Here is a 54,941-nt window from a genome sequence, read left to right on the forward strand (position 1 = left end):
TCCGGGATCGTCTCCGAAAGCCGCGGCCCGAGCCTCAGCGGCGCGATCTTCTCAGCAAGCCCCGTTCGATCCGAAATTTCCACCGCCAGCCCGCAGATGGTCGCCGGGCCGTTTGCGGCCTCGAAACGGCCCTTCGGCATCTTGGAGATGAAGCGGTTGATCGGCTCTTCCTTTTCCATGCCGAGCGACGAGTCATAGTCGCCGCACATGCCGGCGTCCGACATATAGGCGGTGCCGCCATTCAGGATCTGGTGGTCGGCGGTGGGCACATGGGTATGCGTGCCAACGACGAGCGAGGCGCGGCCATCGACGAAATGGCCGAAGCATTGCTTCTCGGATGTGGCTTCCGCATGGAAGTCGAAGATGACGGCGTCGGCCTGTTCGCCAAGCGGGCAGGCGGCGAGGATCGCTTCGCCGGTCTTGAAGGGGTCGTCGAGTTCCGGGTGCATGAAGACGCGACCCATGATGTTGGCGACCAGCACGCGCGCGCCGTTGCGGGCGATGAAGAGGCCGGAGCCCTTGCCGGGCGTGCCGGCGGGGTAATTGGCGGGGCGCAGGAAGTTGTCGTAGCGGCCGGCGAAGCCGACGGCTTCCTTCTGGTCCCAGACGTGGTTGCCGGTGGTGACAACATCGGCACCGGCGTCGATCGTGTCGATATGGATCTGCTCGGTAATGCCGAAGCCGCCGGCGGCGTTCTCGCCGTTGACGATGACGAAGTCGAGCTTGTAGTCGGAGATCAGGCCCGGCAGGCGTTCCCAGACGGCCGTACGGCCCGTCTTGCCCACCATGTCACCCAGGAATAGCAGTCGCATTGCAAGTCCAGTCTAGCCAAAAGGCAAAAGGCCGCTTTCGGTCAGAATGGCATCGAGCGGCATATCGTGAGGTTCTGCGGGAATTTCTTCCACGTTCTGTAAGTCGAATGCAATGCCGATCAGCCTCGGTTTCAGCCCTTTCCGCAACAAACGATCGATTGCGCGGTCATAATGGCCTGCGCCATAACCGATCCGGTTGCCCAGATGGTCAAAGGCCGAGAGGGGGACGAGCAGGATATCGGGGTCGAGTTCGGCCGCATCCGGGCCGGGACCGAAGGTGCCAAAGCCGGTTTCGACCAGCGCGGCGGTTGGTAGGAGTTCGCGGAAAACGATGGTTTCCCGGTCGATCACCACCGGCAGGCAGAGCCGCGCACCGCGCGCCCGCAGGCCTGACATCAGGGGCCGCACATCAGCTTCCGAGCGAATCGGCATGAAGCCCGAGATGATCGTGCCGGGATCGAATGCGATCGCCTCGGCATGATCGGCCATGGCAAGGCTCTTTTCGATGCGGGTTTCCGGAGGGATGGCGTCTCGAAGTGCAAGGCGGTCCTTGCGGATTTCGGCTTTGGTCAGGGTCACGTCTGGCTCCGGCATGTCTGTCGCGAGAATAGGAATTCCAGCCCCTTTGGCAAGCCGGCGGCGATTGCGATACCGTTCTTTCAAACGCATAATCCGCCGATGCGGGAACGGTCCATGGATTCGGCTGAATATATGCTTTTCGAGACGGCGCTCGGCGTCTGCGGCATTGCGTGGAGCGAGGCCGGGCTGACGCGCGTGCAGCTGCCGGATCGTGACGCGGCGGCAACGGCGGCGCGGCTTGCCAAGGGGGCGAGGCGGGCCGGGGGTGCCGTTCCGGCTTACGCGAACGAGGCGGCGGAGGCTTTGGCGCGCTATGCGGGCGGCGAGGCGGTCGATTTTTCCGGCGCGCTTCTCGATTTCGCCGGCATCGCGCCGTTTGAGGCGACCGTCTATCATGCCCTGCGCCGGGTCGGGCGGGGCGAGACCGTGACCTATGGGGCGCTCGCCGAACGGGCGGGTTCGCCGGGCGCGGCGCAGGCGGTCGGCACGGCGATGGCCCGCAATCCCTGGCCGGTTGTCGTCCCGTGTCATCGGGTTCTGGCGGCGGGCAACAAGCCGGGTGGGTTCTCCGCGCCCGGCGGCCTTGTCACCAAGGCGAAGCTGCTGGCGATGGAGGGTGTGTATCTCGACGACGGTGCGCCCATGCTGCCGGGGCTTTTCGATTAGGACTGTTCTGTGCGCAGCGGCGTGTAACGCGCGGCTTACGGCAATCCGGGCTATGTGACTTATAATTGACTTGATTGAATGCAATTCTCTTTTTGCGGGTAATTTTGTCCGCCGAAGAGGAGAAAATCATGTTCAAGTTGATCGTTGCTACTGCAATCGTCGCGGCGGGTATGGCCATGCCCGTGTTTGCCGCTGAAACGGTGATGTGCGACGACGCACACATGGTGAAGGCCGAAACGGCTGCCAAGGCTGCCAAGGGCGACAAGATGGCGACGGCGATGAAGGATGTCGACGCCGCCAAGATGGCCATGAAGGATGGCAAGATGGACGAGTGCAAGACTCATCTCGAAAAGGTCATGAAAGACACGATGTAGGTCTTTCAAAATCCCATTCCATAAATAAAAAGCGCGCCGTTTCCGGCGCGCTTCGCATTTCAGGATAGGGCTTTCGCTCAGATGAGCTTGGCGAAAGCAACCGCGGTGTCGCACATGCGGTTGGAGAAGCCCCACTCGTTGTCGTACCAGGTCAGGATACGGACGAAGTTGCCTTCCATGACCTTCGTCTGATCGAGCGCGAAGATCGACGAATGCGGGTCGTGGTTGAAGTCGCGCGAAACGAGCGGCTCGTCGGTATAGCCGAGGATGCCCTTGAGCGGACCGCTGGTGGCGGCAGCCTTGATCGCCTCGTTGATTTCAGCCGTGGTCGTGGAGCGCTTGGCGACGAACTTGAAGTCGACGACGGAGACGTTCGGGGTCGGAACGCGAACCGACGAACCGTCGAGCTTGCCCTTCAGTTCCGGCATGACGAGGCCAACGGCCTTGGCAGCGCCCGTCGAGGTCGGGATCATGGAGAGAGCAGCTGCGCGGGCGCGGTACAGATCCTTGTGCATCTGGTCGAGCGACGGCTGGTCGTTGGTGTAGGAGTGGATCGTGGTCATGAAGCCATGATCGACGCCGATCAGGTCGTGCAGAACCTTGACGACCGGCACGAGGCAGTTCGTCGTGCAGGATGCGTTGGAGATGACCAGGTGCTCCTTGGTCAGCTTGTCGTGGTTGACGCCGTAAACAACCGTCAGGTCAGCGCCATCGGCCGGTGCCGAGACGATGACGCGCTTGGCGCCAGCGGTCAGATGGGCGGCAGCCTTGTCGCGCGCGGTGAAGATGCCGGTGCATTCCATCGCGATGTCGACGCCCATTTCGCCATGGGGCAGCGTTGCCGGGTCCTTGATCGCGGTCACCTTGATCGGCTTGCCGCCGTTGATGACCAGCGTGTCGCCGGAGACTTCGACCTTGGCCGGGAAACGGCCGTGGATCGAGTCATAGCGCAGCAGGTGCGCATTGGTTTCGACCGGGCCGAGGTCGTTGATCGCAACGACTTCGATGTCGGTGCGGCCGGATTCGACGATGGCGCGCAGAACGTTGCGGCCGATGCGGCCAAAGCCGTTGATGGCAACTTTAACAGTCATATGGATATCTCCAATCCCGTGGACAATTCCGTTTTTCGGAGCGGTTCGACCTGAATGCATCAGATCGGCGTTCCAGGTTCCTTGATTTCACGCAAGCATGTGACGAAAGCGGTAACCCGCTTTCGCCGGATCTCGTTCAGATGCGGGCTTCAGCCGCTGCCACCACGGCTTCCACCGTGATGCCGAAATGCTTGTAGAGTTCCTTGTATGGACCCGAAGCGCCGAAGCTCTTCATGCCGATGAAGGCGGCGTCGGAGCCGATGATCGCATCCCAGCCCTGACGGATACCAGCTTCAACGCCGATCTTGACCGGTGCCGTGCCGATGACGGCGGCGCGATAGGCGTCCGGCTGCTCGGCGAAGAGCTCGAAGCAGGGAACGGAGACGACGCGGGCGGCGATGCCCTTGTCGTTGAGCGCGCGGGCGGCCAGCACGGCGATCTCGACTTCCGAGCCGGAGGCGAAGATCGAAACCTTGGCGTCCTTGGCGGCGACGAGTTCGTAGGCGCCGAGTGCGCAGAGGTTCTTCTCCGACATCTCGGTGCGAACGGCCATCAGGTTCTGGCGGGTCAGCGCGATGCCCGACGGACGGTCATGCGCTTCAAGGGCGATCTGCCAGCATTCTGCCGTTTCGGTCGCGTCGGCCGGGCGGAACATCATCAGGTTCGGGATGGCGCGCAGCGCTGCCATCTGCTCGACCGGCTGGTGCGTCGGACCGTCTTCGCCGAGACCGATGGAATCGTGCGTCAGAACGTGGATGACGCGGATGCCCATCAGGGAGGCGAGGCGGATCGACGGACGGCAATAGTCCGAGAAGATCAGGAAGCCGCCGGAATAGGGGATGAGGCCGCCATGCAGCGCCATGCCGTTCATGGCAGCGGCCATGCCGTGTTCGCGAACGCCCCAGTGCATGTAGCGGCCGGAGAAGTCCGTCGGCGTGATCGACTTGGTCTGGCTCGTCTTGGTGTTGTTCGAGCCGGTCAGGTCGGCGGAACCGCCAATGGTTTCGGTGATGATGCCGTTGACGACTTCCAGCGCGTTTTCAGAGGCCTTGCGGGTGGCAACCGTCGGCTTTTCGTCGGCGAGCTTCTGCTTGTAGGCGGAGATGGCCGCGTCAAAGCCTTCCGGCAGCTTGCCGGCGAAGCGACGGGTGAATTCGGCCTTCTTGCCGGCGTCTGCGGCGGCAAGGCGAGCTTCCCAGTCGGAGCGCGCCTTGACGGAGCGCTGGCCGGCTGCACGCCATGCGTCCAGAACGTCCGAGGGAACGACGAAGGGTTCGTAATCCCAGTTCAGCTGCTTGCGGGCGGCGGCGATTTCTTCGGCACCGAGCGGGGCGCCGTGCACATTGTGGGTGCCCTGCTTGGTCGGGGCGCCAAAGCCGATGATCGTCTTGCAGGCGATCATGGTCGGCTTGTCGGACTTGTGGGCCGTTTCGATGGCGGCAGCAATTTCGTCCGGGTTATGGCCGTCGACGGCAATCGTGTTCCAGCCGCAGGCGCGGAAGCGGGCATGCTGGTCGGTGCTATCGGCAACGCCGACATGGCCGTCGATGGTGATGTCGTTGTCGTCCCAGAAGACGATCAGCTTGTTGAGCTTGAGGTGTCCTGCAAGCGAAATCGCTTCCTGGCTGATGCCTTCCATGAGGCAGCCGTCGCCGGACAGCACGTAGGTGTAGTGGTCCTGCAGGTCAGAGCCGAACTCGTCGCGCAGCTTGCGCTCGGCAATCGCCATGCCGACGGCATTGGCAATGCCCTGGCCGAGCGGGCCGGTCGTGGTTTCGATGCCCGATGCGTGGCCGTATTCCGGGTGGCCGGCGGTCTTGGCGCCGATCTGGCGGAACTGCTTGATGTCCTCGATGGTCATGTCCTCATAGCCCGTGAGGTAGAGGACAGAGTAGAGCAGCATCGAGCCGTGGCCGGCGGAGAGCACGAAACGGTCGCGGTCGGCCCAGAGCGGCTGCTTGGGATCGAACTTCAGATAACGCGTGAAGAGGACCGTGGCGATGTCGGCCGCGCCCATCGGCAGGCCGGGGTGACCGGAATTTGCCTTCTGGACAGCGTCCATGGACAGGAAGCGGATCGCATTGGCCATCCGGTTGTGTTGTTCGCGCGAGATCATGATTTACCCGTTTTTTGCGGTGTCGGTTAAGCGGCCGCGCGTTCCTCCCGCGGCCTCCTGGAAATCGCGGAGACACATAGCAGGTAGGGCGCTGGAGTCAACAAAACACCGTGTTCCGCGGCAGTTCTAACCGCGTGTTCGGGTTAAAGTTCAAGAGATATCCTGTCGCGGTCACAATGGCGGCGGGATTTGAAACGATTGATATCTCATCCACAGCAAAGCGGCTTTCTGCGCGCCTCGATCTGGTCGCGGTTTATTGACGCTTGTCGTTCGACCTGACTACTGTTCGCAGATGCGCCGGCTGGGACTATGACGATTCGCTGGTGGTTCAGGTATTGAGCGTGTGAGGTTGCAAGGCAGAGATGGCTCCAGGAGACAAGACGGTCAAATCGGCGGTCGAGGACTTGAGGGCCGCCGTGCAGGCGCTCGCGGGCGCGATCGACGGTCGTTTTGACCGGGAAATGTCTTCGGCGGAGTATCGGGCTGAGGTGCGCCGGGTCCATCAGGACCGCGCGAAGCTCGCTCATGATCTCGACCAGTCCGAATTCCGGGCGAACCGGCTGGAAGAAGTCAACAGGGAGGTTTCCCGTCGTCTGGTGACGGCCATGGAAACCATCCGCGCCGTGCTCGATCGCTGACAGGAAACATCATGGCCCAGGTCACCGTACAAATCGACGGCAAAGCCTATCGCATGGCCTGCGAAGAGGGCCAGGAAGCGCATCTGACCGAGCTTGCCGCCCGGTTCGACCGCTATGTGATGCATCTGAAGTCGCAATTCGGCGAGATCGGCGATCTCCGCCTGACCGTCATGGCCGGCATCATGGTCATGGACGAACTTTCCGATGTGAGCCGGCGGCTGAAGGCATTGGAAACGGAAGTGGAAAGTCTCAGCAAGTCACGCGAAAGCATGCTCGCCGCTTCCGACAAGAGCGACACGCTCCTCGTCGCCGCGCTCGGCGAACTGACCAGCCAGATCAACGGCATCACGCAGAAGATCAACGGCAGCTAGTCTGAGCGGGTTGTCGCCCTCAGCGTCAGTCACCGGCTTCACGCGGTCTTCAGCGTCGGTATGCCGGACAGATCAATCGAATGCTCGGCCTGCCAGGCATCATGAGCGGCCTGCATGCGCAGCCAGACGCCGGCACCATCCCCGAACAGCTTGCCAAGGCGCGCCGCAACGTTGGGCGATACGGGCTTCTTTTCGTTCAGGATGTCGTAGAGCTGCTGGCGCGAAATTCCGAGAAGGCTGGCGATCTCCACTTTGGTCTTGCCTGTCGCCGGAATGATATCGTCAAGCAGGGCGCCCGGGTGGGTGGGGCAGCGCCGGATCGGACGTTCGACTGCATGCGTCATGACACTTCGCCTCTATTATGGCCGCTCAATGATACTGTTCCAGGTCGACATTCCAGACGTCACCATTGTCGAATTCGAAGGTGATGCACCAGGGGCCATTGATGTGGATGGTGTATCGGACCGGCTCGAAGCCACGCAAGGCATGGAAGTTGAAGCCCGGCAGGTTCATCTCTTCCAGACGTTCTGCCTGTTCAAGCCTGTCGAGGCGGAGGCATATTCGTTTGTGAAGCGACTGCTGAACCTTGCTCGAACGGCCGGTTTCGAAAAGTTCCTTCAAGGCTTTGCTCTTGAATGTCCTGATCACCGGTGCCTCGGGCTTGATGCTGTGGATCCTCAAAACTGTCGCAGAGTTGTAAGCATTTAGCTTACATCTGTCAATGCGGCTTCAGAGTTCTCAGTCCGCCCGCCTGACTAGCAGCTTGTCGATGCGGCGGTTGTCCAGGTCGATGACTTCGAAATGCCAGCCTTGCGCGGTGAAGGTTTCGCCGAGTGCGGGGAGGTGTTTCATTTCCTCGATGGCGAAGCCGGCGACGGTTTCGAAATCCGGGTCGTCGCCGACGGAAATGCCCATGCGGTCGGCGAATTCGTCGATCGGGGTCCAGCCGGAGACGAGGAAGGAGCCGTCTTCGCGGGCGAGGATTGCCGGTTCTTCCGAGGCGTCGTCCAGGAAGACACCGGTGATGGCTTCGAGCACGTCGCCCGAGGTGATGATGCCTTCGAAATGGCCGAACTCGTCATAGACGAGAACCATATGGGCCGGTGTCTGGCGTAGCGCTTCAATGACATCAAGTGCGCCCGAAAGGTCGGACACGACCGGCGCGTCGCGCATGATGGCCTTGATGTTGAGCGCGGTGCCGCTCAGCAGCACATCCATGACGTCCTTGACGAAGACCACGCCGATAATTTCGTCGGACGCGCCGTTGCGCACCGGCAGGCGCGAGCGCTGCGATTTGCGCAGCTGTTCGCGGATTTCGGCGGCGCTGTCCTCGATGTCTATGATCTCGACATCGCGCCGCGGCGTCATCAGGCCACGCGCGGTGCGATCGGCCAGGCGCATGACGCCCGAGATCATGGCGGATTCTTCCGGCTCGATCACGCCGGCATGATGGGCCTCGGCGAGAACCGTGCGGATTTCCTCGTCCGTCATGGCTTCATCGGAGCCGCCCCGCTGACCGAGGAGGCGCAGGATCGTCTTGCCCGACGCGTCGAGCAGCCAGACGAGCGGCAGGGCAAAGCGCGAAAGCCACAACATGGCCGGAGCGACACGGGTGGCAACCGCTTCCGGTGCGCGCAGCGCGATCTGCTTCGGCACGAGCTCGCCGACGATCAGCGACAGATAGGTGATGGCGACGACGACCGAGCCGACGCCGAGCCAGTCGGCGGCACTGGGCGAAAGGCCCTGAATTTCCAGCCATTGCGTCAAGCGGGCGCCGAGCGTGGCGCCCGAGAAGGCGCCTGAAAGAACGCCGACCAGCGTGATGCCGATCTGGACGGAGGACAGAAAGCGTCCCGGATCTTCGGCGAGGCGGATCGCGGTGGCGGCGCCCTTGCTGCCCTGCTCGGCCAGAATTCTCAGGCGGACCGGCCGCGAGGAGACGACTGCCAGCTCCGACATGGCGAGAACGCCATTGAGAATGGTCAGGAGAACGACGATGACGATTTCGGTTAGCACAGGAATTCCATGGGGTTGGCCCGCTCGCACCTTGCGGTCATGTGGCTTCGGGTCAAGGCATTCGCAGAGGGTGGGCGCGCGAATTAACCCATAATAGGGGCTGTCTTTGTCGTGTTCAATGTCGGAGGTGAAGATAGCATGCGCAATTCGGAACTCGGCACTGGTATTCGCCTGCGATTGAGCCTACATTGTTGATGCGGTCTGCGCCTCACGACAGGTCATCACATCCCTGGGGCCATACTCGATCCTTAGGGAACTGTCCCTGACCAGACCCGTGGGTTTGGTCACATGGTGCCCACCTACTTCTGTAGGCACCCAGGATCGTAAAGTACCATCGGTTGTCGTGGATCGCACTTCCTTTTCGTTCACGCGCTGATCGTCCTTCGGGCTGCGCTCCACGGGGGTGCCGGATGACCGGCGACGCGCGGAATGCGCTTGCGGCGCTCTGCGCCGCGGTCTCTCCGGCCGCTCCTTTGATCTATCCCCTTGTCTCCTGAACGCTTGCGTGTATGGTCCCGTCCGATCCGGGAAGCGGTGCTTTCCGCCTTCCTTGTTTGAACGCAATTCCGGACGAAAAACCGCAAGGCACTTTTTCTGGAATTGCTCCAGCCCAACGCAATCTGGGGACCTGCCATGACCTTCAAAACCCTCGACGATCTCAATGATATTGCCGGCAAGCGCGTGCTTGTGCGCGTCGACCTCAACGTGCCTGTCAGCGACGGCAAGGTGACGGATGCGACGCGCATCGAGCGGGTTGCGCCGACGATCCTCGAACTTTCGGACAAGGGTGCGAAGGTGATCCTGCTGGCGCATTTCGGCCGTCCGAAGGGTGAAGTCGTGGCCGACATGTCGCTCAGGACGATCGCCCCGGCCGTCGAGGCCGTTCTCGACCGCCGCGTTCATTTTGCCTCCGACTGCATCGGCGATGTCGCCAAGTCGGCGATCGATGCACTGCAGAACGGCGACATCCTGCTTCTGGAAAACACCCGCTTCCACAAGGGCGAAGAGAAGAACACGCCGGAATTCACCGCAGCGCTGGCCGCCAATGGCGACATCTATGTCAACGATGCCTTCTCGGCGGCGCATCGCGCCCATGCCTCGACCGAAGGTCTCGCCCATCACCTGCCGGCCTATGCCGGCCGCACCATGCAGGCCGAGCTTGAGGCGCTGGAAAAGGGGCTCGGCAATCCGACCCGTCCTGTCGTCGCCATCGTCGGCGGCGCGAAGGTCTCCACCAAGATCGACCTCCTGCAGAACCTGGTGAAGAAGGTCGACGCGCTCGTCATCGGCGGCGGTATGGCCAACACGTTCCTCGCCGCACAGGGCATCAATGTCGGCAAGTCGCTCTGCGAACATGATCTGGCGGAAACGGCCCGCACGATCATGGCGGAAGCCGAGAAGGCCGGTTGCGCCATCGTTCTGCCGGTCGATGGCGTCGTTGCCCGCGAGTTCAAGGCCAATGCCGCCAACGAGACGGTTGCCGTCTCGGCGATCCGGGCTGACGCGATGATGCTCGATGTCGGCCCGAAGTCGGTCGAAAAGGTCAATGACTGGATTTCCAAGGCGGCAACGCTGGTCTGGAATGGTCCGCTCGGCGCATTTGAAATCGAGCCCTTCGACAAGGCGACCGTTTCCGCAGCCAAGCACGCCGCAGCCCAGACCGTGGCCGGCAAGCTCGTATCGGTCGCCGGCGGTGGCGATACGGTGGCTGCCGTCAACCACGCAGGCGTCGGCGACGAGTTCACCTATGTCTCGACGGCGGGTGGTGCGTTCCTGGAATGGATGGAAGGAAAGCCGCTTCCGGGCGTCGATATCCTCAGCGGCGCGAAGTAATTGACCTGCGGCGGCCGTCGATTATTTCGGCGGCCGCATTAAACATAATAAAAACAATACGAAATTCCGGTGAATTTTAAACCGATTTATTTCTACCTAAACCGATTTAGTTAAATTTAAATCGTTTAAGGCATTTTTAGGCCCATTTTCCTTGTCATCTTCTTCTGTTATCGGCGGATAAACGTTGAACGGAGGTGTTTTGAAATGGCTGAACGGATTGAAGACATTGCAGTCGCGATGGTAGCGCCGGGCAAGGGGCTGCTCGCAGCGGACGAATCGACATCCACGATCAAGAAGCGGTTCGACGGCATCAACCTGACCTCGACCGAGGACAGCCGTCGCGATTACCGCGAGATGCTGTTCCGCGCTGACGATGCGATGAAGAACTACATTTCCGGCGTCATTCTCTATGAGGAAACGCTCTACCAGAAGGCCAAGGACGGCACGGCGCTGGCCGACCTGATCAAGGCTGCGGGCTCTATCCCGGGCATCAAGGTCGACACCGGCGCAAAGCCGATGGTCAACTTCCCCGGCGAAACCATCACGGAAGGCCTTGACGGCCTCGGCGAGCGTCTCGCCCGCTACCATGAAGCCGGTGCACGCTTTGCCAAGTGGCGCGGCGTGATCGCAGTTTCCGACGTGCTGCCGACCCGCGGCTCGCTGCGTGCCAATGCCCAGGCGCTGGCCCGCTATGCTGCGCTCTGCCAGGCAGCCGGCATCGTGCCGATCGTCGAGCCGGAAGTGCTGATGGATGGCGCGCCGGGCACGCACTCGATCGACCGTTCGGAAGAAGTAACCGAATGGACGCTGCGCACGACCTTTGAAGAGCTGGCCGAAGCCCGCGTCAATCTCGAAGGCATGATCCTGAAGCCCAGCATGGTCATCGACGGCAAGAACGCCCGCAAGGCTTCCGTTGCCGAAGTGGCCGAGCGTACGGTTCGCGTGCTTAAGCGCACGGTTCCGTCTGCCGTTCCGGGCATCGCCTTCCTTTCCGGCGGCCAGTCCTCCGAAGAGGCAACGGCGCACCTGTCGGCCATGAACACGTTCGAACTTCCCTGGAAGCTCACCTTCTCCTACGGCCGTGCGCTGCAGGAAACGGCCCTGAAGGCCTGGGGTGGCAAGGCCGAGAATGTCGCTGCCGGCCAGCGCGCCTTCTCGCACCGCGCCCGCATGAACGGCCTGGCCGCTCTCGGCAACTGGAAGGCGGACCTCGAAAAGGCTGCCTGAGCCTTATCGATCCAGTCATGAAGTCTCGACGCGCGGGGGCATCCTCCGCGCGTTTTTCGTTTCGGGCAGCAGCAAAGCTCTATCTGAGCAGGCTGACGAACATCGTGATGGCGAAGGCGAAGACGGCAATCTTCCAGAAATCGCCGCGCCTGCGCAGTCCCGGCAGGCCGAGCGGCTTCACGATATGGACCAGCATGGCAAGTATCAGCAACAATGCGATGATCTTCGTCACGTTGCGTCATGCCCTGTTCTTGAGTTTCGCCATATCCGTGTCATGATTTCCGTCATAAGCATTCGACAAACATGCTTCGGGACCATGATCATCCTTGGCGCTATCGCAAAGGCGGTCCTCTTTCAAGCCGAACACATAATCAAAGGCCTGCCTTGATGTGCGGGTTGGGATGGAACATTCATGCGGCGCAATCTTCTTCCGGTATTTTCGCTTCTGGTCGGGACGCTGTTTCTGTTCTTCGGCAACGGTCTGCATTCGCTGCTTCTGCCGCTGCGCGGCACCGCCGAGGGCTATTCGACCACGACGCTCGGTCTTCTCGGCACGTCCTGGTCTGCCGGGTTTGTCGCCGGCTGTTTCCTGGCGCCGCTCGTCGTGCGCCGCATCGGCCATGTGCGCGCCTTTTCCGGCTTTCTGTCGCTGACGGCGATCATCGCGCTCATGACCGGAATTCTCGTCGATCCGACAGCCTGGATTGCGTTGCGCGCGCTCACCGGCTTTGCCTCTGCCGGCACGTCGATGATCATCGAGAGCTGGTTGAACGAGCGCGTTGACAACAAGAACCGTGGCGTCATCTTCTCGACCTATATCATGATCACGCTGGCCGGTGTCGTCGGCGGGCAGATGATGGTGGCCTCGGGCGATATTCACACGACCATCCTCTTCATGATCGTCGGCATTCTCTATTGCGTGGCCATGCTGCCGACGACGCTTTCGACAGCCGCGTCGCCGCAGCCGCTGAAGAGCGTCAAGCTCGACGTCATCGCGCTTTATCGAAACTCGCCGATCGCCTTTGTCGGCATGGTGCTGATCGGCATCGCCAACGGAGCCTTCGGCACGCTGGGCGCCGTGTTCGGCTCCAAGGCCAATTTGTCTGCCGGGCATGTGGCGCTGATGATGAGCCTTGCGATTGCCGCCGGCGCGCTGATCCAGATCCCGACGGGCCGCCTTTCGGATCGCATGGACCGCCGTCTCGTTCTCGCAGCGCTGGCCGGGGTAGGGGCGCTTGCCGGCTGGGTTCTGGCGCTTTTCCAGCCGACCAATGTCGTCGTCCTTCTGGCGCTTGTGTCGCTCTATGGCGCAACGGCCAATGCGCTCTATCCGCTGGCGGCGGCGCATGCCAATGACCACGCATCGCCGGAAAACTACGTGAAGGTCTCCGGAGGGCTTCTGCTCCTCTATGGCGTCGGCACGATCATCGGGCCGACGCTTGGCGGACCGGTCATGGCGGCATTCGGGCCCTATGCGCTGTTTGCCATCACGTCGCTGGCGCATGTGGCGATCACCATCTACGCCGTCTTCCGCTCGCGCATGCGTGCTCCGGTGCCGACGGCCGATCGCGATGCCTATATTCCGCTTGGCCATATCACGGTGAAGACGCCCGAAAGCTTCAACCTGAGCCCGCTTGCCAGCGGGTCTGCTGACGACGCTAACGGCAGTGAACGACACGGCAAGAGCAAAGAGGAGAAAGCAGCATGAGCCTGTTTGACGAAGAACGCCCGGTGCGAAAGACCGTCCACGATATCGGCCAGGATCTTTCGCTTTTGTCCGTCGACGAGTTGAAGATCCGGATTGAGCTCTTGAAATCGGAGATCTCAAGACTTGAGGCCGAGGCTGTTGCGAAAGGCGCCAGCCGCGCTGCCGCCGACAGTCTCTTCAAACGTTGATCGCGTGTCCCGAAACTGCACTTTTCCTGAGATCGTTAAGTAATCAGAAACCTTCATAAGTTATTACTAAGCCCATCCAGAGCTTTCTGGGTTCAGATGGTTCAGCTTCATGAGCGACTTCTGATTTTCTCCCTGTTTTACCTTGAGAGCCGCTTTTCGCGGCTCTTTTTTTGTTTGTTTGGCAACCATATCTTCGGGCGGCCGGCAGTCGAACGCCCGCAAATGTGGGTATTAACCTTTTCTTAAGATTCGGCTTGCGCGTTTGTGCTATTGGCATCATGTTATGTTCACACAAGCAGGGAACAAAAACTCTCCCTGAGCCTTTCAGTTTGATGCGTACCGAGGCGATAAAGAAATGTCCGACACCGGTTTGAACACCATCAGTTTCGCAGGCCATGCGGCTTCGTCCGCTCAGTTCAAGTCGCTCTATGCCGAAGGCATGGCGCTTGTCGAAGAGACCGCGAGCTACCTCGATGGCCCGGGTCGCGCCGCTTCCAAGGTGCTGCCGCGCCAGGTTTCGGTTCTTTACGCCGCTGAATCCATGCGCCTGACGACCCGCCTGATGCAGATGGCCTCCTGGCTTCTCCTGCAGCGCGCCGTCAACAACGGCGAAATGACCCGCGATCAGGTCATGTCCGAAAAGAAGAAGGTCCGTCTCGACGCCTACAACCTCGACCGCGAGGCTCCGGGCTGGGAAGACCTGCCGCTCTCCTTCCGCGAACTGATCGAGCGCTCGCATCGCCTGCAGAGCCGCGTGGCGCTCCTCGATCGCGAAATCTACCGTCCGGCCGATGCGCCGGTCGTCCATGACAACCAGAACAGCGTTCAGGCACAGCTCTCGCTGCTGCAGACCGCCTTCGGTCGTCATTGACACCTGTCTTGGTTCCGGACTGAAAGCCGTCCCGCTTTCCCCGGAATGACCATCGAACCATCCTGAGTACGACTTGACGGCGGAGGCAACTCCGCCGTCTTTTTGTTTGTCGTTGCCGATGTCGGGTGCTTCGCGCAGACCTGTCAGCGCTCCGTCCGTGGCTTCATGCTGAAGAGCGAGCGTGCGACATCCTTCAGTGATCGGGCACGGATGAGGTCCCGAGCGATGCGTGCCCATTCGCCGAAGAGGATCGCAAGCGGGTTGTTCGTCGGGCGTTTGCCGACAAGACCGAATTGCAGGCTCTCGTCTTCGGGTGCCTTGGCGAAGGTGCCAAAGAGGCGGTCGAAGACGATGAAAACACCGCCGAAATTCTTGTCGAGGCATGGCGCGTTGGAGGCGTGATGCACTTGATGATGTTTCGGCGTGTTGAGCACCCATTCGAGCGGGCCGAGATCTGGCGCTTTGGCAGGGTGGATGAAGAGCTGGTAGGCGAGGCCAAGCCCTAGCATGGCGTAGACGACCAGCGGATGAAAACCGAGAAGCACGAGCGGCGAATAGAACAGGAAGCCGCCGGCAAGCTGTCCGCCGAGGCCGAGCCGCACGGCGGCCGTCAGATTGAGCCGGGTTGCCGAATGATGCACGCTATGGCTTGCCCACAGGACCCGGACCTTGTGCATGGCGAAATGGTGCCAGTAGTAGCAAAAATCCGTGAGGACAAAGGCTGTGAGCAGGGCCAGAACATTGTCCGCCGGGATGGTGAAGATTCGATACTCGTAAAGAATGAGCAGCGGCAGCGCCGTGATCCCGGCGGTCAGATAGCCGACCGTCTTGTTGATCACGGCAATTGTCAGGGAGGAGGCCGTCTCCCTGACATCATGCGTTTCATTGGCATCGGGCAGATTGGCCAGATACTCGATTGCCATCGCCGAAAGGGCTGCAGCTGCAATCAAGCCCGGGTGCTGAAAAGTGGAGGCGAACAGATGCGTGACAGATTCCATGATCGTTCTCCGGCGGCCTTTCCGCCTCAATTGTTTGTGAGCTTATCCGCGTCGGCGGCGTAGGGCGCCGCAGCGTTGATGCATGTCTTCGAGACCTCTGTTTGATGCGCTTTCAGGCACATCATGATGCGGCCCTTGCCGGGCTGGACCTCGTTGCAGAATTTGGCGATGTCGGCGGAGCAGGCGCTTTTCACCTTCATCAGTTCGAAATAGCCGGGTTCCTTGGCATTGGCCGCGCCGGCGGCAAACGCCGACGCAAGCCATGCGATCGTCAGGGTGACGGTCTTCATGTCGTGACCTCAACGGGAGATGGTCGAGCTGCGCTTCCAGCCTCCGTTCGGGGTGCTGACAGCAGCATTGCTGTTGCAGGTGCCGCCGCTGCAGGTGACGGTGCGGTTGCGTGTGGCCGACTGGCCGTTCGGGCCCGTGACGGTCTTCTGCTTGGAGCAGGTGCCGTTGGCGCAGCCGCCGGTGGCGTGGCTGGAAAAGGTGCGGCCATAGGCGCCGGTGGCCGAGCCGTTGCGTTCCCAGGCAAAGGCGCTCGCCGACATGGCGACGAGGGGGAGGGCGAGGGCGGCAGTCATCATGAGGCGGTTCATGTCATTCTCCTAGGTTTCGTTTGTGCCGAGGCTTGCTGCCTGCGACGCCATGAAGAATGGCGGCGGCGTGTCACGCGGCAATCACCGGAGAGGGGCGTTTTGTCTCGATTTGTCGCCTTTTGTAATGGTTTGTCACAAGCCCGGCTTTGCACTTGAAAAGCAGTTCGCTGCGGGGAATAGATGAGACATGAATGAGGCGCCGACACATATCCTGCTTGTGGAAGACGACGACGAGGTGCGGCGGCTGGTCCGCGGGCTGATCGAGAAAGAAGGCTATCGCGTGACGGCCGCGCCGGATGCACGCGCCATGGACGCGGCGCTTGCAATGGGCGCACCGGATCTCGTCATTCTCGACGTGATGCTGCCGGGCGAAGACGGGCTTTCGATCTGCCGCCGGCTGCGCCTGTCGCTCTCTATCCCCATTCTCATGCTGACGGCGAGAAGCGACGAGATCGACCGGGTGCTCGGGCTCGAAATGGGGGCGGACGACTATCTGGTTAAGCCGTTCGGGCCGCGCGAGCTTGTGGCGCGCATCCGCGCGCTGCTGCGCCGTGCGGTGGAACCGGCCCGTTCCCGGCCCGACGCTGGCAACAAGATCGGTTTTGACGGATTCGAGATCGATTTCGATACGCGTGTCGTGACCACGCCGCAGGCCGAGGTGTTGTTGCTGACCAGCGCCGAGTTCGACCTCCTGACCTGTTTCGTCAAGCGGCCCCGCCGGGTGCTGAGCCGCGAAACTATCCTAGACTTTGTTCATGGTCGCAATGCCGACCCGTTCGACCGATCCGTCGATATGCTGGTCTCGAGACTGCGCAGAAAGCTTGATGCGGTGGACGGCGGCGCGGGGCTGATCACGACCATCCGCAATGGCGGCTATCTCTTTACGGCAAAGGACGTCTCTTCGCGATGAAGCTCCTGCGTCGCCATCTCGCTTTCCGGCTATTCGGGGCGTTCGTTCTTGTTGGGACGGTGCTGTGGATCGGTTATCTGGTTGCCGTCTATCGGCGGGCCTCCTGGCAAAGCGACATGGTGCCGCCGCCGCAGCGGCTGGCGAAAATTGTGGCATTGATCGAGGCCACGCCGCCGCCGGATCGTGCGCTGCTGCTTGCCGGGCTGAGTTCGGATACGTTCCAGATACGTATCGAGGCGGGCGATATCGTGGCGAACCAGTTTGACGACCTGCCGCGCCAGTCGCGTTTCGAGGTCGCGGATTATGATCAGGCGCTGGGTGGCAGACGGTTCAGCATCGAGAATCAGATAGGCGCGCCTCCCCGGCTGGGTTTTGTGATGCGCCGGTTCGTTCCGGCGACGCTGGAATTCAGGGTGCGGCTTTCGACTGACGAGACAATGGTGGTCGATGCGCGCTCGCCATTCCTGACGACCGAGGCCGGTCTGCCGGTGGGGCTCTTCGCAGGCCTGATCGGAAGTCTGGTGGGACTGGTGACGCTCGTGCTGGTCTTCATCGCCAGTCGGCCGTTGCGCGAACTGGCGGAAGCTGTGGCCACGCTTGATCCGGATGGCGCGCCGCGTCCTTTGCCAAGTGCCGCGGCGTTTTCACCCGAGATCCGCCGGCTCACAGAGGCTTACAATACATTGCATGGGCGGGTCGCGGCGCTGCTACGAAACCGGATGGAGCTGGTTGGCGGCATTTCGCATGACGTGCGAACCTTCGCGACGCGGCTTCGCCTGAAGGTCGATGCGATCGAGGACGAGGTCTCGCGGGAAAGCGCCGTGCGCGACATTGAGGACATGGTCCGGCTGCTGGATGACGCGGTTCTGACGTCGCGCGCAGGCGCTGGCGAGTTGCAGGAGGAACTGGTCAGCCTGCGGGATCTGGTTGCTACTGATTGTGCGGCTCTCGCGGAGGCTGGGCGACCGGTTGTTCTGGAAGACGCTTCGAGTGGTGATCCGCTGACGGTTCTCGGTGATCGGGTGGCGCTTCGGCGGATCGTTGCAAACCTGATCGACAACGCCATCAAGTATGGCGAGGTGGCGCATGTGTCCATTCATCGTGACGGTGCGCTTGCGGTTCTTGTCGTGGAAGACCAGGGGCCCGGCGTCAGGCCGGAAGAACGCGGCGCGCTGTTCGAGCCGTTTCACCGCCTGGAGTCGTCGCGCAGCAGGACGACGGGTGGGGCGGGCCTCGGGCTTGCGGTCGTGAAGACGCTGAGCGAAGGCCATAACGGCAGTGTTTCGATCGGGGATGCAGCGATCGGCGGGCTGTCGGTACAGGTCAGGCTGCCGCTGTTTTATGCCGGCGCATAAACGCAAAAAACCCGGCGCGGAGGCCGGGCTTTTCGAAACTAGAATGTCAACAGGATCAGAGGCCGAGGCCGCCGAAGCGCTTGTTGAACTTGGAAACGCGGCCGCCGCGGTCCATCAACTGCTGGTTGCCGCCGGTCCAAGCCGGATGCGACCGCGGGTCGATGTCGAGGTTCAGCACGTCGCCTGCAGCGCCCCACGTGGAGCGGGTTTCGTATTCAGTGCCATCAGTCATGACCACCTTGATCACGTGATAGTCGGGATGAATGTCAGCCTTCATAACCTTGTCTTCCTGCCTAGGATGGGATCATTTGCCGCAGACCATTGCGACATGAGACCCAAACGCGTAAATGGAGCCGCAACCGAAATTGGACGGCCCCGCAATGAGTGCCGTGCCTATACATGAAGGATTGCCGGATAACAAGGCCCGGCGGACAAATCTTGCGCATTCCGCAAGCCTGCCCGCCGCGCGTCGCCGGCGCGGGATCGAGAGGGAATGGCGTTGAGTGAAGTCGATAATCTGGAGGCGCCGCGCCCGCGGTCTCTGAAGCCTCTTGCAACGCTTCTCCCCTATCTCGGCCACTATCGGGGGATGGTGGTCAAGGCTTTGATTTTCCTCACGCTTGCCGCCGTGACGACGCTGGCTCTGCCGCTCGCAGTGCGCCGCATGATCGACCACGGCTTCTCGCAGTCGGATGCCGGCTTCATCAACAACTATTTCGGCATGCTGATCGGGCTGGCGCTGATGCTCGCCTTTGCCAGCGCCATGCGATATTACTATGTCATCTCCATCGGCGAGCGCATCGTCGCGGATCTGCGGCGCGATGTTTACGCCCATGTCATCAAGCTTTCCCCGTCCTTCTTCGACGTCAACCAGTCCGGCGAGATTGTCTCGCGGCTGACGGCGGATACGACTCAGGTGAAGTCGGTGGTCGGTGCCACGGCGTCGCTGGCGCTGCGCAATCTCATCCTCTGTCTCGGCGGCGCGGCGATGATGGTCTATACCAGCCCGCGCCTGTCGGCCCTCGTTCTGGTCGCCATTCCCTTCATCGTCTTTCCGCTGATTGCCTTCGGTCGCTCGGTGCGCAAGCGTTCGCGTTCGGCGCAGGACACGCTGGCCGAAGCCTCGTCCTTTGCCAGTGAGTCGATCGGCGCGATCCGCACCGTGCAGGCCTTCAATGGCGGGCCTGCCGCCGGCAAGCGCTATGCCGATGCGATCGAGGGTTCATTCGGCGCCGCGCAGGCCGCCATTCGCTCGCGCTCGATCCTCACGGGCGTTGCCATTTCCATGGTGTTCGGCAGCATTGCCGGCGTGCTCTGGTATGGCGCGCATGCCGTGCTCGACGGTTCGATGTCGGCGGGGACACTCGGCCAGTTCGTGCTTTATGCCGTCGTTGCCGCCTCCAGCCTGGGTGCGCTTTCAGAAGTTTGGGGCGAGATCGCGCAGGCTTCCGGCGCTGCGGAACGGCTTTCGGAACTGCTGGCGGAAGTGCCGGCCATCCGCGCGCCGGCCAATCCGAAGCGCTTTCCGGCGACCGCTGCCGGCGCGATTGCCTTCAACGATGTGCGCTTTGCCTACCCCTCCGCGCCTGAGCGTTCGGCGCTGAAGGGGCTGACCTTCAAGGTCGAACCGGGCGAAACGGTTGCCATTGTCGGCTCGTCCGGGGCAGGAAAGAGCACCGTTCTGTCGCTGATCCTGCGCTATTACGACACGACGGTGGGCGATATCTCGCTGGATGGCGTTTCGGTGCGCGATGCCGATCCGGCGGACTTGCGCGCCCGGCTTTCCATCGTGCCGCAGGATGTGACGATCTTTGCCTCGACCATCCACGACAACATCGCCTTCGGCCGGCCCGATGCCAGCCGCGCTGATGTGATTGCGGCGGCCAAGGCTGCGCATGCGCATGAATTCATCGAGCGGCTCGACCATGGCTATGACACGATGTCGGGCGAGCGGGGCGTGACGCTTTCCGGCGGCCAGCGCCAGCGCATCGCCATTGCCCGCGCGATCCTCAAGAATGCGCCGGTTCTGCTTCTCGACGAGGCGACTTCGGCGCTCGACGCCGAGAGCGAAAAGCTGGTGCAGAACGCGCTCGACGGGCTGATGCAGGACCGCACGACGATCGTAATCGCGCACCGTCTGGCAACTGTGCTCAAGGCCGACCGCATTCTCGTCATGGATGACGGGCGCGTGGTGGAAGAGGGCAACCACCAGAGCCTCGTTGCCAAGGGCGGCATCTATGCGCGGCTTGCCTCGCTGCAATTCGACGGGCGAGAGCTGGCGGAGCTTCAGGTCTGAGCCCTTTACTTGGCCCTTACGAAATAGTTTGCCGACATAACCTTTAGCGGCTAAATCAGGATCAGCATCCGGTTGACGCCGTTCCGCCGGTGAAGTTCATTGAGTTTTGCGTGCCTTCATCGCGAAGAAATGAAGGGCGCCACGCGGGAGGGGTTTAATGACCGTCATTATCGCCGGGGCCGGCATTACCGGCCTGACGCTTGCCATTTCGTGCCATCAGGCAGGCATTCCGTTTCGCATTTTCGAGCAGGTGAGCGAGCTGAAGCCGCTGGGCGTCGGCATCAATGTGCAGCCGCATGCGGTGCGCGAGCTTTTCGAAATGGGGCTTGAGGCGGAGATGGACGCGATTGGCGTGCGCACCCGCGAGGTCGCCTATTTCTCCAAGAAGGGCAAGCAGATCTGGTCGGAGCCGCGCGGGCAGTTTGCGGGCTACAAGTGGCCGCAGTTTTCCGTCCATCGCGGCGGCTTCCAGATGATGCTGTTCCATGCGCTGGAAGCGCGGGCCGGCAAGGGCACGGTTGTGACGGGCCGCGAGGCGGTCGACTGCAAGGATGTCGATGGCGGCGTCATTGTCACCTTCCGCGACAAGCAGGGCAATCTTTCGACCGCCGAGGGCACGGTTTTCGTCGCCTGCGATGGTATTCACTCGAACATCCGCGCCAAGTTCTATCCGGGCGAGGGCGCGCCGCATTGGGGTGGTTCGATCCTCTGGCGCGGCACGGCCAAGGCCAAGCCCTTCATCACCGAAGCGACCATGGGCATGGCCGGCCATGAATGGCAGAAATTCGTGACCTATCCGATCGGCAAGCCTGACCCGGAAACGGGCGAGGCCGAGATCAACTGGATTGCCGAACTGAAATTCCCGCCGGACAAGAAATGGAACCGCGAGGATTATAACCGTCACGGCAATTTCGACGACTTCTTCCCCGCCTTCCAGGATTGGCATTTCGACTGGCTCGACATCCCGAAGCTGATGCGGGACGGCGGCTATTGCTACGAATTCCCGATGGTGGACCGTGATCCGGTCGAGTGCTGGACTTTCGGGCGCACGACGCTGGCGGGTGACGCGGCGCATGCCATGTATCCGATCGGCTCCAACGGCGCGTCGCAGGGCATTCTCGATGCCCGCGTGCTGGTGCGCGAATTCATCGCGAACGGTGTCGGCGTTGAGGCGCTTGCGGCCTATGAGTCCGAGCGCCGGCCGGCAACGACGCGGATCGTCATGGCCAATCGCGGCAATGGGCCGGACCATGTGATGAACATTGTCGAGGAACGTTGCGGCGGCGAATTCGAGAAGGTCTCGGATGTGCTGTCCGATGGGGAACTTCAGGAGACTGCCGCGAACTACAAGAAGATCGCCGGCATGGATGTCGAAGGGCTGAACAGCCGTCCCTCCATCGTGCAGCTGCCGAAGAGGGACGTTGCCTGACATGCCGCATTTTCTCGTCATCTCGCATGACAAGCCGGGCATGCTGGAGGTTCGCAAGGACAACCGCGCCGCCCATCTCGCTCATGTGAAGACCGGCGGCGGCGGGCTCGTGCGCGTGCTGGTCGGCTCGCCGCTTGGCCGCGAGACGATGACCGGCACCTGGATGGTGATGGAAGCCGCCGACGAGGCCGCGATTGTCGCCTTCAACGCGGCCGATCCTTACGAGATCGCCGGCCTGTTTGCCTCGCGCGAGATCCTGCCGATCCACGCCGCCTTCGATCCCTCGCGGATCGTTGCGGAGGATGAGGTTTGAGGCGGTTTGTCCATGTTTTGTGTGTATGATATTATACGCACAGACATGGAGCGAACCCCGTGAACGATCACAAGGAAAGAGCGGCTTTCACGATTTCCAAGGCTCTCAAGGCGGAGCTGGAAGACGTCGTGCCTGCGTCCAAACGCTCGCGCTTCGTCGAGCAGGCGATCGCCGATGCACTCCTGCGTGAGGCGCGCAAGCGTGCGCTTGATGCACTGGACACGCTTCCTTCCTACGGCACGAAGGGCGAAGACAGTGTAGATGTTCTGCGCCGGATCAGGCAGGGGCGGGATTCAGAGATCGCTTTGCGTCACCGCGTAGCGGCCGCTTGAAGCGAAGCTGCCCAGCGTTCGACTTCGCTGTGATCGATGCAATCACCAACGCGCTCGAACTTCTCCCATCTTGACTTGACGATGACCCATTCGTTGTCAGCTGTTGCCGTTTTCTGGAGTTCGGCGGCTTTGTTGGCCGTTTCTTCAGATGCATCGCGGGACAAGTCGGTCATGACGGCTCCGTTTAAAGAATAGCCAGGCAGGCACGATAGCATTGGCAGGGAACCCTACTTCCCCACACTCCGCCCCGCCATGCGGCCGGAGAAGATGCACCCGCCGAGAAACGTCCCTTCCAGCGCATTATACCCATGATAACCCCCGCCGCCGAAGCCGGCGACTTCGCCGGCGGCGTAGAGGCCGGGGATGATGGTGCCGTTTTCTTCCAGCACGCGGCCTTCTAGGTCGGTTTGCAGGCCGCCGAGCGTCTTGCGGGTGAGGATGTTGAGCCGGACGGCGATCAGCGGGCCTTTTGACGGGTCGAGCAGGCGGTGGGGTTTGGCGGTACGCATGATCTTGTCGCCGAGATAGTTGCGCGCGCCTCGGATCGCCGTCACCTGCGCATCCTTGGAAAAGCTGTTGTCGATCTCGCGGTCGCGGGCTTCGACCACGGCGCGGATGCGCTTGGTGTCGAGGCGGTGTTCGCCGGAGAGTGCATTCATGCCCTCGACCAGGTCTTCCAGATTGTCGCGGACGACGAAATCCGCGCCCTTGTCCATGAAGGCCTTGACCGGGGCGTTCGGCTCCTTGCCGAGACGTTTCAGGAGGAGGGGGATGTTCTTGCCCGTCAGGTCCGGGTTCTGCTCGGAGCCGGAGAGCGCGAATTCCTTCTTGATGATCGCCTTGGTCAGGATGAACCAGCTATAGTCATAGCCGGTCGCCTTGATCGCCTTGAGCGTTGCCAGCGTATCGAAACCGGGCATGGCGGGGGCGGGGAAGCGATTGCCTTCCGCATCCAGCCAGAGCGAGGACGGGCCGGGCAGGATGCGGATGCCGTGGTTCGGCCAGATCGGGTCCCAGTTCCGCAAGCCCTCGGTATAGTGCCACATGCGGTCGGCATTGATGACGGAGCCGCGCGCATTTTGCGTGATTTCGATCATGCGGCCATCGACATGGGCGGGGACGCCCGCGACCATGAATTCCGGCGGCTTGCCGAGCCGGTCCGTCGGCCAGCTCTTGCGCACCAGATCGTGATTGCCGCCAATGCCGCCGGAGGCAACGAGCGTTGCGCCCGCCGATATCTCGAAATCGCCGACCGGGTTGCGGTTGCTCCGGCCGCCGCGCTGGACCGGATCGGGAGCGAGAACCGTGCCGCGCGCGCCGGTGACAGCGCCGTTTGTCGTGATGAGTTCATCGACCTGATGACGGAAGCGGAAGGTCAAAAGGCCCCTCGTCTCGGCCTCGCGGGCGAGGCGGATGAAGGGTTCGAGCACGCCGGGGCCGGTGCCCCAGGTGATGTGGAAGCGGGGGACGGAATTGCCGTGGCTATTGGCGAGCGACCCGCCGCGCTCGGCCCAGCCGACGACCGGGAACCAGCGCATGCCGAGTGAATGCAGCCAGGGGCGTTTTTCGCCGGCGGCGAAGTGGAGATAGGCTTCGGCCCATTGGCGCGGCCAATGGTCTTCCGGCCGGTCGAACTGGGCGGAGCCCATCCAGTCCTGGCGGGCGAGATCGAGCGTGTCGCGGATGCGCATGAAGCGCTGTTCGGGACTGTCGACGAAGAAGAGGCCACCCAGCGACCAGAAGGCCTGTCCGCCGAGGTTCTGCTCGCCTTCCTGATCGATGACGATGACTTTGAGGCCGCGCGCCGTCGCTTCAGTCGCGGCCACAAGGCCGGCAAGCCCGCCGCCGATCACCAGAAGATCGCAATCCATGCCGCTTATTCCTACCATACCTGGGCCTCCCATGCCCGGGCCGCAGGGCAATCAGATGCTCAAAGCGGCGTCTCGGTTCTACGCAGGCTAGCGTCCAGCGCGCCGCTGTCCAGTGCGTATTTCAATTGCTTGAGGCGGATGAAAAGACGGTTGTCGAAGGTGCCGTCGCTCAGGCCATTGTCTCTCAGGAAACGGGCGATTTCCTCGACGCCTTTTTCCAGCGTCCATTGCGGCGCGAAGCCCGGCAGCTTCGTCAGCGCCTTGGTGAAATCCACCTTGTAGGAGCGGGGATCGCCGCCGGTTTCGCCGGTGATCTCCAGATTGGCGGCCGGGAAGGCGGCCTTCACGGCCTCGGCAATGTCGCGCACCTGATAGTTGGCGTCATTGCGGCCGACATTGAAGGCCTGATTGTGGATCGCCTCGCGCGGCGCGGTCGCGGCGGCAAGGGCTGCGCGGGAAATGTCCTCGATATGAACGAGCGGACGCCAGGGCGTGCCATCCGACATCACCTTGATGATGCCGGCCGTATGCGCCCAGCCGGAGAGATTGTTGACGACGAGATCGAAGCGGGTGCGGGGGCTCACGCCATAGGCGGTCGCGTTGCGCATGAAGACGGGCGAGAAGCGGTCGTTGGCAAGCGCCGAAAGCCGTTCCTCCGAGCGCACCTTGGAGATGGCATAGGCGGAAACGGGGTTGAAGGCCGCTGTCTCGTCCAGTGCGCCCTCGTTGCCGGCTGCGCCATAAATGGAGCAGGAGGAGGCGAAGATGAAGCGGGAGACGCCGGCGTCGCGCGCCAGTTCGCCAAGCCGAGCGGTTGCTTCCAGATTGATATCGTAGGTGAGGTCCGGGTTCAGCGCGCCCATCGGGTCGTTGGAGAGGCCGGCCAGATGAATGACGGCATCAATGCCTTCAAGGTCTTCTGCGGTCACGTCGCGGATGTCGCGGATGATCTGCCTGTCGGGGAGGATGTCGGGGGTGAGCGGCGACACGCAGCTTTCGAAATAGCCGATATCGAGGCCCGTCGTCTGGTGCCCAGCGTCGCGTGCCAGCCGTGTCAGAACCGGGCCGATGAAACCCTGATTGCCGGTGATGAGTATATGCATGCGTTTCCGCCCCGAAATTCGACCTTTTGAGGACATTCTATGGGAAGGAACTGACGCGAGGCGTGAGTAGTCGTTCAGGCAGCTTCCATCACGGAAACGACGATTGTCTTGCCGAGCGCGCGCATGGCGTCCTGCATGGTGGCAATCTTCGTTGCGTGATCCGGATCAAGAATCCGCCGCGCTTCGGCTTCCTGCTTGCCCAGCCGGCGCGCCAGTTCGGTCTTGGTCAGGCCGGAGGTCCGGAAGGCACTGATAACGGCCAGTTTCATCGCGTCGTCTGCCGCCACCGCAATCGGAGTGCCACATGTCGCAGCGGGCCTGGGCAGAGGCCGATTTGCCGCCAGTATGCCTCGAAGGGCCAAGCCGAGAGTCTCAACGGCATTGGCGCAGGCATCTTGAAGCGTTTCAGCCTGAGTCAGCGCTTCTGGCACGTCTTCGAACGACACCAGAAAGCCGCCTTCTGGGTCATCCTCGATCTTCGCGCGGTAACAGAATTCCATGGGTGTTCCTTTGAAACGTCACCGCCATCATTCGATGCCGAGCTGCTTTTTTAACAGTCTGACATAACCGGGGGTCAGCTCTCCAGACTTCAACGTGGTCATCCGCCCATTGAGCGTGATCCGGTAGTGAGACCCTTTTCCCTTGTTGGTGTAAATCTCGAGGATCCAGCCATTCCTGCGGGCCAGCTTTCTGAGCTCTGCAATAAACTGGTCGCGGGTCATTCAAGCCTCACTACTCGGACGTTCGCACAAATTTGTACGAAAGTCCAGTTTGTGAATGTGGAGCGGCCGCGCAAATGCTGCGCTGCATCGATTTTTCATAACCAAGTGTTAACCATAATGGTGTCTTGATGAGATTGATCGAATGCCCGGCAGCCCACGCCTTCCTTTAACCAAATTTGGCAGCAAAGAGGCTAGTCAAGCATGGGCGCTAAGAGCGAAGAGCGGCTGCTGCCGGCATATTGATACACATTTTTTCGCCGCCCGGTCCAAAGCCGGGCGTTTGGATTCGAAGGACGCTAGAACATGGAACAGGCAGCTTTGGCGGCAGTGAACGAGGTGAGCCTCTGGTCTCTCTTCATGCAGGCAGGCATCGTCGTGAAACTCGTCATGCTTGGCCTCCTCTCGGCCTCCGTCTGGACCTGGGCCATCGTCATCGACAAGGTGATCACCTTCCGCAAGACGCGCCGCCAGCTCGACAATTTCGAACAGGTCTTCTGGTCGGGCCAGTCGCTGGAAGAGCTTTACCGCAGCCTTTCCGAGCGTCCCGCCGCCGGCATGAGCGCGATCTTCGTCGCTGCCATGCGCGAGTGGAAGAAGTCCTTCGAACGCGGCGCACGCTCGCCGATCGGCCTGCAGATGCGTATCGACCGCGCCATGGACGTCACGCTTTCGCGTGAATCCGAATATCTCGAAGGCCGCCTCGGGTCGCTTGCCACGATCGGTTCGGCAGCTCCCTTCGTCGGCCTCTTCGGCACGGTTGTCGGTATCATGACCTCGTTCCAGTCGATCGCCGGTTCCAAGACGACGAACCTCGCGGTTGTCGCGCCCGGTATCGCGGAAGCGCTTCTGGCAACGGCGATCGGCCTTGTCGCCGCTATCCCGGCCGTTATCGCCTACAACAAGCTCTCGGGCGATGCCGGCAAGCTCACCTCGCGCATGGAAGGCTTCGCCGACGAGTTCTCGGCCATCCTGTCGCGCCAGATCGACGAGAAGCTGCAGTCCTCGCGCCAGGCAGCGCAATAACGCCGCTTCGAACCACAAGAATTACGCAGTTCCCGACGCAAAACCTACTCAATCTTTTGCTGGAATTGCTGAAGGAGTTTCCCGATGGGTATGGCAGTCAGCTCAGGCAAGGGCGGCGGTGGCGGACGCAGAGGCAGCCGTCGTCGCGGCGGCAAGGGCGGTCCGATCGCTGAAATCAACGTGACGCCGATGGTCGACGTCATGCTCGTGCTGCTCATCATCTTCATGGTGGCGGCGCCGCTGATGACGGTTGGCGTTCCGGTCGACCTGCCGCAGACCAAGGCCAAGGAAATGAATGCGGAAACGCAGCCGATCACCATTTCGGTGAACAAGGACGGCGTGATCTATCTGCAGGAATCTCCGATCCAGCTCGAGGAGCTGATCCCGAAGCTGCAGGCGATTTCCAAGACGGGTTACGAGGAGCGCATCTTCGTGCGCGGCGACATGAATGCCGGCTATGGCACGGTGATGCAGGTGATGGCCGCCATTTCCACTGCCGGCTACAAGAATATCGGTCTGGTGACAGCCCAGAAGCAGGACAAGTAAGCGAAAACGATGAAGGGCAGTGTAGTCACATCGGCGTTGATACACGCGGTCGTTCTTGCGGTCGCGCTTATCTCGTTGGGCTCTCCGCCCCCGCTCGAGGTGCAGCCGACGGAATCGCTGCCCGTCGATATCGTGCCGATCGAACAGTTCACCAACATCCAGCAGGGCGAGAAGACCGCGCCGCTGAAGGAGAAGTCGTCGCCGAAGGCCACGAAGCGGCAGGACAAGGTCGACAATGCCGAGAATGTCGGCGAGAACAATGTCGACCTGAAGAGCACGCCGACGCCGTCGCAGCGTCCGCAGAACACGGAAGTGGCCGCCGCGCCGAAGCCTTCCGAGGCGGCGAAGGATACCCAGACGAACAACGTCAAGGAAATCCAGAAGGAGCAGACGGCTGCTCCGTCTCCTTCGACCGCCGTGCCGACGCCGAAGCCGGAACCCACGCCGCCGAAGCCCGAGCCGACGCCGCCGAAGCCGACCCCGGCGCCGGAACCGCCGAAGCCTGAGCCGACGCCCCCGAAGCCGGAACCCAAGCCGGAGCCGAAGACGCAGGAACAGCCGGAAAAGGCCGACGATACGCCAACGCCGGACGCTTTGCCGGTGCCGACCAAGAAGCCGACGCCTGAAAAGCCGAAGGAAGAGGCGAAGCCGGAACCCAAGCCACAGGAAAAGCCGAAGCCGGAAGACAAGCCAAAGCCCGACCAGAAGGAAGCCAAGGTCGAGCCGAAGCCGCGTCCCGACACGAAGCCCGATACCAAGACGGATGCTAAGTCCGATTCCAAGTCTGACGCCAAGACTGACGCGAAGAGCCAGACGAAGTCCGATACCAAGTCGGCAAGCTCTGACTCCAAGACCGGCAAGGACAAGGAAAAGAAGGAAACGGCGAAGTCCGCCTCCTCGCGTGAGAGTGACAAGCTGGCTGACGAAGTCTCGGCGCTTCTCAACAAGGAAGATGCATCCGGCGGTGGCGCAAAGCGCTCCAACCAGGAAGCCTCCCTTGGCGGCAAGAAGACGACGGGCGCCGGCAAGCTGTCGCAGAGCGAACTTGATGCGCTGAAGGGTGTGATCCAGAACAACTGGAATGTTATTCCGGGGATGATGGACGCGCAGAACATCCGCATCCGCGTTTCGTTCCATCTCGACCGCAGCGGCGCGATCGTCGGCGATCCGGAAGTGACGGTGACAGGCGGCGATGGCAGCTCGAAGGATGTTCTGGCCATGAGCGCCAAGCGCGCCATCCTGAAATCCGCCCCATTCACCAGCCTACCGGCTGACAAATATGACACGTGGAGCGATGTGGTCGTGAACTTCGACCCGAGCGACTTCATGTAACCCCCGACCTCGACCATTTGAGAGCGAGAGACACGATGAAAAGCATGATAATCCGGACACTGTTCATGATGGGGGCGCTGTTTGCGCTCGCGGCCAATCCGGCCCACGCCAAAATTGAGCTTAACATCAACAAGGGCAATGTGACGCCCTTGCCGATCGCGATCACCGATTTCCTGGCCAAGGACGCAATCGGCAAGCAGATTTCCGACGTGGTTGCCGCCGACCTCAAGCGTTCGGGCCTGTTCGCACCGATCGACAGCAAGGCCTTCATCGAGAAGATCACCAATCCGAGTGCGGTGCCGCGCTTTGAGGACTGGCGCACGATCAATGCTCAGGCACTGGTGACGGGTCAGGTGGTCAAGGAAGCGGACGGGCGTCTTCGTGCCGAGTTTCGTCTCTGGGACACGGTTGCCGGCCAGCAGATGATGGGCCAGCAATATTTCACGCAGCCGGAAAACTACCGCCGCGTCGCCCACATCATTGCCGATGCGATCTATGAAAAGATCACCGGCGAGAAGGGCTATTTCGACACGCGCGTCGTGTTCGTGGCCGAAAGCGGTCCGAAGAATGCCCGCAAGCGCCAGCTGGCGATCATGGACCAGGATGGCTACAATGTCCGCTCCATCACAAACTCCAACGACATCGTCCTGACGCCGCGCTTCTCGCCGAACCATCAGGAAATCACCTACATGTCCTTCGAAGGCAACCAGCCGCGCGTCTATCTGCTGCAGCTGGAAACCGGACAGCGCGAAGTCGTCGGCAATTTCCCCGGCATGACCTTCTCGCCGCGCTTCTCGCCGGACGGCCAGCGCGTCATCATGAGCCTGGAAGAGGGCGGTAACGCCAATATCTTCACCATGGACCTGCGTTCGCGCACGACGACGCGCCTGACCTCCACGGCCGCCATCGACACGTCGCCGTCCTATTCTCCGGATGGCAAGCGCGTGACGTTCGAAAGCGACCGAGGCGGCAGCCAGCAGATCTACGTCATGAATTCGGACGGTTCCGGCCAGTCCCGCATTTCGCATGGCGACGGTTCCTACTCGACGCCGGTCTGGTCGCCGCGCGGCGATCTCATCGCCTTCACCAAGCAGGCCGGCGGCAAGTTCTCGATCGGCGTGATGAAGCCGGACGGTTCGGGTGAGCGCATTCTTACGACGAACTTTCACAACGAAGGTCCGACCTGGGCACCGAACGGCCGCGTGATCATGTTCTTCCGGCAGAACGCCGGCGAGGCTGGCCCGCGTCTCTACTCGATCGACCTGTCCGGTTACAACGAGCAGCAGATCCCGACCCCGGCGTTTGCGTCCGACCCGGCCTGGTCGCCGCTGCTCGATTGAGTCGCAGCATCAAATGAGCAAGGGCCGCGCTTAAAAATGGTGCGGCCCTTTCGATTCCAGGCAGCGTTCGGGCCGTTATGGCGAAGTCCGGGCGACGCCACGTTCTCGCCTCAATCTCCTGAAAATCAAGGCATTGAGGCTCTTTTAACGCTTTGTTAACCATAATCGTTGAACACCGGTTAACTGAAGAATGTTACGTTCCGGCAACCTCGATTGAAGATATCCCAAGGAGACTGGCGATGAGCCATATTTCTAGCCTGAGCGCTCACGGCATGCAGAAGCTGGCGCGCAATCCCGTCCTCATTGCCACCTTCATGGCACTTTCGCTGGCCGGCTGCGCCTCCAAGAAGGGCCTGCCGAACAACGCCAACGAGCTCGGTCTCGGCGCCAACGGCGTCAACGGTGCGAATGCAACGCCCGGTTCGTCCCAGGACTTCACCGTAAACGTTGGCGACCGCATCTTCTTCGACACGGACTCCACGCAGATCCGCGCCGACGCCCAGCAGACGCTCGACCGTCAGGCCCAGTGGCTCGCCAAGTACCCGAACTACAAGATCACGGTTGAAGGTCATGCCGACGAACGCGGTACGCGCGAATACAACCTGGCACTCGGCGCCCGCCGCGCCAACGCAACGCGCGACTATCTCGTCTCGCGCGGCGTTCCGGCTGCCCGCCTGAAGACGATCTCCTACGGCAAGGAACGTCCGGTCGCCACCTGCGACGACATTTCCTGCTGGTCGCAGAACCGCCGCGCCGTCACCGTTCTCGGTGGTGCAGGCAGCTAAGCGAGAGACCGCGAGCTCTTGTGATTTCAGAGGGCGGCCTTCGGGTCGCCCTTTTTGCTTGCCACGACCCCTTGAACGGAAGGGGCGGTCGATTTCCAAGTGCCTGGATCTCCGGGAGGGCCCCATGACCTTCCGGAAAGGTTCACGGGAGACGCCTGCTTTGCTGTAATCCCTGCTGCGCTTGAGATTTTCTCCTTAGTTTGGCCAGAGTTTAATTGCTTTTTGTCTGCAATCGGCGATGTTGGCGGCGTATTGAGCGTAGATCCTACGAATCATGAATGGCCGCAAATCATTTGAGGTGATGATGAAAAGACTGGTTTTGGCTGGCGCGATGGCCGCTGTCCTTGCGGGGGCAACAGGCGCTCACGCCGGGAGTCTGGGCAATTGGCTGCAAGGACGGCCTGCGCCGCAACCATCTGCAGCAATCAATGTGCAGGCGTCGAATGCCGAGGTGCAGATCCAGCAGTTGCAGGAGACTGTCCGGCAGCTGACGGGACGTATCGAGGACATGAATTTCCAGGTCCTGCAGATGCAGGAGCAGCTTCGCAAGACCCAGGAAGACAACGAGTTCCGCTTCCAGCAGCTTGAGAAGAAGCCGTCCGGCAAGAAGACCGAGCTTGAGACGCCGGCTGGTTCCCAACCCAACAAGGAAGCGGCCGCTGCGGCCGCTTCCGACACCTCTGCGGCGACGGCACCGGCTGCTGCAACAACCGAGCCCCGCACGATCGAACAGGCGACTGCAGCGTCGACACAGATCGGCGAAGACAGCGTTGGCGACACGGCAGGCATTCCGGCCGCCAGCCAGAGCACGCCTGCAGCGGACGCGACCATTGCAAACCAGACTGCCGCTCCGGCGGCCCAGCCTCCGGCCAATGCGCCGAACGAGATGGCCAACATGAAGCCCGGTACACTCGGCAGTCTGATTTTCAATGGCGATGGCAGGATCGTCGAGACGACGCGTAATCCGGCCGACAATTCTGCCGAGACGCTGCCGGGCGTGAAGCCCGCGCTGCCGCCGGCCGCAAGCGGTTCGAAGCCGGCAACGACGGCGGCCACAGTACCGGCGGCAACGACACCGGGCGCACCTGCGGCGGCCGCCACGAAGCCGATGGAACAGGCATCGATCACGCCCAAGGCGTCCGCCACCGGTGCGGCGCCCACGGCCGACCAGAGCTACCAGCAGGCCTACCAGTCGATCCTCAGCGGCAACTATTCGGAAGCCGAGAAGGGTTTCAAATCCTATCTCGACACATTCCCCGGCAGCGCGAAGGCCGCCGATGCGTCCTTCTGGATGGGCGAGGCGCAGTATTCGCAGGGCCATTATAACGATTCCGCCAAGACCTTCCTGAATGCCTTCAAGAGCTACGGCCAGTCGCCCAAGGCGCCCGATATCCTGCTGAAGCTCGGCATGTCGCTGGCAGCCCTCGACAACAAGGATACGGCCTGCGCGACCTTCCGCGAAATTCCGAAGCGCTATCCGAAGGCTTCCAAGGCGGTCATCACGAAGGTTGCCTCCGAGCAGACGCGCCTTTCATGCCCGGCGGGCTGACCGCATTTTCAACACTCTCGCCGCCTGAGGCTGGCAAGCGCTATCTTGAGGGCCAGCCGGACGGGACGACCGTTGCCGTCGCTCTTTCGGGAGGCGGGGATTCCGTTGGCCTGCTGTCTGCGCTTTGCGATGCGCCCTGCTTTCGCGCCGGGCGTGTCAGGCTTGCGGCCATCACGGTCGATCACGGATTGCGGCCTGAATCGGCAGGCGAGGCCGCCGCGATGGGCGATCTCTGCCGTGCGCTTTCCATTCCGCATCTCGTGATGTCGTGGCAGGGTGAGAAGCCACCCACGGGATTGAGCGAGGCGGCGCGGCAGGCGCGTTACCGGCTGCTGGCCGAAGGGGCCGACCGGCTCGGCGCGAATTGCGTCGCCACCGCCCATACGCTGGACGACCAGCTCGAAACGGTCGAGATGCGCCGGCAGCGCAGCGACACGAGCCCGAGAGGACTGGCCGGCATTGCCCCCGCCGCACTGTTTTTCGGCAGGCTGGCGGTGCATCGGCCCTTTCTTCCGGTCCGCCGCGCCGAGATCCGCGCCTATCTTGCCGAACGGAAGATCCGCTGGTTTGACGATCCGAGCAACGACAATCCGCGCTATGAACGCGTGCGGGTGCGTCAGGCCGGGCAATTTGCCCTGGACGGAGAGGCGATTGCCATCGCGGCCCGGAGGCGGATGGAGCTTGCCAAGGCTGCGGCGGAATACACCGATGCCCACGCCCGCATGCCGCTACCGCTGCTGTTTGCGCTCGATCGTCCGCAGGATGACGAGGCCGGAAGGCTGGCGCTTGCCACGCTGATTGCCATTGCCGGTGGCCAGACGCATCTGCCGGGAGAGGAACAGCTCGACAGGCTGCGGCAGGTGCTGGAGACGGGAGCGTCCTCCGTCTCGCTGGGGCGAACGGTTGTCGAGCGCCGGAAAGACGTGCTCTTTATCGGACGGGATCAGCGCAACCTGCCGCCCCTCCAGATCCCACAGTCCGGAAGCGTTGAATGGGATGGGCGGTTCCGGTTCGCTCACGACGCCGACCCGACCATGGCGACCCAGTCCCACGACTGGAGCGGGGAGGACAAGGACGTGCCGCCGCGCATTGCCCGACGTGCGCGCGCCACGCTGCCAGACCTTTCGGGGATCGGGGGAGGGGAGCTGACAATCAGCGTGACACCGCATCTGGCACTCTTCGAAACAGTCCTGCCATCCTTCGACAAGCCGCTCGCCGACGCCGTGTGCCGGCTATCGGCCCGGCCGCTTTTCCCCTGTTTTCTCAGCGCAGGGCTCGCCACATTCCCGCTAAACGGCTAGAATGCGGTCTTGGGGGCAATTTTGGAGTTGGTGCCAACTTGCTCGCGGGTGGAACTTCGCAGAGCTGGATTGGTCGGAGCATGGCGGGCGACATCGTGTCGGCCGGGCATGGTCTCGTCATTGTGTGGAGTTTGACGATGCGTGTAAAATCGATTGCCCTTTGGGTGCTTGCGGTCATTCTGGCCGCTGTTCTTTTCTATTTCTTCCGCGATGAAATGGCGCATCAGGAAGCCAGCAAGGTCAGCCTGCAGATCGTTTCGCCGGAATTTCTGGCCGCAGCCTGACGGGTCTCGGGCTCCGCCTTGCTCCCGGTGCGAGGCGGTTGACAGAACGCCCGATCCGCTCAATTCAGCTTTTCGTATACTATTTGCCGCAAGCATTGCCATCTCGCCTTGGCAAGGGCACACGCGGGACCTATGTTAAGGCCCAGAATAACAGCGGGTTTCAGCCGCTGCGACACATGACCGGGGAGTTCGATGAACCCTAATTTACGTAATTTCGCCCTCTGGGCAATCATAGCGCTGCTTCTGATCGCGCTGTTCACGATGTTCCAATCGGCGCCTGCGCAGACCGGTTCGCGTGAAATCCCCTATTCGCAGTTCCTGCATGACGCCGATGCGTCCCGCATACGCGATGTCGTGATCACCGGCCACCGCATCACCGGCTCCTACACGGAGAACGGCGCGACGTTCCAGACCTATGCGCCTGGCATCGACGATACGCTGGTTGATCGCCTGCAGGCGAAGAACACGGTCGTCACCGTTCGTCCCGAAAGCGACGGCTCTTCCGGCTTCCTTTCCTATCTCGGTACGCTGCTGCCGATGATCCTGATCCTCGGCGTTTGGCTCTTCTTCATGCGCCAGATGCAGGGTGGCTCGCGCGGCGCGATGGGCTTCGGCAAGTCGAAGGCCAAGCTGCTGACCGAAGCGCATGGCCGCGTCACCTTTGACGACGTCGCCGGCGTTGACGAGGCCAAGCAGGATCTCGAAGAAATCGTGGAATTCCTGCGCGATCCGCAGAAGTTCCAGCGCCTTGGTGGTCGCATTCCGCGCGGCGTGCTGCTGGTCGGTCCGCCCGGTACGGGTAAGACGCTGCTGGCGCGCTCGGTTGCCGGCGAAGCCAATGTTCCGTTCTTCACGATCTCCGGTTCGGACTTCGTGGAAATGTTCGTTGGTGTCGGTGCAAGCCGCGTCCGCGACATGTTCGAGCAGGCCAAGAAGAACGCGCCCTGCATCATCTTCATCGACGAAATCGACGCCGTCGGTCGCCATCGTGGCGCCGGTCTCGGCGGCGGTAACGACGAGCGCGAACAGACGCTCAACCAGTTGCTGGTCGAGATGGATGGCTTCGAGGCCAATGAGGGCATCATCCTGATCGCCGCGACGAACCGTCCGGACGTTCTTGACCCCGCACTTCTGCGTCCCGGCCGTTTCGACCGTCAGGTCGTCGTGCCGAACCCGGATATCGTCGGTCGCGAGCGCATCCTCAAGGTTCACGTCCGCAACGTGCCGCTGGCACCGAATGTCGATCTCAAGGTTCTGGCGCGCGGCACCCCCGGTTTCTCAGGCGCCGACCTGATGAACCTCGTGAACGAGGCTGCCCTGATGGCGGCGCGTCGCAACAAGCGTCTCGTCACCATGCAGGAATTCGAAGACGCCAAGGACAAGATCATGATGGGTGCGGAACGCCGCTCGTCCGCCATGACCGAAGCCGAAAAGAAGCTGACCGCCTATCACGAAGCCGGCCACGCCATCGTTGCGATGCATGTGCCGGTCGCCGATCCGGTGCACAAGGCGACGATCATTCCGCGCGGTCGTGCGCTCGGCATGGTTATGCAGTTGCCGGAAGGCGACCGCTATTCGATGAGCTACAAGTGGATGATCTCGCGTCTTGCCATCATGATGGGTGGCCGCGTTGCCGAAGAAATCACCTTCGGCAAGGAGAACATCACCTCGGGTGCGTCCTCGGATATCGAGCAGGCCACCAAGCTTGCCCGCGCCATGGTCACGCAATGGGGCTTCTCTGACGAACTCGGTCAGGTCGCCTATGGCGAGAACCAGCAGGAAGTCTTCCTCGGCCATTCGGTCTCGCAGTCGAAGAACGTCTCCGAGACGACGGCCCAGAAGATCGACAGCGAAGTTCGCCGCCTGATCGACGAAGCCTATACGGACGCGCGTCGCATCCTGACGGAATACCATGATGGGTTCGTCGCCTGCGCCGAAGGCCTGCTGGAATACGAAACGCTGACCGGCGACGAGATCAAGCAGCTGCTCAAGGGCGAGAAGCCGTCGCGCGACCTCGGCGACGATACGCCGCCGAGCCGCGGTTCGGCCGTCCCGTCTACCGGTGCGCGGACGGACACGAAGTCCAAGCCCGACGAAGGGCTGGAACCGCAGCCGCAATAAGCACAGCTGGAACCTTCGAAATCAGACCCGCGGCACCCTGTGCCGCGGGTCTTGCGTTTTGAGAATTTCATAATCTGTTCCCGTCACGGAAATGCCACAGTGGATTCAGGACTTGAAATAAATTTCCACATCCGCGCCGCTTTAGGCCGCCCGCTGGTTTTTCATTCCAAACAGGGCGGCTTTTCGGTCCTTTCAATAGAAACTTACGTAAATTCTTGATGGAAGTGCAGGCGGATGCACGCAGGCTGATGCCGTTGCGTGTCGTGCTACCCGCGATATTCTCCCGGCATCGCATGGGAGGAATACATGACTATCACATCATTCAAACTCGGGCTGGTGGCGGCATTCGCCGCTGTTCTCGGGGCAAGTTCTGCGCTTGCCGGCGGCTTTTCGCGCGGCGATGCAAATACGGATATTCTGTTCCAGCCTGGAACAGCTAATATCAACGCTGGCTTCATCTTTGTGTCGCCGCAGGTTTCCTATGATACGATCAAGGGCGCAAATTCCAGCGACCAGCGTTTTACCGGCGACTACTGGATTCCGAATCTGGCTGTAGGAGCCCGCTTTGCCGACCCTCTTGGCTGTGCTCTCACCTACACGCAGCCGTTTGGCGGTAGCACAAATTACGGCGCAGCGGCTAAGGCCGCTCAAGGAATCAATAATACAACGTCAAAAGAGTTCGTTTCGAACGAATATGGGTTGACCTGTGACGTTCGTCTGGACGCAGGGAAGGGACGTTTTCATCTCTTAGGTGGCGTTTTCCTTCAGGACTTCACATATACAGCGGCCACAAGCTTCGGAACGCTGAAATTGAATGACAGTGGCGCGTTCGGTTATAGGATCGGTGCTGCCTACGAGATCCCTGAGTATGCGCTTCGGGCGTCGGTTTTGTACAGATCTGAAGTCAAACAAACTACGGGAGGAACGTTCACCCCCACGCCGCTCGGAGTGGGTGCCCTCGGCGCTCTCGGTGTCACGGGCGTGACTGCCGCCACGGGTTCGGGAACGCTTCCTCAGTCAGTGAAAGTTTCTCTTCAAAGCGGCGTTGCTCCGGGTTGGCTGGTGTACGGTTCAGTGACATGGACAAACTGGAGTGTTCTTCAGACTTTGAACTACGGCTTTGGCGCAGTAAAGCAAACCGACAAATACTATTTCAAGGACGGTTGGACCATACAGGGCGGTGTGGGGCACCAGTTCACAGATGATATCGCCGGAACGGTTAGTCTTACTTGGGATAAAGGTGTCGGATCGACTGCGTTTATTTCCACGGATACGTGGACTATTGGGACCGGTGCCGAAGTCAAGCTTGGGCCGGGAAAGCTGCAGGTCGGCGCAGGTGCGACCTATATCACTGGCGGCAGTCAAACCGCTGCCGGTGGAGCGAGCTTTGACGCGACGACAAAGGGCTCTTGGGCCTATTCTCTCGGCGCAGGCTACAAAGTCAGTTTCTGAGCAGATTTGGAATTCATCAGCAGGGCCTCGCGGGAAACCGCGGGGCCTTGTGCTGTTTCATAACAGGATGTTTTGGCGCGTTTCCGAATTTGATGAGGCTTTTGCGGCAATCTATGGCAAAGACACTGCAAAAATACGGCCTTCGCCAGCGTGTTCCACTTGCCGGGTCGCGGAAGGCTGAATAAGGACACGGCGGCAAAGGTCCCTTTAAGGGCTCGAACAATCGGGTGGGCGACACACAATGAAGAAGCGCTATTTCGGCACGGACGGTATCCGCGGGCAGGCAAACCGTGCCCCGATGACCGCGGACATCGCGATGAAGGTCGGCATGGCTGCTGGCATGGTCTTCCGCAATGGCGGCCATCGCCACCGGGTGGTCATCGGCAAGGACACGCGGCTTTCCGGCTACATGCTGGAATACGCAATGGTGGCAGGCTTTGCGGCAGCGGGCGTCGACGCCTTCATTCTCGGGCCGATCCCGACGCCGGCCGTTGCCATGCTGACGCGCTCTCTGCGTGCCGATGTCGGTGTGATGATCTCGGCCTCCCACAACCCTTATCAGGACAATGGCATCAAGCTTTTCGGACCGGATGGCTACAAGCTCTCCGACGACATCGAGAAGGAAATCGAGGCCATGCTCGACCAGGATCTGTCGCCGCATTTTGCCGCGCCGGATGACATCGGCCGCGCCAAGCGTATCGACGGGGTTCATGACCGCTATATCGAGCATGCCAAGCGCACGCTGCCGCGCGATGTGACGCTGAGCGGTCTGAGGATCGCCATCGACTGTGCCAACGGGGCTGCCTACAAGGTAGCACCCGCGGTTCTTTGGGAACTGGGTGCGGAAGTCGTGACGGTCGGTGTCGATCCGAACGGCACGAACATCAATCTCAACTGCGGCTCGACCCATCCGGAGGCGCTGGCGCAAAAGGTGCATGAAGTGCGCGCCGATATCGGCATTGCGCTTGATGGCGATGCCGACCGCGTCATCATCATCGACGAGAAGGGCAAGGAGATCGACGGCGACCAGCTGATGGCGCTGATCGGCGAGACCTGGGCCAGTGACGGCCTGCTGCGCGGCGGCGGGATCGTCGCTACCATCATGTCGAACCTCGGCCTCGAGCGTTTTCTGGTCTCGAAGGGCCTCACGCTCGCCCGCACCAAGGTGGGCGACCGTTACGTCGTCGAGCACATGCGCAATTTCGGCTTCAATGTCGGCGGCGAACAGTCGGGCCACATGGTGCTTTCGGACTTCGGCACGACCGGCGATGGTCTTGTCGCGGCGCTGCAGGTGCTGGCCTGCGTGAAGCGCACCGGCAAGACGGTCAGCGAAGTGTGCCGCCGTTTCGAGCCAGTGCCGCAGCTTCTGAAGAACGTCCGCTATTCCGGCGGTTCGCCGCTGGACAACAAGACGGTCAAGGAGGCAATCGCCGCTGCCGAGTCCGATCTGAAGAAGAACGGGCGTCTCGTCATTCGTCCCTCGGGCACCGAGCCGCTGATCCGCGTGATGGCGGAAGGTGACGATCGTGGCCAGATCGAGCAGATCGTCAACGACCTGACGGGCGTCATTGCCGGGGCTTCCAACGCGGCGTAGTTTCCTGGTCCATATTGTTATGTACCATAATCATCATTGACGGTGCGGCGAACCGCATCTAACCTTCCTCCCGTTCTGTTGGATCTGGGAGGAAACCATGATGGGACGTTTGAAATACGGGCTGCTTGCATCAGCCTGCCTGTTTTTCCTTGAATTTTCCGGTGGGGCGCATGCGGCTCAGAAGCTTGCCTGCGATGGTCTGACGGGCGAGGCGCTTGGACTGAAGGATGTGAAGATCCTTTCGGCAAGCTCGACGCCGGCAGTCAAAGATAGTCCGGTTGCGCATTGCCTCGTCAAGGGCGTGACTGCGGAGAGGACGGGGGCCGACGGCAAGCCCTATGCGATCCGTTTCGAGTTCCGGCTGCCTGACGACTGGAACGGCCGGTTCGTCCACCAGTTCAATGGCGGCAATGACGGTGTCGTCGTTCCTGCAATGGGCCTTCCGGTTGCCGCAAGCACACAGAAAGGTGCGTTGGCCAGCGGCTTTGCCGTGCTGTCGTCTGACGCCGGGCATGACGGCAAGGCCAATCCCGAGGCGGGGCTTGCCGGCAGCAACATGTTCGGCCTCGATCCCGAAGCGCGCGAGTTTTACGGCTATAAGGCCGTGGAATTCCTGACACCCGTCGCCAAGGCCTTCATCAAGGCCTATTACGGCGCAGCGCCACAATATTCCTATGGCATTGGCTGCTCCAATGGTGGTCGCCACGGGTTTGTCGCCGCCGCGCGCCTCGGCAAGGAATATGACGGTATTCTGGCCGGAGCCCCGGGCTTCGATCTGCCGAAGGCCGCCATCCAGCACGCGCTCGATATCCAGCAGTTGCATGCCGTCAACGGCGATGTCCGCAAGGCGCTCACGGTGGACGACCAGCAGATTGTTGCAAAGCGGATCCTTGCGGCCTGCGACAAGCTGGATGGCCTGGAAGATGGCATCGTCTCCGATACTGCGGCCTGCCAGAAAGCCTTCAAGCCACAGGACATGATCTGCCAGCCCGGCCAGAATTCGTCCTGCCTGCCGGCAGAAAAGGTGAAGGCGCTAGAGACCATGCTCGCCGGGCCGAAGAATTCGAAGGGCGAGCAGCTTTACAGCGACTGGTCCTGGGATCCGGGCATCGGCGGCGGCAACTGGCGTTTCTGGAAGATCGAAAGCCCAATCGCGCCGTGGGATCATATGCCCCTGATTGCGGTCATGGGGGCAGGGTCGCTGGCGCAGATCTTCACGACCCCGCCGACCAAGGTCGGTGGCGATCCGGCGTCGCTGGAGAAGTTCCTGCTGTCCTTCGACTTCGACAAGGACGCGTCCAAAATCTTCGCGACCGACGGTGCGTTTGGCAAATCGGCCATGTCCTTCATGACACCGCCGGACGCGGATAACCCCAAGCTCTCGGACTTCGAGGCTGCCGGCCACAAGATGATCGTCTTCCACGGCGTCGGCGACCCGGTCTTCTCGTTCAACGACACCCGTCACTGGTACGAGCGGCTCGCGGCCAACTATGGTGGCGATGCCAGCAAGTTTGTCGAGCTCTACCCGGTTCCCGGCATGACGCATTGTGAAGGCGGACCGGCGACCGATCAGTTCGATCTGTTCGAGAAGCTTGTCGGCTGGGTGGAAAAGGGCCAAAAGCCGGCCGACGTGATCGCCGCGCTGAACCCGAAGAACAAGGACGTGCCGGCCGCATGGCCGCAGTTGCGGACGCGCAAGCTCTGCCCCTATCCGCAAGTCGCGCGATATACCGGCGGCAATCCCGAAGAGGCCGCAAGCTTCGCCTGCCAGTAGGCGAAGGCCCTTGCTGAACGGGGAGCCGGCTTTGCCGGCTCTCTTTTTTCATAAGCCAATCAAAGCATTTATCATTAACCGTGGGTTTAGTCGCATGGTGAATTTTCTTGGTTAAGTTCAATTTAACGAATGGGAACTAAAGTCCGGAGCATGGGTCTGACGGCGAAACACGCCGCCGGCGCAACCGAATTTCCGGAGATAAAAATGAAAAAGCTGATGTGGAGTGCCATTGCTGCGGCGATGCTGGGCGCAAGCGCCCATGCTGCCGATCTTCCCCAACCCGAAGTCATTCAGGCTCCGCCCGCCGAAGTTCAGGTCGCGTCCGTCAGCGGCTGGTATCTGCGCGGTGATGCGTCCTACAGCATCATGAGAATGCGCGGCGCGCACTATTTCATTACGAAGGACGCTACCGGCACGGTTGACAACGGCACGTTCGATTCGACGAAGCTCGACAACTCGGCCAGCATTGGCGCCGGTGTCGGTTACCAGTTCAACAACTATCTGCGCAGCGACGTGACGCTGGACTATACGTTCCGCACCACGTTCAACGGCTCGACGCAGGGCGGTTGCGGCGTTTCGACGGCCTGCACCTCGCGCGATATCGCGCACATGACGATGTTCAGCCTGCTGGCCAACGCCTATGTTGACCTCGGCACCTATGGCAGCGTCACGCCTTACGTCGGCGCCGGCCTCGGTGCGACGCATGTCAGCTGGGATGGTGACAACAACACGTCCTGCGCCAACGACGGCTCCGGTTGCGACCCGACCTTCCAGCATGAAGGCCGCGAAAGCTGGCGCTTCACCTACGCCCTCATGGCCGGTGCTTCGATCGACGTGACCTGCAACGTCAAGGCTGACCTCGGCTACCGTTATCGCCACGTCAACAGCGGCCCGATGTTCGGCAGCATCTACTTCTCCGGCTCGCAGGCCAATGTTGGCCCGGGCTTCGACAAGGGCTTCGACATCCACGAAGTTCGTGGCGGTCTGCGCTACCAGTTCGGCAATGGCGGTTGCGGCGAAGTCGCACAGGTTCCGCCGGCTCCGATGCCGATCTACAAGTAAGACCTTCGAATTCGATGCTGAAAGCCCGCCTTGTGCGGGCTTTCTTGCGTCTGGAATCCGGTTTTCCCGATGCGGCAAATATTTTGTCGTTTGCGTCACAGGGGCGCTTGACTGTGAAAGACGATTCCCATATTCCCAGCGGCGGGACACTCCTCCCCAACGAGGAGCCAACTATCTGGAAGGATAGACTGATATGGCTGATACCGCCGCAAAACCGGGCGTACGCCCGCAAAACACCCATTTCTCTTCTGGCCCTTGCTCGAAGCGCCCCGGTTGGTCGCTCGATGCACTTTCCGATGCTCCCGTCGGCCGTTCGCACCGCGCGAAGGTTGGCAAGGCGAAGCTGAAAGAGGCCATCGACCTTACCCGCGAAATTCTTGAAGTGCCGGCTGATTACCGCATCGGTATCGTGCCCGCTTCCGACACCGGCGCCGTCGAAATGGCGCTCTGGTCGCTGCTGGGCGAACGCCCGGTCGACATGGTCGCCTGGGAAAGCTTTGGCGCCGGCTGGGTGACGGACGTTGTCAAGCAGCTGAAGCTCAAGGACGCCCGCAAGCTCGAAGCCGCCTATGGCGAGCTGCCGAACCTGGCCGACATCAATTTCGACCACGACGTCGTCTTCACCTGGAACGGCACGACCTCGGGCGTTCGCGTTCCGAACGCCGATTTCATCCCGGCTGACCGCAAGGGCCTGACGATCTGCGACGCGACCTCTGCTGCATTTGCGCAGAACCTCGACTTCGCCAAGCTCGATGTCGTCACCTTCTCCTGGCAGAAGGTTCTGGGCGGCGAGGGCGGTCATGGCGTGATCATCCTCAGCCCGCGCGCTGTCGAGCGTCTGACGACCTATGTTCCGGCCTGGCCGCTGCCGAAGATCTTCCGCATGACCTCCGGCGGCAAGCTGATCGAGGGCATCTTCACCGGCGAAACGATCAACACGCCGTCCATGATCTGCGTCGAGGACTATATCGATGCGCTGAAGTGGGCGAAGTCGCTCGGCGGCCTCAAGGCGCTGATGGCGCGTGCTGACGCGAACACCAAGGTCATTGCCGACTTCGTGGCTGCCAACGACTGGATCGCCAATCTCGCCAAGGACCCGGCAACGGCGTCCAACACGTCCGTCTGCCTGACGATTGCCGACAAGGACGTTCTGGCGCTCGACGCTGACGCGCAGGCCGCTTTTGCCAAGGGCATCGTGACGCTGCTCGACAAGGAAGGCGTCGCCTATGACATCGGCGCTTACCGCGATGCGCCGTCCGGCCTTCGCATCTGGGCTGGTGCCACGATCGAGACGGCCGACATGCAGGCCCTGATGCCGTGGCTGACCTGGGCTTATCTGACCCAGAAGGCAACGCTCGCCAAGGCTGCTGCCTGAGTTGCTTCTGGCCCTGCCTGACGAAGGCGGGGCCGACATTCCCGAGACAGAATTAGAACCCTTTTCAGGAGGCCTCACCATGGCACCTCGCGTACTCGTATCTGACGAACTGTCGGAAACCGCCGTCCAGATCTTCCGCGATCGCGGCGTTGAAGTGGATTTCATGCCGAAGCTCGGCAAGGACAAGGAAAAGCTCCTCGAGCTCATCCCGCAATATGATGGTCTTGCCATCCGTTCGGCCACCAAGGCGACGGAAAAGCTGATCGAAGCCGCGACCAACCTCAAGGTCATCGGCCGCGCCGGCATCGGCGTCGACAACGTTGATATCCCGGCTGCGTCCAAGCGCGGTATCATCGTGATGAACACGCCCTTCGGCAACTCGATCACGACGGCTGAACATGCCATCGCGCTGATGTTTGCGGTTGCCCGCCAGCTGCCCGCAGCCGACACCTCGACGCAGGCCGGCAAGTGGGAAAAGTCGAAGTTCATGGGTGTCGAAATCACCGGCAAGACGCTCGGCGTCATCGGCGCCGGAAATATTGGCTCCATCGTCTGCGCCCGCGCCATTGGCCTCAAGATGAACGTCATTGCCTATGACCCCTTCCTGTCGAAGGAGCGCGCGCAGGAAATGGGCGTCGAGAAGGTCGAGCTGGACGAGCTGCTCGCCCGCGCCGACTTCATCACACTGCATGTGCCGATGACGGACAAGACGCGCGGCATCCTCAACAAGGAAGCGCTCGCCAAGACCAAGCCCGGCGTTCGCATCATCAACTGCGCCCGTGGTGGTCTGGTTGACGAGGCAGCGCTTGCCGAAGCAATCAAGGCTGGCCATGTCGCCGGTGCCGGCTTCGACGTGTTCGAGGTTGAGCCCGCGACCGAAAGCCCGCTCTTCGGTCTCGACAACGTTGTCTGCACGCCGCACCTCGGCGCATCGACCACGGAAGCCCAGGAAAACGTGGCGCTTCAGGTGGCCGAGCAGATGTCGGACTACCTCGTGAAGGGTGCCGTCTCCAACGCCATCAACATGCCGTCGATCACGGCGGAAGAAGCCCCGATCCTCAAGCCTTTCATCCGGCTTGCCGATTGCCTCGGCGCCTTCGTCGGTCAGGTCACCGAAGGTCCGATCAAGGAAATCGAGATCCTGTTCGATGGCGTCACCGCCACGATGAACACCAGGGCGCTGACGAGCGCGCTGCTGGCCGGTCTCATCCGTCCGCAGGTTTCCGACGTGAACATGGTTTCGGCACCGATCATGATCAAGGAAAAGGGCATCATCGTTTCCGAGGTCAAGCGCGACAAGACGGGCGTCTATGACGGCTATATCAAGCTGACGGTGACGACCGAGACGCAGACACGCTCCGTCGCCGGCACGGTCTTCTCCGACGGCAAGCCGCGCTTCATCCAGATCAAGGGCATCAACATGGACGCCGATGTCGGCGCCAACATGATCTACATCGCCAACACCGACGTTCCCGGCATGATTGGCTTCATGGGCACGACGCTCGGCGAGGGCGGCGTGAACATCGCCAACTTCCAGCTCGGCCGCGACAAGCAGGGTGGCGACGCCATCGCGCTTCTCTATGTCGACGAAAAGGTGAAGCCGCAAGTTCTGGCCAAGTTGACCGCCCACCCGGCGATCCGCCAGGCCAAGCCCTTGGCGTTCAACGTCGATTGATCGACCTTGCCTTTGTTGCAGACGTTGCCCGGGTGTTTGCACACCCGGGTTTTCTGTATCTTCAAGCGGGGTTGCGGGTCTGAATATGTCCCGGTTTTCTACTTGTTAGGTGGTCAATTGAATTACTTTCAGGTCTCAAAAGTTAAATTCTGTTAATTATTTATTTGTTTACATTTATTAATTTACTTGACCTTCCGAGCCGGAATTATTTCTTTCTTTTCTGGAACTTATTTTCGACGCGTCCGTTTTCTAGTCGAGCTGTGAAGCGAAAGAATGGTATGTGAGCCCGTCAGGGAGTGGTGTTTATGAAACTTCTGAAGTCCAGTGTCTTGATCGTGGAAGACGAGCCACTGATCGCGTGGATGCTCGAGGATGTGGTGAGCTCCCTCGGGCTTGATGTCATAGGGCCGTTTCCGTCGATCAAGCAGGCCTCGTCCTATCTTCAGGATGTCACCCCCGAGATTGCGCTTCTGGACGTGAACCTGATCGACGGCGAGATCTATCCTGTTGCGGATCAGCTTGAGGGGCGAAAGGTCCCGCTGATATTTCACACTGCAAATGTAAAAGGCGACGATCTTGCGGTGCGCTACGAGGGCGCGCAGGTGATCATGAAGCCGTCCGACCCGCAGCGTCTGCGACAGGCTATCGACGCTGCCCGCGATGCGTCCGCTGGGATGCCTGCATAAATGACCGGAGCCACCCTTTCGACGGCTTCGTCGAGCAATGAACTGTTGAAAGAGATCCGTGCGCGCACGGTAGACCTTCATCGCGCTCTTGATGAGAAAGTGGCGGACAGATCGGTTCTCAGCGAAGAAGGCTATGTCCGTTTCCTGACGATGCATGCACGCATCATCCCGGCTGCGGAGACGTGGCTTGCCGGCCGGCGCGAGTTCCTTGAGATTCCGGACGCCAAAGACCGCCTGCGCAACGGCTCGCTTCAGAGCGATTTCTGCGCACTCGGGATCCCCATGCCGGCAGTCGAAAACATGTCTTTTTTAAATGAAAAGACATCCGTGGCTGGTATCTGTTACGTCCTTGAAGGCTCGCGTCTCGGCGGAGCCTATCTCGCCTCGTTGATTGGACAGGGCGGGGCTCGACATCCGGTGAATTTTCTTTGCCAGGGCAGGGAAAGACCGTTGTGGAGAACTTTCCTCGATTGGCTCTCGTCACTCGAGCAATCGCGAGCGAATATTGATGGCGCCGCGGATGCTGCAGAAAACATGTTCCGGACGTATTTGTCGGTGTTGGACTAGAGAATGCCGGTCGGATGGCGGGGGCTGCTTTAGCGCCTGTACCGCGTGTTAACAGAATATAGAGCGCCTCCAACAATACTGGTTTCGCCGGAAGCGCTCTCGGGGGAATATGTTGCTAGATGGCCTATGACGTTGATTTGACTAATTGCGACGCGGAGCCGATTCACCTTTTAGGGCGCGTCCAGAAATTCGGATATCTCTTGGCCGTCGATAGTGATTGGACCATTTCCTGGGCGTCCGAGAACATTGTCGAGATTTCCGGTGAAGCGGCCATCGATCTTCTGGGACAGCCGGCCGATGTATTGCTGCCACGCGAGGCCATACACTCCATTCGCAATCGCCTGCAATTTCTGCGGCCGAAGCGCGGCGTCGAAGTCATCTATGGGGTCGAACTCAAGACGACGCACAGTGCCTTTGACGTATCGGTCCACATTTCCGGCGGTCAGATCGTCATGGAGTTCGAACCGGCCGACGCGCTCGACAGCATGTCGACGGATCTCACCAATGTCAGAACCGCGATCGACCAGATTGCCGATCTACCGTCGCTGCAGGCGGTGTACAAGCACACCGTTCGTTTTGTTCGCATGGTGCTCGGGTTCGACCGGGTCATGCTGTATCAGTTCCAGCACGATGCCAGCGGGCAGGTCGTTGCGGAAGCCGTTCGGTATGGCAAGGACCCTTTTCTCAACCTTCGCTATCCGGCCAGTGATATCCCGAAACAGGCGCGCGCACTCTACGTCGAGAACCCGATCCGGCTGATTGCCGACGTGGACGACGAAGGCGCACCGATCATCGGTCGCGCCTCCACGGCCGAGGCGGGCGTTCTTGATCTGTCAGGCAGCCGGCTCCGATCTGTCTCGCCCATCCATATCGAATATCTCCGAAACATGGGCGTGGCATCGTCGATGTCGATTTCAATTGTCGTGAACGGGCAATTGTGGGGTCTCATCGCCTGCCATCATGACACGCCGCATCGGCCTTCGATGAGCCAGCGCAACTCGGCGCTTCTCTTCGGGCAGATGCTCTCGCTCATCATCCAGATGCGGGAAGGCGCCGAGGAGAAGGCGAGCGATACGCTGGTCTTCGAGATTACGACCAGGATCACACGTGACGTTGCGGCCGGCGCCGCGGTCTTCGATGTGCTGCTATCGACCGCCGGAAGCTTCATGGACCTGCTCAAGGCAGATGGCTATGCGGTTGTTCACGATGATGCGATTGTTCTGCAGGGAAGCGCGCCCTGCACGGTCGACGTGCAGCATATCTGCGCGCTCCTGAATGGTTTGCCCGGTAACAAGGTCTTTGAAACCGACAGCCTTGTCAGCTTCATGCCGGACGCCGGCGCTTTCGCGGACGTGGCGTCCGGTGTGCTTTCCATTCCGATTTCTCGATCACCGCGCGACTACGTTCTCTTCTTCCGCAACGAGCAGGTGCGGCAGGTCAAGTGGGCAGGGGACCCGCGGAAACCGGTGACCCTTGGTCCGAATGGCGCGCGTCTTACCCCGCGCAAGAGTTTCGAGGCGTGGCAGGAAACCGTGCTTTGTCGAAGCATTCCGTGGAGCGCACGCGACGTTCGCACCGCTGTCCAGATGCGGGTCATGCTGCTTGAAATCGTGCTTAGCCTGACGGACGAGGCCCGGCGGGAAAAGAAGGTTGCTGCTGAACGGCAGGAGCTTTTGATCGCAGAACTCAATCACCGTGTTCGCAACATTCTCGGTCTGGTTCGCGGGCTTATCTCACAGACGAACAGCGGCAGTGACACGACCACCGAATTCGTCCGCAAGCTCGATAGCCGGGTGCAATCGCTGGCGCGCGCGCATGACCACATCACCCGGCAGAACTGGTCGGCCGTTTCTTTGCGGCAGCTCCTGGAAACGGAAGCCGAGACCTATCTGATCGACAGAAGGGAACGGGTGATCCTGACCGGGCCGAATGTCATGCTGGAACCGCAAGCCTATTCCTCCATGGCGCTCGTGATGCACGAGATGCTCACGAACTCGGCGAAATACGGCGCCCTGTCCGACAAATCCGGCCGCGTCGAGATCGGTCTTTCGATCACGGATGCGGGCAGCCTCGCCATCAATTGGCGTGAGGTCGGTGGTCCGGCGGTGACGCCGCCCAAACGTCGCGGTTTCGGTTCGACGATCGTCGAGCGGACAGTTCCGTTTGAACTCGGCGGCGAAACCAACATCGTCTACGACCCTGCCGGCGTCCTGGCCTATTTCGAGCTTCCCGGCCACAATTTCAGTCTGGATCCGGGCGGGGTCGAGGAACGAAGAAAGGAGACGGTGGTCTCGCCCAACGGGTTCGAACCCGTGTCCTGTGTTCTCGTCGTTGAAGACAACCTCATCATTGGTCTGGAAGCCGAGGAGATTTTCCAGTCCCTGGGGGCTGCGGAGGTGGTTGTTGCGCCGAACGTCAAGGGCGCCCTGCAGGCGATCGAAAGCACCTCAAGGCCTTTCGATTTCGCGCTGCTCGACATCAATCTCGGCGCAGATACGAGTTTCGATATTGGCCGCCGGCTGCGTGAACTCGGCGTTCCGTTCGCATTTGCCTCGGGCTACGGCGATAGTGCGCGCTTGCCGGATGATCTGAGCGACACCATCAATATTGGCAAGCCGTATGACACGGATGCCATCAGGTCGCTCTTGGCGGAAATCCGGCCGCAATCCTGAATTAAGGAAGACAGCAACAAGAAAAACGGGGCGCTGACCAGCACCCCGGCTCCCTGGAGACGCATCTTCATCCAGAATAAGCGTGACCCCGCGCAAACGCCTGACGCCAGGCGCTTGCGTAGGGTCGGCTCAGTTGTTGCCGGTCGCTGTCAGGCGCGCAGGCGTGCGGCCGTGTCGCGTTCTTCCAGCGCTGCCGCCTTGCTGTATTCGGCTTCCGCCTCTTCCAGCGCCAGTTCGGCGGCGTCCTGTTGCACCTTCAGTTCCTTGATCGACCCGAGCAGATTGTCGGCACGCTGACGCGCCGCCTTGGCGAAGGTCGGATAGGCAAAGTGATTCGGGTCGGTGATTCCCGATTTCTTCTCCTCGAAGGCGATTTGCGCCTCGAGATCCCTGATCATCCGTTCGAAATCCGCCATCATCATCTGTAACTGGTTCAATTGGCGGCGCTTTTCGTTAACCTGAAAGTTTTTCAGGCGAACGAGGCTCTCACGTGACTTCATTACGCAATACTCCCGTGAAGTGAGACCTTCTGGGTTATGGACGCCATGATGGCGCAGCAATTCCCGGCGATAAGCGAAAAATCCGCGGCAATCTTAATGAATTCCTACCGCTGGTAACCATTCGTTTACGGCCATGGTGAATGATAAACGGGATGATTTAAGGGTCAGTAAACGACAAGGGCAAAAAACACCCACGTCTCATTGCTGAGTCCAAAGAGTCGGTTAAAGGGATTTCTTAACGTTGAAAGTTAGAATCTCTTAATCCGATTTCTTATGAAAATCAGGGGGCTGAGAAATTTCTTTAACGATTCCGATACATCTTGCCATGGTGAATCAGAATTTGTTAACCATTTCGTGGCAGCTTCAAATCAGGCAACGACTGGATCCGTATCGCGTGGGGCAGCCGACGAGGGACCTTTAGAGCGGCGGAAAAGGGGACAAGAGAATGCGGGTTCTACTTATTGAAGACGACAGCGCCACCGCGCAGAGCATCGAACTGATGCTCAAATCCGAGAATTTCAACGTCTACACCACCGATCTCGGTGAAGAAGGCGTCGATCTCGGCAAGCTTTATGACTACGACATTATTCTTCTCGATCTCAACCTTCCCGACATGTCCGGCTATGAAGTGCTTCGCACGCTTCGCCTGTCCAAGGTGAAGACGCCAATCCTGATCCTCTCCGGCATGGCCGGCATCGAGGACAAGGTTCGCGGTCTCGGCTTCGGCGCCGACGACTACATGACAAAGCCCTTCCACAAGGACGAACTGGTTGCCCGCATCCACGCCATCGTTCGTCGTTCAAAGGGTCATGCCCAGTCGGTTATCGCGACCGGCGACCTGATCGTGAACCTCGACGCCAAGACGGTTGAAGTCGGCGGCCAGCGCGTTCACCTGACGGGCAAGGAATACCAGATGCTGGAGCTGCTTTCGCTCCGCAAGGGTACGACGCTGACGAAGGAAATGTTCCTCAATCATCTCTATGGCGGGATGGACGAGCCGGAACTGAAGATCATCGACGTCTTCATCTGCAAGCTGCGCAAGAAGCTCGCCAATGCTGCCGGCGGCGCCAACTACATCGAAACCGTCTGGGGCCGCGGCTATGTGCTGCGCGAGCCCGATGGCAATTCGGACTATCTCGAAACCGCCTGATTGGTTTCAAGCACCCGCACAGTTCCAAAGGCCTGCCGGCGACGGCGGGCCTTGTTGTTTTGGCGGTTATGAAGATCAGTCCAGCCAGTGGTTGGGGTCGCGCAAGCCGTTTACGATTGCCACGACCAATATTCCATATGAGGCGGGTTCGTAGATCGCAACGTAGCGCCCTTCGATCAAAAGCCGCACATCCCGGCCGATTTCCGGTCTTGCCGGTCCCATACGTGGGTAAAGGGTGGCGGTCTCGAAGCGGTCGAACAGTTTCAGCAGCAATCGGTCTGCGGCAGGCTCGTTTTCAGCCGCTATGCCTTGCCACATATCCTTGAGGTCTTGCTTCGCGCGCGGCGTAAGCCGGTATTCAGCCACGGCTGTCGCGTTCCGCCTTCAGCGCCTTGAGAAACTCTTCGGGACGAACCACATCGCCGTCACCGCTGGCTTTGCCCTCGAAATAGGCTTCGCGCAGCCGCGAGATATCCGCCGTGAGGTCAGATGTGGCCTCACGCAAAGCCTTGGACTTGGATATCGATCGTGTGGCAACCATGGATGAAGTTTATCATCGAGGGGGCGTCTTCGCAAATCCATAAAGCATCTCGCGCTTGCCCGCGAAGCCCGGCCGCCGAAGCACGGTGAAACCTGCGCCCTGCAGATTGCGACGGACGAAACCGGCAGCGGCATAGGTGGCGAAGGTGCCGTTGTCGGTCGTATGGGTATGGAGTGCCTGCATGATTTCCGGCGACCACATGTCCGGATTGCGCGAGGGCGCGAAGCCGTCGAGATACCAGGCGTCGAAGGTCCGGCTGCTGGTCTCGATGCTGGCGCGCGCCGGGCCGCAGACGACGGAGAGGCGGACATTGTCGCCGAATTCAAGTGTTACCGTTCCTGCCGGGGTGTCGGGCCAGCGGGCCGTGAGCGCGTCGCGCTCGGCCTCCAGCAATGGCCAGCGGGAGAGAGCCTTGGCGATGCTGTCCCGCTCCATCGGGTAAAGTTCGAAGGAGATGAAATGCAGGCGCGCCGAAGCCGGCTTTTCGAACGCCTTCCATTGCCGAAGCGTTTCGCAGAAATTCAGGCCCGTGCCGAAGCCGAGCTCGCCGATCGTAAATTCGCCGCCTTCCGCCCAGCGCCCCGGCAGGCCATTGCCGTCGAGAAAGACATAGGCGCATTCGGCGCGGCCATCCTCGCGGCAATAAAAATGGTCGCCAAAGGCGGTCGAATAGGGCATATCGCCGTCGAGCCATTCGAGCGGCTGAGGCTTTCCGGCCTCGGGTTTTGCGGGAGTTTCCTTGTCCATGACCGAAGGCGATAAAGCGCCGAACACTGGCGGTCAATGGGGCCGTGCCGTCGATGTCCTGATCATTGGCGGCGGAGTGATGGGGCTTTGGGCCGCGCTGAAAGCGGGGCGGGCGGGTCTCGACGTCTTGCTCGTCGATGAGGGGAGGCTTGGACAGGGCGCCAGCCATGGCCATCTCGGTGCGTTGATGGCGCATATGCCGGACAAGTGGAACGAAAAGAAGCAGTTTCAGTTTGACGCGCTCCTGTCCCTGGAGGCCGAGGTTGGCGCGCTTGAGGCTGCGACCGGCCTCTCCACCGGCTATGCCCGCGCCGGCCGCCTGATCCCCTTGCCCAAGCCGCATCTGCGCGACATTGCGCTTCGCCACGAAGTGGACGCGCGGGCGAATTGGCGGGCGAGTGACGGTCGAACCTTCGAGTGGCGTGTGACGGACGCGCCGTCGGCACCTGGCTGGCCGCTGGCGGAGGGCATCGAGGGCGGCTTTGTGCTGGATACATTCGCGGCCCGCGCCAATCCGCGCGCCTTCACGGCGGTTCTGATTGATGCGCTGCGGCGCCTGCCGAATGTCACGGTGGTCGAGGGTATGGCGGTGATTGATCTGGATGCAGCAGCAGCTCGCGCCACGCTCTCCTCGGGCGAAACCGTGGCCTTCGGCCATGCCATCATCGCCGCCGGCTACAAGGCCTTCCCGATGCTGGAACGCCTGCTGCCGCCACGGGAAAAGCCGCTGGGCGTGCCTGTCAAAGGTCAGTCGGCGCTGCTCGCGGCGGAGATCGATCCCTCCCTGCCGCTGATCTTTCTCGACGGGCTCTATGTGGTGCCGCATGAGGGGGGCAGGGTTGCGATCGGCTCGACCAGCGAAAATGCGTTCGACGAACCATTCACGACGGATCACCAGCTGGATGATCTCATCGCGCGGGCGCGTGGGCTGGTGCCAGCGCTGGAGAGTGCCGCCGTCATTGATCGCTGGGCGGGGCTGCGGCCCAAGGCGGCGGCGCGCGATCCGCTGGTCGGGCCCTTGCCGGGTGCGGAGCGGATCATTGCGCTGACGGGCGGCTTCAAGGTTTCGTTCGGCATTGCGCATCGGTTGGCCGATGCCGCGCTGCAAGCCGTCCTCGGCACGGCCGAAGTCGCCATACCCAGGACATTCCGCGTTCCGCATCATCTGGCCTGATGCGCGCTTGTTCGAGATCAAGCCGCTTGGCTTGGGTTGAACTATTCTGCTTCCGTTGCGTTTGGACTCTCAGCTCAATCTGACGAGAAACGAAAGAAGCATTTCATGTTCACGCATCTGACCGACCTGCCGCCGGACATTCTGGGTTTCGAGGCGTGTGGAAAGCTGACCGCAGCGGATTACGAGACGGTGCTGATGCCGGCGATGGACGCAGCCGTGAAGAGCGGACCGGTCAGGCTGTTCTTCGTCATGCCGGACGGTTTCCACGGCATGGAAATGGCAGCGATGCTCGACGATCTCGCCTTCGGGCTCAAGCATTTTCGCGATTTCAAGAAGTTTGCCTTCGTGACGGACAATGCGACCATGGCGGGGCTGACGCGGAACTTCGCCTTCGTGATCCCGGTGGAAACCCGGGTTTTTTCGCTCGCCGAACGGAACGAGGCGATAAGCTGGCTTCAGGCTTGATCTGACCTTCGCAAACGCGAAATTCGCTCTGGACTGGCACGGCTGTTTGCAGTTTTCTGCGATGGCAGAAACCGCATCACATCCGAAGGCAGAACAGATGATTGTCGACGTCAAGACCTCCCGTGACCTCGTTGGCTATGGCCGCAACACCCCCGATCCGAAATGGCCGGGTGGCGCGCGCGTGGCCGTGCAGTTCGTGGTGAACTACGAGGAGGGCGGCGAGAGCTGCATTCTCGATGGCGATCCGGCGTCTGAATGCCTGCTCTCCGAAATTGTCGGGGCGGCTGCCTGGCCGAAGCAGCGTAACCTCAACATGGAGTCGATCTACGAATATGGCTCCCGCGCCGGCTTCTGGCGGCTCTACCGCATGTTCACGCAGCTGAATGTTCCGGTCACGGTCTATGGCGTGACGCTGGCCATGGCGCGCAATCCGGAAGCCGTGGCGGCCATGAACGAGGCCGGCTGGGAAATCGCCTCCCACGGCTATCGCTGGCTCGAATACAAGGATTTCCCGGAAGAGGTGGAGCGTGCCCATATCGCGGAAGCCGTGCGACTTCACACCGAGGTTGCCGGCTCGCGCCCGCTTGGCATGTATCAGGGCAAGCCGTCGGACAATACGTTGCGGCTCGTCATGGAGGAGGGGGGCTTCCGCTATTCCTCCGACAACTATTCCGACGATCTGCCGTTCTGGGTGCCGGGGATCGATGGCAAGCCGTTCCTGATCGTCCCCTACACGCTTGAAACCAACGACATGCGCTTTGCGACGCCGCAGGGCTTCAATTCGGGCGATCAGTTCTTCACCTATCTC

The 54,941-nt window shown here is 61.1% G+C and carries 58 protein-coding genes and 1 other RNA gene (2 of these 59 running past the window's edge); 38 read left to right on the forward strand and 21 right to left on the reverse strand.

The window, feature by feature from the left end:
• Both LQK84_RS14245 and LQK84_RS14250 read right to left on the reverse strand, forming a co-directional pair.
• Nucleotides 1-812: the 5' portion of a TIGR00282 family metallophosphoesterase gene (locus LQK84_RS14245; protein ID WP_230829387.1), read on the reverse strand. Its footprint begins 10 nt before the window's first position; the window shows 812 of its 822 coding nt (coding positions 1-812); it begins with the start codon at nt 810-812; the stop codon falls past the left edge of the window.
• A gap of 12 nt (nt 813-824) precedes the next feature.
• Nucleotides 825-1,406, reverse strand: a complete 582-nt coding sequence (locus LQK84_RS14250; protein WP_230829388.1) for a 5-formyltetrahydrofolate cyclo-ligase — start codon at nt 1,404-1,406, stop codon at nt 825-827.
• Nucleotides 1,407-1,505: 99 nt separating this feature from the next.
• On the opposite strand from LQK84_RS14250, the gene LQK84_RS14255 reads away from it, so the two are divergent.
• Together LQK84_RS14255 and LQK84_RS14260 are read left to right on the forward strand one after the other, a co-directional pair.
• Entirely contained in the window at nt 1,506-2,057 is a 552-nt protein-coding gene (locus tag LQK84_RS14255) for a methylated-DNA--[protein]-cysteine S-methyltransferase (protein ID WP_230829389.1), read from the forward strand.
• Nucleotides 2,058-2,185: 128 nt separating this feature from the next.
• Complete coding sequence (locus LQK84_RS14260; RefSeq protein WP_230829390.1) at nt 2,186-2,431, forward strand: hypothetical protein; 246 nt, start codon at nt 2,186-2,188, stop codon at nt 2,429-2,431.
• A 77-nt stretch (nt 2,432-2,508) separates the two neighbouring features.
• Here LQK84_RS14260 and gap read toward each other — a convergent pair whose 3' ends face one another.
• Together gap and tkt are read right to left on the reverse strand one after the other, a co-directional pair.
• Complete coding sequence (gap, locus tag LQK84_RS14265; protein WP_230829391.1) at nt 2,509-3,522, reverse strand: type I glyceraldehyde-3-phosphate dehydrogenase; 1,014 nt, start codon at nt 3,520-3,522, stop codon at nt 2,509-2,511.
• A gap of 136 nt (nt 3,523-3,658) precedes the next feature.
• Nucleotides 3,659-5,638 (reverse strand): transketolase, encoded by a 1,980-nt coding sequence (tkt, locus tag LQK84_RS14270; RefSeq protein WP_230829392.1) that lies wholly within the window; start codon nt 5,636-5,638, stop codon nt 3,659-3,661.
• Between the two features lie 362 nt (nt 5,639-6,000).
• Here tkt and LQK84_RS14275 point away from each other — a divergent pair, with 362 nt between their 5' ends.
• Together LQK84_RS14275 and LQK84_RS14280 are read left to right on the forward strand one after the other, a co-directional pair.
• Nucleotides 6,001-6,276 (forward strand): DUF4164 domain-containing protein, encoded by a 276-nt coding sequence (locus LQK84_RS14275; RefSeq protein WP_230829393.1) that lies wholly within the window; start codon nt 6,001-6,003, stop codon nt 6,274-6,276.
• An 11-nt stretch (nt 6,277-6,287) separates the two neighbouring features.
• Nucleotides 6,288-6,647, forward strand: a complete 360-nt coding sequence (locus tag LQK84_RS14280) for a cell division protein ZapA (RefSeq protein ID WP_230829394.1) — start codon at nt 6,288-6,290, stop codon at nt 6,645-6,647.
• Between the two features lie 38 nt (nt 6,648-6,685).
• Here LQK84_RS14280 and LQK84_RS14285 read toward each other — a convergent pair whose 3' ends face one another.
• From LQK84_RS14285 to LQK84_RS14295, 3 genes are all read right to left on the reverse strand, one after another.
• Complete coding sequence (locus LQK84_RS14285; RefSeq protein WP_230829395.1) at nt 6,686-6,991, reverse strand: HigA family addiction module antitoxin; 306 nt, start codon at nt 6,989-6,991, stop codon at nt 6,686-6,688.
• 25 nt (nt 6,992-7,016) lie between these two features.
• Nucleotides 7,017-7,295, reverse strand: coding sequence for a type II toxin-antitoxin system RelE/ParE family toxin (locus LQK84_RS14290; RefSeq protein ID WP_230829396.1), 279 nt, complete (start codon nt 7,293-7,295; stop codon nt 7,017-7,019).
• Nucleotides 7,296-7,385: 90 nt separating this feature from the next.
• Nucleotides 7,386-8,606: a hemolysin family protein gene (locus tag LQK84_RS14295; RefSeq protein WP_230829482.1), complete on the reverse strand. Its 1,221-nt coding sequence runs from the start codon at nt 8,604-8,606 to the stop codon at nt 7,386-7,388.
• Nucleotides 8,607-8,858: 252 nt separating this feature from the next.
• Between LQK84_RS14295 and ssrS the strand changes: the two genes are divergently transcribed.
• The 3 genes from ssrS (at nt 8,859) to LQK84_RS14310 (ending at nt 11,723) form a co-directional block, all read left to right on the forward strand.
• Nucleotides 8,859-9,017: non-coding RNA, 6S RNA (gene ssrS / locus LQK84_RS14300), on the forward strand.
• Between the two features lie 279 nt (nt 9,018-9,296).
• Nucleotides 9,297-10,496: a phosphoglycerate kinase gene (locus tag LQK84_RS14305; protein WP_230829397.1), complete on the forward strand. Its 1,200-nt coding sequence runs from the start codon at nt 9,297-9,299 to the stop codon at nt 10,494-10,496.
• A 204-nt stretch (nt 10,497-10,700) separates the two neighbouring features.
• Nucleotides 10,701-11,723, forward strand: a complete 1,023-nt coding sequence (locus tag LQK84_RS14310) for a class I fructose-bisphosphate aldolase (RefSeq protein ID WP_230829398.1) — start codon at nt 10,701-10,703, stop codon at nt 11,721-11,723.
• 79 nt (nt 11,724-11,802) lie between these two features.
• Here the strand turns inward: LQK84_RS14310 and LQK84_RS14315 are convergent, their stop codons facing one another.
• Nucleotides 11,803-11,955, reverse strand: a complete 153-nt coding sequence (locus tag LQK84_RS14315; RefSeq protein ID WP_230829399.1) for a hypothetical protein — start codon at nt 11,953-11,955, stop codon at nt 11,803-11,805.
• Between the two features lie 180 nt (nt 11,956-12,135).
• Between LQK84_RS14315 and LQK84_RS14320 the strand changes: the two genes are divergently transcribed.
• From LQK84_RS14320 to rcdA, 3 genes are all read left to right on the forward strand, one after another.
• Nucleotides 12,136-13,431, forward strand: coding sequence for an MFS transporter (locus tag LQK84_RS14320; protein WP_230829400.1), 1,296 nt, complete (start codon nt 12,136-12,138; stop codon nt 13,429-13,431).
• Nucleotides 13,428-13,619 (forward strand): DUF1192 domain-containing protein, encoded by a 192-nt coding sequence (locus tag LQK84_RS14325; protein ID WP_230829401.1) that lies wholly within the window; start codon nt 13,428-13,430, stop codon nt 13,617-13,619. The genes LQK84_RS14320 and LQK84_RS14325 overlap by 4 nt, the downstream gene beginning before the upstream one ends.
• A 355-nt stretch (nt 13,620-13,974) precedes the next feature.
• On the forward strand, nt 13,975-14,490 hold the full coding sequence (rcdA, locus tag LQK84_RS14330) for a protease adaptor protein RcdA (protein WP_230829402.1): 516 nt from the start codon (nt 13,975-13,977) through the stop codon (nt 14,488-14,490).
• A gap of 143 nt (nt 14,491-14,633) precedes the next feature.
• Here the strand turns inward: rcdA and LQK84_RS14335 are convergent, their stop codons facing one another.
• From LQK84_RS14335 to LQK84_RS14345, 3 genes are read right to left on the reverse strand one after another with little or no spacing between them, the layout of a single operon-like run.
• Nucleotides 14,634-15,488: a sterol desaturase family protein gene (locus LQK84_RS14335; protein WP_230829403.1), complete on the reverse strand. Its 855-nt coding sequence runs from the start codon at nt 15,486-15,488 to the stop codon at nt 14,634-14,636.
• 26 nt (nt 15,489-15,514) lie between these two features.
• Entirely contained in the window at nt 15,515-15,778 is a 264-nt protein-coding gene (locus tag LQK84_RS14340; RefSeq protein WP_230829404.1) for a cysteine rich repeat-containing protein, read from the reverse strand.
• 9 nt (nt 15,779-15,787) lie between these two features.
• Nucleotides 15,788-16,087 carry a hypothetical protein gene (locus tag LQK84_RS14345; protein WP_230829405.1) on the reverse strand — a complete coding sequence of 100 codons (300 nt, stop codon included), beginning with the start codon at nt 16,085-16,087 and terminating at the stop codon, nt 15,788-15,790.
• A gap of 187 nt (nt 16,088-16,274) precedes the next feature.
• Between LQK84_RS14345 and LQK84_RS14350 the strand changes: the two genes are divergently transcribed.
• Both LQK84_RS14350 and LQK84_RS14355 read left to right on the forward strand, forming a co-directional pair.
• Nucleotides 16,275-16,997 carry a response regulator gene (locus tag LQK84_RS14350; RefSeq protein ID WP_230829406.1) on the forward strand — a complete coding sequence of 241 codons (723 nt, stop codon included), beginning with the start codon at nt 16,275-16,277 and terminating at the stop codon, nt 16,995-16,997.
• Nucleotides 16,994-18,352, forward strand: a complete 1,359-nt coding sequence (locus LQK84_RS14355; protein WP_230829407.1) for an ATP-binding protein — start codon at nt 16,994-16,996, stop codon at nt 18,350-18,352. Before LQK84_RS14350 ends, LQK84_RS14355 begins: the two co-directional genes overlap by 4 nt.
• 55 nt (nt 18,353-18,407) lie before the next feature.
• Here the strand turns inward: LQK84_RS14355 and rpmE are convergent, their stop codons facing one another.
• Entirely contained in the window at nt 18,408-18,629 is a 222-nt protein-coding gene (rpmE, locus tag LQK84_RS14360; protein WP_112628005.1) for a 50S ribosomal protein L31, read from the reverse strand.
• 216 nt (nt 18,630-18,845) lie between these two features.
• Between rpmE and LQK84_RS14365 the strand changes: the two genes are divergently transcribed.
• The 4 genes from LQK84_RS14365 to LQK84_RS14380 all read left to right on the forward strand — a co-directional run bounded on the left by LQK84_RS14365 (nt 18,846) and on the right by LQK84_RS14380 (nt 22,722).
• A complete protein-coding gene (locus LQK84_RS14365; RefSeq protein WP_442966965.1) occupies nt 18,846-20,648 on the forward strand; it encodes an ABC transporter transmembrane domain-containing protein in 1,803 nt (600 codons plus the stop codon).
• Between the two features lie 157 nt (nt 20,649-20,805).
• Nucleotides 20,806-22,077, forward strand: a complete 1,272-nt coding sequence (locus tag LQK84_RS14370; RefSeq protein ID WP_230829409.1) for a flavin-dependent oxidoreductase — start codon at nt 20,806-20,808, stop codon at nt 22,075-22,077.
• A gap of 1 nt (nt 22,078) precedes the next feature.
• Complete coding sequence (locus LQK84_RS14375; RefSeq protein WP_230829410.1) at nt 22,079-22,390, forward strand: YciI family protein; 312 nt, start codon at nt 22,079-22,081, stop codon at nt 22,388-22,390.
• 59 nt (nt 22,391-22,449) lie between these two features.
• On the forward strand, nt 22,450-22,722 hold the full coding sequence (locus LQK84_RS14380) for a hypothetical protein (RefSeq protein ID WP_230829411.1): 273 nt from the start codon (nt 22,450-22,452) through the stop codon (nt 22,720-22,722).
• On the opposite strand, the gene LQK84_RS14385 is transcribed toward LQK84_RS14380, so the two are convergent.
• The 5 genes from LQK84_RS14385 to LQK84_RS14405 form a co-directional block, all read right to left on the reverse strand.
• Nucleotides 22,701-22,895: a hypothetical protein gene (locus tag LQK84_RS14385; RefSeq protein ID WP_230829412.1), complete on the reverse strand. Its 195-nt coding sequence runs from the start codon at nt 22,893-22,895 to the stop codon at nt 22,701-22,703. The two genes, LQK84_RS14380 and LQK84_RS14385, sit on opposite strands and share 22 nt — an antisense overlap.
• 54 nt (nt 22,896-22,949) lie before the next feature.
• A complete protein-coding gene (locus LQK84_RS14390) occupies nt 22,950-24,593 on the reverse strand; it encodes an FAD-binding dehydrogenase (RefSeq protein ID WP_230829483.1) in 1,644 nt (547 codons plus the stop codon).
• Between the two features lie 59 nt (nt 24,594-24,652).
• Nucleotides 24,653-25,696 (reverse strand): NAD-dependent epimerase/dehydratase family protein, encoded by a 1,044-nt coding sequence (locus tag LQK84_RS14395; protein ID WP_230829413.1) that lies wholly within the window; start codon nt 25,694-25,696, stop codon nt 24,653-24,655.
• A 74-nt stretch (nt 25,697-25,770) separates the two neighbouring features.
• Nucleotides 25,771-25,965, reverse strand: a complete 195-nt coding sequence (locus tag LQK84_RS25335) for a hypothetical protein (protein ID WP_442966966.1) — start codon at nt 25,963-25,965, stop codon at nt 25,771-25,773.
• Between the two features lie 258 nt (nt 25,966-26,223).
• A complete protein-coding gene (locus LQK84_RS14405) occupies nt 26,224-26,418 on the reverse strand; it encodes a type II toxin-antitoxin system HicA family toxin (RefSeq protein ID WP_230829415.1) in 195 nt (64 codons plus the stop codon).
• 303 nt (nt 26,419-26,721) lie between these two features.
• Between LQK84_RS14405 and tolQ the strand changes: the two genes are divergently transcribed.
• The 18 genes from tolQ (at nt 26,722) to LQK84_RS14495 (ending at nt 49,556) form a co-directional block, all read left to right on the forward strand.
• Complete coding sequence (tolQ, locus tag LQK84_RS14410) at nt 26,722-27,441, forward strand: protein TolQ (RefSeq protein ID WP_230829416.1); 720 nt, start codon at nt 26,722-26,724, stop codon at nt 27,439-27,441.
• Between the two features lie 84 nt (nt 27,442-27,525).
• The gene (gene tolR, locus LQK84_RS14415; RefSeq protein WP_230829417.1) at nt 27,526-27,987 is read left to right on the forward strand and encodes a protein TolR; all 462 of its coding nucleotides are present in this window, start codon (nt 27,526-27,528) and stop codon (nt 27,985-27,987) included.
• A 9-nt stretch (nt 27,988-27,996) separates the two neighbouring features.
• Nucleotides 27,997-29,319: a hypothetical protein gene (locus tag LQK84_RS14420; RefSeq protein WP_230829418.1), complete on the forward strand. Its 1,323-nt coding sequence runs from the start codon at nt 27,997-27,999 to the stop codon at nt 29,317-29,319.
• Nucleotides 29,320-29,363: 44 nt separating this feature from the next.
• Nucleotides 29,364-30,659: a Tol-Pal system beta propeller repeat protein TolB gene (tolB, locus tag LQK84_RS14425; protein WP_230829484.1), complete on the forward strand. Its 1,296-nt coding sequence runs from the start codon at nt 29,364-29,366 to the stop codon at nt 30,657-30,659.
• Between the two features lie 239 nt (nt 30,660-30,898).
• Nucleotides 30,899-31,444, forward strand: coding sequence for a peptidoglycan-associated lipoprotein Pal (pal, locus tag LQK84_RS14430; RefSeq protein ID WP_230829419.1), 546 nt, complete (start codon nt 30,899-30,901; stop codon nt 31,442-31,444).
• Nucleotides 31,445-31,874: 430 nt separating this feature from the next.
• The gene (gene ybgF, locus LQK84_RS14435; protein ID WP_230829420.1) at nt 31,875-32,993 is read left to right on the forward strand and encodes a tol-pal system protein YbgF; all 1,119 of its coding nucleotides are present in this window, start codon (nt 31,875-31,877) and stop codon (nt 32,991-32,993) included.
• A complete protein-coding gene (gene tilS / locus LQK84_RS14440) occupies nt 32,978-34,294 on the forward strand; it encodes a tRNA lysidine(34) synthetase TilS (RefSeq protein ID WP_230829421.1) in 1,317 nt (438 codons plus the stop codon). Before ybgF ends, tilS begins: the two co-directional genes overlap by 16 nt.
• Before the next feature lie 80 nt (nt 34,295-34,374).
• Nucleotides 34,375-34,578: a hypothetical protein gene (locus LQK84_RS14445; protein WP_230829422.1), complete on the forward strand. Its 204-nt coding sequence runs from the start codon at nt 34,375-34,377 to the stop codon at nt 34,576-34,578.
• 192 nt (nt 34,579-34,770) lie between these two features.
• Entirely contained in the window at nt 34,771-36,699 is a 1,929-nt protein-coding gene (ftsH, locus tag LQK84_RS14450) for an ATP-dependent zinc metalloprotease FtsH (protein WP_230829423.1), read from the forward strand.
• A 306-nt stretch (nt 36,700-37,005) separates the two neighbouring features.
• Nucleotides 37,006-38,151: an OmpP1/FadL family transporter gene (locus LQK84_RS14455; RefSeq protein WP_230829424.1), complete on the forward strand. Its 1,146-nt coding sequence runs from the start codon at nt 37,006-37,008 to the stop codon at nt 38,149-38,151.
• A 241-nt stretch (nt 38,152-38,392) separates the two neighbouring features.
• Nucleotides 38,393-39,745, forward strand: coding sequence for a phosphoglucosamine mutase (glmM, locus tag LQK84_RS14460; protein ID WP_230829425.1), 1,353 nt, complete (start codon nt 38,393-38,395; stop codon nt 39,743-39,745).
• 97 nt (nt 39,746-39,842) lie between these two features.
• Complete coding sequence (locus tag LQK84_RS14465) at nt 39,843-41,519, forward strand: tannase/feruloyl esterase family alpha/beta hydrolase (RefSeq protein WP_230829426.1); 1,677 nt, start codon at nt 39,843-39,845, stop codon at nt 41,517-41,519.
• Between the two features lie 204 nt (nt 41,520-41,723).
• Nucleotides 41,724-42,581, forward strand: coding sequence for an outer membrane protein (locus LQK84_RS14470; protein WP_230829427.1), 858 nt, complete (start codon nt 41,724-41,726; stop codon nt 42,579-42,581).
• Between the two features lie 193 nt (nt 42,582-42,774).
• Complete coding sequence (locus LQK84_RS14475) at nt 42,775-43,956, forward strand: phosphoserine transaminase (protein ID WP_230829428.1); 1,182 nt, start codon at nt 42,775-42,777, stop codon at nt 43,954-43,956.
• Nucleotides 43,957-44,035: 79 nt separating this feature from the next.
• A complete protein-coding gene (gene serA, locus LQK84_RS14480; protein ID WP_230829429.1) occupies nt 44,036-45,631 on the forward strand; it encodes a phosphoglycerate dehydrogenase in 1,596 nt (531 codons plus the stop codon).
• A 305-nt stretch (nt 45,632-45,936) separates the two neighbouring features.
• Nucleotides 45,937-46,317, forward strand: a complete 381-nt coding sequence (locus LQK84_RS14485; protein ID WP_230829430.1) for a response regulator — start codon at nt 45,937-45,939, stop codon at nt 46,315-46,317.
• Nucleotides 46,318-46,884 carry a biliverdin-producing heme oxygenase gene (locus LQK84_RS14490; RefSeq protein ID WP_230829431.1) on the forward strand — a complete coding sequence of 189 codons (567 nt, stop codon included), beginning with the start codon at nt 46,318-46,320 and terminating at the stop codon, nt 46,882-46,884. It begins immediately after the preceding gene.
• A gap of 119 nt (nt 46,885-47,003) precedes the next feature.
• Nucleotides 47,004-49,556, forward strand: a complete 2,553-nt coding sequence (locus LQK84_RS14495; protein ID WP_269072076.1) for an HWE histidine kinase domain-containing protein — start codon at nt 47,004-47,006, stop codon at nt 49,554-49,556.
• Between the two features lie 149 nt (nt 49,557-49,705).
• Here LQK84_RS14495 and LQK84_RS14500 read toward each other — a convergent pair whose 3' ends face one another.
• Entirely contained in the window at nt 49,706-50,056 is a 351-nt protein-coding gene (locus tag LQK84_RS14500; RefSeq protein ID WP_230829433.1) for a flagellar export protein FliJ, read from the reverse strand.
• Nucleotides 50,057-50,501: 445 nt separating this feature from the next.
• Between LQK84_RS14500 and ctrA the strand changes: the two genes are divergently transcribed.
• The gene (gene ctrA / locus LQK84_RS14505; protein WP_109856845.1) at nt 50,502-51,206 is read left to right on the forward strand and encodes a response regulator transcription factor CtrA; all 705 of its coding nucleotides are present in this window, start codon (nt 50,502-50,504) and stop codon (nt 51,204-51,206) included.
• A gap of 75 nt (nt 51,207-51,281) precedes the next feature.
• Here the strand turns inward: ctrA and LQK84_RS14510 are convergent, their stop codons facing one another.
• Genes LQK84_RS14510 through mnmD form a run of 3 tightly spaced genes read right to left on the reverse strand, consistent with a single transcriptional unit; the run spans nt 51,282 to nt 52,494 of the window.
• Nucleotides 51,282-51,572, reverse strand: coding sequence for a type II toxin-antitoxin system RelE/ParE family toxin (locus LQK84_RS14510; protein WP_230829434.1), 291 nt, complete (start codon nt 51,570-51,572; stop codon nt 51,282-51,284).
• Nucleotides 51,565-51,747: a hypothetical protein gene (locus tag LQK84_RS14515; RefSeq protein ID WP_230829435.1), complete on the reverse strand. Its 183-nt coding sequence runs from the start codon at nt 51,745-51,747 to the stop codon at nt 51,565-51,567. Before LQK84_RS14515 ends, LQK84_RS14510 begins: the two co-directional genes overlap by 8 nt.
• Before the next feature lie 12 nt (nt 51,748-51,759).
• Nucleotides 51,760-52,494 carry a tRNA (5-methylaminomethyl-2-thiouridine)(34)-methyltransferase MnmD gene (mnmD, locus tag LQK84_RS14520; RefSeq protein ID WP_230829436.1) on the reverse strand — a complete coding sequence of 245 codons (735 nt, stop codon included), beginning with the start codon at nt 52,492-52,494 and terminating at the stop codon, nt 51,760-51,762.
• Between mnmD and LQK84_RS14525 the strand changes: the two genes are divergently transcribed.
• From LQK84_RS14525 to puuE, 3 genes are all read left to right on the forward strand, one after another.
• A complete protein-coding gene (locus tag LQK84_RS14525; RefSeq protein ID WP_230829437.1) occupies nt 52,493-53,668 on the forward strand; it encodes an NAD(P)/FAD-dependent oxidoreductase in 1,176 nt (391 codons plus the stop codon). The two genes, mnmD and LQK84_RS14525, sit on opposite strands and share 2 nt — an antisense overlap.
• A 105-nt stretch (nt 53,669-53,773) precedes the next feature.
• The gene (locus LQK84_RS14530) at nt 53,774-54,133 is read left to right on the forward strand and encodes an STAS/SEC14 domain-containing protein (protein WP_230829438.1); all 360 of its coding nucleotides are present in this window, start codon (nt 53,774-53,776) and stop codon (nt 54,131-54,133) included.
• Between the two features lie 61 nt (nt 54,134-54,194).
• Nucleotides 54,195-54,941 carry the 5' portion of an allantoinase PuuE gene (gene puuE, locus LQK84_RS14535; RefSeq protein WP_230829439.1) on the forward strand. 210 nt of this gene lie beyond the right edge of the window, so only the first 747 of its 957 coding nucleotides appear in the window; the start codon lies at nt 54,195-54,197; the stop codon falls past the right edge of the window.

Source organism: Rhizobium sp. C4 (genome assembly GCF_021026315.1).
Taxonomy (GTDB): domain Bacteria; phylum Pseudomonadota; class Alphaproteobacteria; order Rhizobiales; family Rhizobiaceae; genus Ensifer_A.

Coding starts and splice junctions, on each gene's coding strand:
- LQK84_RS14250 (WP_230829388.1), bottom strand. CDS start 1,406: ATGCCGGAGCCAGACGTGACCCTGACCAAAGCCGAAATCCGCAAGGAC.
- LQK84_RS14255 (WP_230829389.1), top strand. CDS start 1,506: ATGGATTCGGCTGAATATATGCTTTTCGAGACGGCGCTCGGCGTCTGC.
- LQK84_RS14260 (WP_230829390.1), top strand. CDS start 2,186: ATGTTCAAGTTGATCGTTGCTACTGCAATCGTCGCGGCGGGTATGGCC.
- gap (WP_230829391.1), bottom strand. CDS start 3,522: ATGACTGTTAAAGTTGCCATCAACGGCTTTGGCCGCATCGGCCGCAAC.
- tkt (WP_230829392.1), bottom strand. CDS start 5,638: ATGATCTCGCGCGAACAACACAACCGGATGGCCAATGCGATCCGCTTC.
- LQK84_RS14275 (WP_230829393.1), top strand. CDS start 6,001: ATGGCTCCAGGAGACAAGACGGTCAAATCGGCGGTCGAGGACTTGAGG.
- LQK84_RS14280 (WP_230829394.1), top strand. CDS start 6,288: ATGGCCCAGGTCACCGTACAAATCGACGGCAAAGCCTATCGCATGGCC.
- LQK84_RS14285 (WP_230829395.1), bottom strand. CDS start 6,991: ATGACGCATGCAGTCGAACGTCCGATCCGGCGCTGCCCCACCCACCCG.
- LQK84_RS14295 (WP_230829482.1), bottom strand. CDS start 8,606: ATGTCGGAGCTGGCAGTCGTCTCCTCGCGGCCGGTCCGCCTGAGAATT.
- LQK84_RS14305 (WP_230829397.1), top strand. CDS start 9,297: ATGACCTTCAAAACCCTCGACGATCTCAATGATATTGCCGGCAAGCGC.
- LQK84_RS14310 (WP_230829398.1), top strand. CDS start 10,701: ATGGCTGAACGGATTGAAGACATTGCAGTCGCGATGGTAGCGCCGGGC.
- LQK84_RS14320 (WP_230829400.1), top strand. CDS start 12,136: ATGCGGCGCAATCTTCTTCCGGTATTTTCGCTTCTGGTCGGGACGCTG.
- LQK84_RS14325 (WP_230829401.1), top strand. CDS start 13,428: ATGAGCCTGTTTGACGAAGAACGCCCGGTGCGAAAGACCGTCCACGAT.
- rcdA (WP_230829402.1), top strand. CDS start 13,975: ATGTCCGACACCGGTTTGAACACCATCAGTTTCGCAGGCCATGCGGCT.
- LQK84_RS14335 (WP_230829403.1), bottom strand. CDS start 15,488: ATGGAATCTGTCACGCATCTGTTCGCCTCCACTTTTCAGCACCCGGGC.
- LQK84_RS14340 (WP_230829404.1), bottom strand. CDS start 15,778: ATGAAGACCGTCACCCTGACGATCGCATGGCTTGCGTCGGCGTTTGCC.
- LQK84_RS14345 (WP_230829405.1), bottom strand. CDS start 16,087: ATGAACCGCCTCATGATGACTGCCGCCCTCGCCCTCCCCCTCGTCGCC.
- LQK84_RS14350 (WP_230829406.1), top strand. CDS start 16,275: ATGAATGAGGCGCCGACACATATCCTGCTTGTGGAAGACGACGACGAG.
- LQK84_RS14355 (WP_230829407.1), top strand. CDS start 16,994: ATGAAGCTCCTGCGTCGCCATCTCGCTTTCCGGCTATTCGGGGCGTTC.
- rpmE (WP_112628005.1), bottom strand. CDS start 18,629: ATGAAGGCTGACATTCATCCCGACTATCACGTGATCAAGGTGGTCATG.
- LQK84_RS14365 (WP_442966965.1), top strand. CDS start 18,846: ATGGCGTTGAGTGAAGTCGATAATCTGGAGGCGCCGCGCCCGCGGTCT.
- LQK84_RS14370 (WP_230829409.1), top strand. CDS start 20,806: ATGACCGTCATTATCGCCGGGGCCGGCATTACCGGCCTGACGCTTGCC.
- LQK84_RS14375 (WP_230829410.1), top strand. CDS start 22,079: ATGCCGCATTTTCTCGTCATCTCGCATGACAAGCCGGGCATGCTGGAG.
- LQK84_RS14385 (WP_230829412.1), bottom strand. CDS start 22,895: ATGACCGACTTGTCCCGCGATGCATCTGAAGAAACGGCCAACAAAGCC.
- LQK84_RS14390 (WP_230829483.1), bottom strand. CDS start 24,593: ATGGATTGCGATCTTCTGGTGATCGGCGGCGGGCTTGCCGGCCTTGTG.
- LQK84_RS14395 (WP_230829413.1), bottom strand. CDS start 25,696: ATGCATATACTCATCACCGGCAATCAGGGTTTCATCGGCCCGGTTCTG.
- LQK84_RS25335 (WP_442966966.1), bottom strand. CDS start 25,965: ATGAAACTGGCCGTTATCAGTGCCTTCCGGACCTCCGGCCTGACCAAG.
- LQK84_RS14405 (WP_230829415.1), bottom strand. CDS start 26,418: ATGACCCGCGACCAGTTTATTGCAGAGCTCAGAAAGCTGGCCCGCAGG.
- tolQ (WP_230829416.1), top strand. CDS start 26,722: ATGGAACAGGCAGCTTTGGCGGCAGTGAACGAGGTGAGCCTCTGGTCT.
- tolR (WP_230829417.1), top strand. CDS start 27,526: ATGGGTATGGCAGTCAGCTCAGGCAAGGGCGGCGGTGGCGGACGCAGA.
- LQK84_RS14420 (WP_230829418.1), top strand. CDS start 27,997: ATGAAGGGCAGTGTAGTCACATCGGCGTTGATACACGCGGTCGTTCTT.
- tolB (WP_230829484.1), top strand. CDS start 29,364: ATGATAATCCGGACACTGTTCATGATGGGGGCGCTGTTTGCGCTCGCG.
- pal (WP_230829419.1), top strand. CDS start 30,899: ATGAGCCATATTTCTAGCCTGAGCGCTCACGGCATGCAGAAGCTGGCG.
- tilS (WP_230829421.1), top strand. CDS start 32,978: ATGCCCGGCGGGCTGACCGCATTTTCAACACTCTCGCCGCCTGAGGCT.
- LQK84_RS14445 (WP_230829422.1), top strand. CDS start 34,375: ATGGCGGGCGACATCGTGTCGGCCGGGCATGGTCTCGTCATTGTGTGG.
- ftsH (WP_230829423.1), top strand. CDS start 34,771: ATGAACCCTAATTTACGTAATTTCGCCCTCTGGGCAATCATAGCGCTG.
- LQK84_RS14455 (WP_230829424.1), top strand. CDS start 37,006: ATGACTATCACATCATTCAAACTCGGGCTGGTGGCGGCATTCGCCGCT.
- glmM (WP_230829425.1), top strand. CDS start 38,393: ATGAAGAAGCGCTATTTCGGCACGGACGGTATCCGCGGGCAGGCAAAC.
- LQK84_RS14465 (WP_230829426.1), top strand. CDS start 39,843: ATGATGGGACGTTTGAAATACGGGCTGCTTGCATCAGCCTGCCTGTTT.
- LQK84_RS14470 (WP_230829427.1), top strand. CDS start 41,724: ATGAAAAAGCTGATGTGGAGTGCCATTGCTGCGGCGATGCTGGGCGCA.
- LQK84_RS14475 (WP_230829428.1), top strand. CDS start 42,775: ATGGCTGATACCGCCGCAAAACCGGGCGTACGCCCGCAAAACACCCAT.
- serA (WP_230829429.1), top strand. CDS start 44,036: ATGGCACCTCGCGTACTCGTATCTGACGAACTGTCGGAAACCGCCGTC.
- LQK84_RS14485 (WP_230829430.1), top strand. CDS start 45,937: ATGAAACTTCTGAAGTCCAGTGTCTTGATCGTGGAAGACGAGCCACTG.
- LQK84_RS14490 (WP_230829431.1), top strand. CDS start 46,318: ATGACCGGAGCCACCCTTTCGACGGCTTCGTCGAGCAATGAACTGTTG.
- LQK84_RS14495 (WP_269072076.1), top strand. CDS start 47,004: ATGGCCTATGACGTTGATTTGACTAATTGCGACGCGGAGCCGATTCAC.
- LQK84_RS14500 (WP_230829433.1), bottom strand. CDS start 50,056: ATGAAGTCACGTGAGAGCCTCGTTCGCCTGAAAAACTTTCAGGTTAAC.
- ctrA (WP_109856845.1), top strand. CDS start 50,502: ATGCGGGTTCTACTTATTGAAGACGACAGCGCCACCGCGCAGAGCATC.
- LQK84_RS14515 (WP_230829435.1), bottom strand. CDS start 51,747: ATGGTTGCCACACGATCGATATCCAAGTCCAAGGCTTTGCGTGAGGCC.
- LQK84_RS14525 (WP_230829437.1), top strand. CDS start 52,493: ATGACCGAAGGCGATAAAGCGCCGAACACTGGCGGTCAATGGGGCCGT.
- mnmD (WP_230829436.1), bottom strand. CDS start 52,494: ATGGACAAGGAAACTCCCGCAAAACCCGAGGCCGGAAAGCCTCAGCCG.
- LQK84_RS14530 (WP_230829438.1), top strand. CDS start 53,774: ATGTTCACGCATCTGACCGACCTGCCGCCGGACATTCTGGGTTTCGAG.